This is a genomic window from Amycolatopsis marina (genome assembly GCF_900111885.1).
GTDB lineage: Bacteria > Actinomycetota > Actinomycetes > Mycobacteriales > Pseudonocardiaceae > Amycolatopsis > Amycolatopsis marina.
This window is the reverse complement of record NZ_FOKG01000016.1, coordinates 1-57671: the sequence shown is the minus strand read 5'-3', so window position 1 is coordinate 57671 and position 57671 is coordinate 1. Positions and strand designations below refer to the sequence as shown.

General features: G+C 69.3%; 55 protein-coding genes (1 of these 55 running past the window's edge). 36 read left to right on the top strand and 19 right to left on the bottom strand.

Annotated elements, in window-relative coordinates; translation table 11 throughout:
* On the top strand, positions 1–461 hold the end of the coding sequence (locus BM199_RS23810) for a TerC family protein (RefSeq protein ID WP_091675602.1). It extends 613 nt beyond the left edge of the window; 461 of the gene's 1074 nt are visible here — the last part of the coding sequence; the start codon falls outside the window, past its left edge; its stop codon occupies positions 459–461.
* 30 nt (positions 462–491) lie between these two features.
* Positions 492–2474: a S9 family peptidase gene (locus BM199_RS23805; protein ID WP_091675599.1), complete on the top strand. Its 1983-nt coding sequence runs from the start codon at positions 492–494 to the stop codon at positions 2472–2474.
* 99 nt (positions 2475–2573) lie between these two features.
* Here BM199_RS23805 and BM199_RS23800 read toward each other — a convergent pair whose 3' ends face one another.
* A complete protein-coding gene (locus BM199_RS23800) occupies positions 2574–3227 on the bottom strand; it encodes an RES family NAD+ phosphorylase (protein ID WP_091675596.1) in 654 nt (217 codons plus the stop codon).
* A gap of 43 nt (positions 3228–3270) precedes the next feature.
* Positions 3271–3858, bottom strand: a complete 588-nt coding sequence (locus tag BM199_RS23795; protein ID WP_091675594.1) for a DNA-binding protein — start codon at positions 3856–3858, stop codon at positions 3271–3273.
* Positions 3859–4111: 253 nt separating this feature from the next.
* On the opposite strand from BM199_RS23795, the gene BM199_RS23790 reads away from it, so the two are divergent.
* Both BM199_RS23790 and BM199_RS23785 read left to right on the top strand, forming a co-directional pair.
* The gene (locus BM199_RS23790) at positions 4112–4708 is read left to right on the top strand and encodes a TetR/AcrR family transcriptional regulator (protein ID WP_245788602.1); all 597 of its coding nucleotides are present in this window, start codon (positions 4112–4114) and stop codon (positions 4706–4708) included.
* A 59-nt stretch (positions 4709–4767) separates the two neighbouring features.
* Positions 4768–5787 (top strand): substrate-binding domain-containing protein, encoded by a 1020-nt coding sequence (locus BM199_RS23785; RefSeq protein ID WP_091675588.1) that lies wholly within the window; start codon positions 4768–4770, stop codon positions 5785–5787.
* Here the strand turns inward: BM199_RS23785 and BM199_RS23780 are convergent.
* The 3 genes from BM199_RS23780 to BM199_RS23770 all read right to left on the bottom strand — a co-directional run bounded on the left by BM199_RS23780 (position 5770) and on the right by BM199_RS23770 (position 8523).
* On the bottom strand, positions 5770–6777 hold the full coding sequence (locus BM199_RS23780; protein ID WP_091675585.1) for a LacI family DNA-binding transcriptional regulator: 1008 nt from the start codon (positions 6775–6777) through the stop codon (positions 5770–5772). The two genes, BM199_RS23785 and BM199_RS23780, sit on opposite strands and share 18 nt — an antisense overlap.
* A gap of 81 nt (positions 6778–6858) precedes the next feature.
* On the bottom strand, positions 6859–7776 hold the full coding sequence (locus BM199_RS23775; RefSeq protein WP_143101897.1) for a hypothetical protein: 918 nt from the start codon (positions 7774–7776) through the stop codon (positions 6859–6861).
* Between the two features lie 9 nt (positions 7777–7785).
* Entirely contained in the window at positions 7786–8523 is a 738-nt protein-coding gene (locus BM199_RS23770; RefSeq protein WP_091675580.1) for a DUF6597 domain-containing transcriptional factor, read from the bottom strand.
* A 98-nt stretch (positions 8524–8621) separates the two neighbouring features.
* Between BM199_RS23770 and BM199_RS23765 the strand changes: the two genes are divergently transcribed.
* Complete coding sequence (locus BM199_RS23765) at positions 8622–10088, top strand: SDR family oxidoreductase (RefSeq protein ID WP_091675577.1); 1467 nt, start codon at positions 8622–8624, stop codon at positions 10086–10088.
* A 17-nt stretch (positions 10089–10105) separates the two neighbouring features.
* Here the strand turns inward: BM199_RS23765 and BM199_RS23760 are convergent, their stop codons facing one another.
* Positions 10106–10816 carry a histidine phosphatase family protein gene (locus BM199_RS23760; protein WP_245788622.1) on the bottom strand — a complete coding sequence of 237 codons (711 nt, stop codon included), beginning with the start codon at positions 10814–10816 and terminating at the stop codon, positions 10106–10108.
* Between the two features lie 76 nt (positions 10817–10892).
* On the opposite strand from BM199_RS23760, the gene BM199_RS23755 reads away from it, so the two are divergent.
* Together BM199_RS23755 and BM199_RS23750 are read left to right on the top strand one after the other, a co-directional pair.
* Entirely contained in the window at positions 10893–11621 is a 729-nt protein-coding gene (locus tag BM199_RS23755; protein WP_091675803.1) for an ABC transporter permease, read from the top strand.
* A 63-nt stretch (positions 11622–11684) separates the two neighbouring features.
* Positions 11685–12521: a maleylpyruvate isomerase family mycothiol-dependent enzyme gene (locus BM199_RS23750; protein ID WP_218160418.1), complete on the top strand. Its 837-nt coding sequence runs from the start codon at positions 11685–11687 to the stop codon at positions 12519–12521.
* A gap of 30 nt (positions 12522–12551) precedes the next feature.
* On the opposite strand, the gene BM199_RS23745 is transcribed toward BM199_RS23750, so the two are convergent.
* The gene (locus tag BM199_RS23745) at positions 12552–14159 is read right to left on the bottom strand and encodes a peptide chain release factor 3 (protein WP_091675569.1); all 1608 of its coding nucleotides are present in this window, start codon (positions 14157–14159) and stop codon (positions 12552–12554) included.
* Between the two features lie 145 nt (positions 14160–14304).
* Between BM199_RS23745 and BM199_RS23740 the strand changes: the two genes are divergently transcribed.
* The 4 genes from BM199_RS23740 (at position 14305) to BM199_RS23725 (ending at position 16226) form a co-directional block, all read left to right on the top strand.
* Positions 14305–14682, top strand: coding sequence for a MerR family transcriptional regulator (locus BM199_RS23740; RefSeq protein WP_091675800.1), 378 nt, complete (start codon positions 14305–14307; stop codon positions 14680–14682).
* 78 nt (positions 14683–14760) lie between these two features.
* Positions 14761–15090: an ArsR/SmtB family transcription factor gene (locus BM199_RS23735; protein ID WP_091675567.1), complete on the top strand. Its 330-nt coding sequence runs from the start codon at positions 14761–14763 to the stop codon at positions 15088–15090.
* Positions 15091–15092: 2 nt separating this feature from the next.
* Positions 15093–15554 carry an SRPBCC family protein gene (locus tag BM199_RS23730; protein WP_091675564.1) on the top strand — a complete coding sequence of 154 codons (462 nt, stop codon included), beginning with the start codon at positions 15093–15095 and terminating at the stop codon, positions 15552–15554.
* A 240-nt stretch (positions 15555–15794) separates the two neighbouring features.
* Complete coding sequence (locus BM199_RS23725) at positions 15795–16226, top strand: nitroreductase family deazaflavin-dependent oxidoreductase (RefSeq protein ID WP_091675562.1); 432 nt, start codon at positions 15795–15797, stop codon at positions 16224–16226.
* A gap of 146 nt (positions 16227–16372) precedes the next feature.
* Here the strand turns inward: BM199_RS23725 and BM199_RS23720 are convergent, their stop codons facing one another.
* On the bottom strand, positions 16373–17050 hold the full coding sequence (locus tag BM199_RS23720; RefSeq protein WP_091675560.1) for an MBL fold metallo-hydrolase: 678 nt from the start codon (positions 17048–17050) through the stop codon (positions 16373–16375).
* Positions 17051–17282: 232 nt separating this feature from the next.
* Here BM199_RS23720 and uvrA point away from each other — a divergent pair, with 232 nt between their 5' ends.
* Positions 17283–20138 carry an excinuclease ABC subunit UvrA gene (gene uvrA, locus BM199_RS23715; protein ID WP_091675556.1) on the top strand — a complete coding sequence of 952 codons (2856 nt, stop codon included), beginning with the start codon at positions 17283–17285 and terminating at the stop codon, positions 20136–20138.
* A gap of 21 nt (positions 20139–20159) precedes the next feature.
* The gene (locus tag BM199_RS23710) at positions 20160–20600 is read left to right on the top strand and encodes an SRPBCC family protein (protein WP_091675553.1); all 441 of its coding nucleotides are present in this window, start codon (positions 20160–20162) and stop codon (positions 20598–20600) included.
* Positions 20601–20605: 5 nt separating this feature from the next.
* On the opposite strand, the gene BM199_RS23705 is transcribed toward BM199_RS23710, so the two are convergent.
* Complete coding sequence (locus BM199_RS23705; RefSeq protein WP_177242765.1) at positions 20606–21931, bottom strand: cation:dicarboxylate symporter family transporter; 1326 nt, start codon at positions 21929–21931, stop codon at positions 20606–20608.
* Positions 21932–22133: 202 nt separating this feature from the next.
* On the opposite strand from BM199_RS23705, the gene BM199_RS23700 reads away from it, so the two are divergent.
* Both BM199_RS23700 and BM199_RS23690 read left to right on the top strand, forming a co-directional pair.
* A complete protein-coding gene (locus BM199_RS23700) occupies positions 22134–23789 on the top strand; it encodes an ATP-binding protein (protein WP_091675550.1) in 1656 nt (551 codons plus the stop codon).
* Entirely contained in the window at positions 23786–24631 is an 846-nt protein-coding gene (locus BM199_RS23690; protein WP_245788600.1) for a response regulator transcription factor, read from the top strand. Before BM199_RS23700 ends, BM199_RS23690 begins: the two co-directional genes overlap by 4 nt.
* 14 nt (positions 24632–24645) lie before the next feature.
* On the opposite strand, the gene BM199_RS23685 is transcribed toward BM199_RS23690, so the two are convergent.
* The 8 genes from BM199_RS23685 to BM199_RS23650 all read right to left on the bottom strand — a co-directional run bounded on the left by BM199_RS23685 (position 24646) and on the right by BM199_RS23650 (position 35099).
* Positions 24646–26136, bottom strand: coding sequence for a beta-N-acetylhexosaminidase (locus BM199_RS23685; RefSeq protein ID WP_091675548.1), 1491 nt, complete (start codon positions 26134–26136; stop codon positions 24646–24648).
* Positions 26137–26145: 9 nt separating this feature from the next.
* On the bottom strand, positions 26146–27024 hold the full coding sequence (locus tag BM199_RS23680; protein WP_091675546.1) for a carbohydrate ABC transporter permease: 879 nt from the start codon (positions 27022–27024) through the stop codon (positions 26146–26148).
* A complete protein-coding gene (locus BM199_RS23675) occupies positions 27024–27995 on the bottom strand; it encodes a carbohydrate ABC transporter permease (protein WP_091675544.1) in 972 nt (323 codons plus the stop codon). Before BM199_RS23675 ends, BM199_RS23680 begins: the two co-directional genes overlap by 1 nt.
* 33 nt (positions 27996–28028) lie before the next feature.
* Positions 28029–29321 carry an extracellular solute-binding protein gene (locus tag BM199_RS23670; RefSeq protein WP_091675542.1) on the bottom strand — a complete coding sequence of 431 codons (1293 nt, stop codon included), beginning with the start codon at positions 29319–29321 and terminating at the stop codon, positions 28029–28031.
* 224 nt (positions 29322–29545) lie between these two features.
* Entirely contained in the window at positions 29546–30691 is a 1146-nt protein-coding gene (locus BM199_RS23665; RefSeq protein WP_091675541.1) for a lactonase family protein, read from the bottom strand.
* Between the two features lie 49 nt (positions 30692–30740).
* The gene (locus BM199_RS23660) at positions 30741–32126 is read right to left on the bottom strand and encodes a GntP family permease (RefSeq protein ID WP_091675539.1); all 1386 of its coding nucleotides are present in this window, start codon (positions 32124–32126) and stop codon (positions 30741–30743) included.
* Between the two features lie 2 nt (positions 32127–32128).
* A complete protein-coding gene (locus tag BM199_RS23655; RefSeq protein ID WP_091675537.1) occupies positions 32129–33742 on the bottom strand; it encodes an N-acyl-D-amino-acid deacylase family protein in 1614 nt (537 codons plus the stop codon).
* Positions 33743–33785: 43 nt separating this feature from the next.
* Positions 33786–35099, bottom strand: coding sequence for an amino acid deaminase (locus tag BM199_RS23650; protein WP_091675795.1), 1314 nt, complete (start codon positions 35097–35099; stop codon positions 33786–33788).
* Between the two features lie 186 nt (positions 35100–35285).
* Between BM199_RS23650 and BM199_RS23645 the strand changes: the two genes are divergently transcribed.
* The 4 genes from BM199_RS23645 to BM199_RS23630 all read left to right on the top strand — a co-directional run bounded on the left by BM199_RS23645 (position 35286) and on the right by BM199_RS23630 (position 38827).
* Positions 35286–36269, top strand: a complete 984-nt coding sequence (locus tag BM199_RS23645) for a sugar kinase (RefSeq protein ID WP_091675793.1) — start codon at positions 35286–35288, stop codon at positions 36267–36269.
* Positions 36266–37015 carry an IclR family transcriptional regulator gene (locus tag BM199_RS23640; protein WP_091675535.1) on the top strand — a complete coding sequence of 250 codons (750 nt, stop codon included), beginning with the start codon at positions 36266–36268 and terminating at the stop codon, positions 37013–37015. The genes BM199_RS23645 and BM199_RS23640 overlap by 4 nt, the downstream gene beginning before the upstream one ends.
* Positions 37016–37062: 47 nt before the next feature.
* The gene (locus BM199_RS23635; RefSeq protein ID WP_091675532.1) at positions 37063–37446 is read left to right on the top strand and encodes a Rid family detoxifying hydrolase; all 384 of its coding nucleotides are present in this window, start codon (positions 37063–37065) and stop codon (positions 37444–37446) included.
* 106 nt (positions 37447–37552) lie between these two features.
* Positions 37553–38827, top strand: a complete 1275-nt coding sequence (locus BM199_RS23630; RefSeq protein ID WP_091675530.1) for a hydroxyacid-oxoacid transhydrogenase — start codon at positions 37553–37555, stop codon at positions 38825–38827.
* A 45-nt stretch (positions 38828–38872) separates the two neighbouring features.
* Here the strand turns inward: BM199_RS23630 and BM199_RS23625 are convergent, their stop codons facing one another.
* A complete protein-coding gene (locus BM199_RS23625; protein WP_091675528.1) occupies positions 38873–39295 on the bottom strand; it encodes a hypothetical protein in 423 nt (140 codons plus the stop codon).
* Positions 39296–39358: 63 nt separating this feature from the next.
* Here BM199_RS23625 and BM199_RS34995 point away from each other — a divergent pair, with 63 nt between their 5' ends.
* Positions 39359–39490, top strand: coding sequence for a hypothetical protein (locus BM199_RS34995; RefSeq protein WP_281245743.1), 132 nt, complete (start codon positions 39359–39361; stop codon positions 39488–39490).
* A gap of 853 nt (positions 39491–40343) precedes the next feature.
* On the opposite strand, the gene BM199_RS23615 is transcribed toward BM199_RS34995, so the two are convergent.
* On the bottom strand, positions 40344–40640 hold the full coding sequence (locus tag BM199_RS23615; protein WP_425425579.1) for a DUF1844 domain-containing protein: 297 nt from the start codon (positions 40638–40640) through the stop codon (positions 40344–40346).
* Between the two features lie 330 nt (positions 40641–40970).
* On the opposite strand from BM199_RS23615, the gene infC reads away from it, so the two are divergent.
* The 16 genes from infC to tyrS all read left to right on the top strand — a co-directional run bounded on the left by infC (position 40971) and on the right by tyrS (position 57539).
* Positions 40971–41582 carry a translation initiation factor IF-3 gene (gene infC, locus BM199_RS23610; protein WP_091675524.1) on the top strand — a complete coding sequence of 204 codons (612 nt, stop codon included), beginning with the start codon at positions 40971–40973 and terminating at the stop codon, positions 41580–41582.
* A gap of 77 nt (positions 41583–41659) precedes the next feature.
* Positions 41660–41854: a 50S ribosomal protein L35 gene (gene rpmI, locus BM199_RS23605; protein WP_091675522.1), complete on the top strand. Its 195-nt coding sequence runs from the start codon at positions 41660–41662 to the stop codon at positions 41852–41854.
* 69 nt (positions 41855–41923) lie between these two features.
* Positions 41924–42295 (top strand): 50S ribosomal protein L20, encoded by a 372-nt coding sequence (gene rplT / locus BM199_RS23600; RefSeq protein ID WP_091675520.1) that lies wholly within the window; start codon positions 41924–41926, stop codon positions 42293–42295.
* A 26-nt stretch (positions 42296–42321) separates the two neighbouring features.
* On the top strand, positions 42322–43119 hold the full coding sequence (locus BM199_RS23595; RefSeq protein ID WP_177242759.1) for a TrmH family RNA methyltransferase: 798 nt from the start codon (positions 42322–42324) through the stop codon (positions 43117–43119).
* Positions 43120–43268: 149 nt separating this feature from the next.
* Positions 43269–44336: a phenylalanine--tRNA ligase subunit alpha gene (pheS, locus tag BM199_RS23590; RefSeq protein ID WP_091675518.1), complete on the top strand. Its 1068-nt coding sequence runs from the start codon at positions 43269–43271 to the stop codon at positions 44334–44336.
* Between the two features lie 147 nt (positions 44337–44483).
* Complete coding sequence (gene pheT, locus BM199_RS23585) at positions 44484–47060, top strand: phenylalanine--tRNA ligase subunit beta (protein WP_091675516.1); 2577 nt, start codon at positions 44484–44486, stop codon at positions 47058–47060.
* Between the two features lie 105 nt (positions 47061–47165).
* A complete protein-coding gene (argC, locus tag BM199_RS23580; protein ID WP_091675514.1) occupies positions 47166–48194 on the top strand; it encodes an N-acetyl-gamma-glutamyl-phosphate reductase in 1029 nt (342 codons plus the stop codon).
* Positions 48191–49342, top strand: coding sequence for a bifunctional glutamate N-acetyltransferase/amino-acid acetyltransferase ArgJ (argJ, locus tag BM199_RS23575; protein WP_091675512.1), 1152 nt, complete (start codon positions 48191–48193; stop codon positions 49340–49342). The genes argC and argJ overlap by 4 nt, the downstream gene beginning before the upstream one ends.
* Positions 49339–50274, top strand: coding sequence for an acetylglutamate kinase (gene argB / locus BM199_RS23570; RefSeq protein ID WP_091675510.1), 936 nt, complete (start codon positions 49339–49341; stop codon positions 50272–50274). Before argJ ends, argB begins: the two co-directional genes overlap by 4 nt.
* On the top strand, positions 50271–51458 hold the full coding sequence (locus tag BM199_RS23565) for an acetylornithine transaminase (RefSeq protein WP_091675509.1): 1188 nt from the start codon (positions 50271–50273) through the stop codon (positions 51456–51458). Before argB ends, BM199_RS23565 begins: the two co-directional genes overlap by 4 nt.
* A gap of 13 nt (positions 51459–51471) precedes the next feature.
* Positions 51472–52410 (top strand): ornithine carbamoyltransferase, encoded by a 939-nt coding sequence (gene argF, locus BM199_RS23560; protein ID WP_091675507.1) that lies wholly within the window; start codon positions 51472–51474, stop codon positions 52408–52410.
* A complete protein-coding gene (locus tag BM199_RS23555) occupies positions 52407–52928 on the top strand; it encodes an arginine repressor (RefSeq protein ID WP_091675506.1) in 522 nt (173 codons plus the stop codon). Before argF ends, BM199_RS23555 begins: the two co-directional genes overlap by 4 nt.
* Entirely contained in the window at positions 52918–54120 is a 1203-nt protein-coding gene (locus tag BM199_RS23550) for an argininosuccinate synthase (RefSeq protein ID WP_091675505.1), read from the top strand. The genes BM199_RS23555 and BM199_RS23550 overlap by 11 nt, the downstream gene beginning before the upstream one ends.
* A gap of 26 nt (positions 54121–54146) precedes the next feature.
* Entirely contained in the window at positions 54147–55565 is a 1419-nt protein-coding gene (gene argH / locus BM199_RS23545; RefSeq protein WP_091675784.1) for an argininosuccinate lyase, read from the top strand.
* Between the two features lie 38 nt (positions 55566–55603).
* The gene (locus tag BM199_RS23540) at positions 55604–56242 is read left to right on the top strand and encodes a DNA-3-methyladenine glycosylase (RefSeq protein WP_091675781.1); all 639 of its coding nucleotides are present in this window, start codon (positions 55604–55606) and stop codon (positions 56240–56242) included.
* A gap of 22 nt (positions 56243–56264) precedes the next feature.
* Entirely contained in the window at positions 56265–57539 is a 1275-nt protein-coding gene (tyrS, locus tag BM199_RS23535) for a tyrosine--tRNA ligase (RefSeq protein ID WP_091675504.1), read from the top strand.
* The last annotated feature ends 132 nt before the right edge of the window (positions 57540–57671 follow it).

Here is a 57671-nt window from a genome sequence, read left to right as displayed (position 1 = left end):
ACCTGCTCTTCGCCGTCGACTCCATTCCGGCGATCTTCGGGATCACCCAGGAGGCGTTCCTCGTCTTCACGGCGAACGCGTTCGCGCTGATGGGCCTGCGGCAGCTCTACTTCCTGCTCGGTGGCCTCGTGACGAAGCTGGTCTACCTCTCCCGGGGGCTGGCGATCATCCTCGCCTTCATCGGCGCCAAGCTGTTCCTGCACGCGCTGCACGAGTACCACGTCGTCCCGGAGTGGATGGAGATCAACAACTGGGTCTCGCTCGGCGTGATCATCGCGGTCCTGACACTGACCACGGTGTTCAGCCTGCGCAAGGCGAGCAGGGACCCGGATGCTGCGGGGACCGATCTCCAGCTGAACGCACTCTCGCCGGAGGAGCGGGCGGCCGCCGGCCAGGGGGGCGGGGCCGAGGAGGAGGGCCACGCCGAGGCGGGCCACAACCACCCCAAATCTGGTAGTTAGTTCGGCTAACAATCATGTACGGTCAGGACTGTGCGTCCTGCCGACATCGAACTGCTGACCGTTCCCGGTTCACTCACGCTGCGTGGTGACCTGCTCGTCGCCGGACTGTCCCGGCCCGATCTGGCGGACAACTCGTACCGGAGTTCGCTGCGCCGTATCGGGCTGGGCGGCGGCGATCTGCCGTGGACCCGTGGCACGCGCGACAGCGCACCCGTGCTCTCACCCGACGGGCGCTGGATCGCGTTTCTGCGGGCAGGCACCGGTGACGGGCCCGCGGGAAGCGCGCAACTGCACCTCATGCCCACCGACGGCGGGGAGGCCGTTCGGCTGACCTCGCTGCCGCTCGGCGCGGGTGCTCCGGTCTGGGACCCGGCCTCGGCTCGGATCGCGTTCGTCGCACGGGTCCCCGAGCCCGGCCGGTACGGCACACGGCCCGCGGACGGCGCCAAGGACGTGGCACCCGCCCCCGCCGACGAGGCCCCGCGCCGGATCACCCGGCTCGACTACCGGATCGACGACATCGGTTTCCTGCTCGACCGTCCCGCGCGGCTGTTCGTGCTGGACGTCGAGGAGGCGCTGCGTGGTGTGGGCGCGGGCGAGCCCGTCGACCCGGAGCCGTTGACCGATGGTCCCGCCGACGTCTGCGACCCTGCTTGGACACCGGATGGTGACGCGATGCTGGTCAGCGCCGCGCGGGACTGGGCGCGGACCGAGACCGTGTGCTCGGACCTCTACCGCATCCCGGTGGCGGGCGGCGAACCCGAGCTCGTGGTGCGCAGCGAAGGCACCGCGGACCATGCCGTGGTGGCCGAGGACGGCACGATCTGGTTCTACGGCACCGAGTTCGCCGGCCTCGACGACATCGCGCGCAACACCGGTCTATGGGCCGCCGCCCTGCCGGAACCGGGCGGGCAGCCGTCGCGCCCGCGCAGGGTGACCGATGCGGAGTCGGTGGACTGCGCGCCCGGAGCGGGTGTTCCTGTCGTGCGTGGCGAGGACGTGCTCGTGGTGGTCCGCCATCGCGGTGCGGCCGAGTTGCGGGCAGTGCCGAAACGGGCGGAGCGGGCGTCGCTGGCGGCCCTGCGGCTGCTGGCAGGCGAGCGTTCGTGTGTGCGCACGTTCACCGCCGACGGAGAGCGGATCGCCGCTGTCGTCGCCACCGCGGAGTCAGGCGGCGAGGTCGTGCTGATCGAGCAGGGCGAGCAGCGGGTGCTCACCGACTTCTCCGCTCCCGTCCGCAAGGTCGGCGTCCGGCCGCTGCACGAACTGACCGCCACCTCCACCGGCGACTATCCGGTGCACGGCTGGCTGGTGCTGCCCGAAGGGAAAGGCCCGCACCCGGTCCTGCTGCTCGTGCACGGCGGTCCGTTCGCGCCGTACGAGTGGAGCCTGTTCGACGAGGCGCAGGTGTACGCCTCGGCCGGATACGCGGTGGTGCTGGCGAATCCGCGGGGCTCGGCCGGATACGGGCAGGAGCACGGACGCACGGTGATCGGCGGGCTCGGCACCGTCGACGCCGACGACCTGCTGGCAATGCTCGACGCCGCGCTCGAACGTCCCGACCTGGATTCTGCACGCGTCGGCGTGATGGGCGGCTCCTACGGCGGCTTCATGACCGGCTGGCTCGCGGCGCACCACGGTCACCGCTTCCGTGCGGCGTGGAGCGAACGGGCGGTCAACGCCTGGGACTCCTTCGCGGGTAGCTCCGACATCGGCTGGATGTTCGCGCAGGGGTACATCGGCACCGATCCTGAGGAGCAGCGCAAACGCAGCCCGCTGAGCTATGCCGGCCAGATCGGCCTGCCGTTCGCGGTCGTGCACTCCGAGCAGGACTGGCGGTGCCCACTGGAGCAGGCGCAGCGGATGTTCGTCGCGCTGCGCCAGAACGGTGTCGAGGCCGAGCTGATCCTGTTCCCCGGTGAGGGGCACGAGCTGACCAGGACCGGCAGCCCCCGGCATCGGCGACAGCGATTCGACGCGGTGCTCGAGTGGTGGTCACGGCACCTGGGCTGACGGGGGTCGGCAGTGGCTGGCGGCGCGCCGCTTGGCGGCAGTTGACGACGTAGCTGATCTTGCTTGGGGGTACTTGCAGGCGCTCCAGGTGACGGCCGGTCAGTTGACCATGACGTAGTTGAGTTCTTCGCAGACTCGGCCCAGTGGCACGTCGAGGCCGGGGTGGTCCAGTGGGAGCAGGACATCCGGATTGTCCGGCAGGGCGGAACCGGCGGGCGGATCCCACAGGCAGATCGCCGGGCCACCTCCGTCCATTGAGGACCGATACCAGACGCCGTCGAGATCGCTGAACGCCGCGCGGATGGCACGGGCCCAGGCCTGCGTGATCTTCTTCGGTCCGCTGGAGATCTCCTGTGAGGCGCCGACCCTGGTGGGCCACAGGCCGGAGAGGTCGAGCAGCCGCAACGTCCTGGCCGGCCGGACCACGACCAGGCGCGGGCCGCGGCTCTTGCGGTCGATGGTCGAGGTGGTCTGGAAGACCTCCGCCACACTGGTGCGAACCGTCAGCCCGAAATACAGCACCCCGTTGACGGGGTCGGTGACCGGCGCTCCGCGTTTCGGTGGTTGCGGGTCGAACCGGCCGTGTGGCAGCGGGCCGGTGTAGCGGAACGTGTTCCACTGCTGGGGGTGATTGCCGTGCGCGGTGAAGATTCGGACGAGTCTGGTCGCGGGATGCACCGCGACGATGTCCTCGGTAGGTCGCAGTTCGTTGACCAGAACGGCACGCGCGGGCGGCAGGGGCAGCCTTGCCATGTGAAGCGTCTAACCGTCCTTGTGTGTTCGTTCGGCCACGGGCCTACGCGGGGTTGCCGAGGGTGCTCGCCAACCGGGCGACGGGTTCGGGATCGCCGCCTGCGAGCAGCCACTGGCGGGGCGTCGCCTGCTTGTCATTGATCACCAGGTCCGACTGTGGGGTGCTCATGAACGCGGCCACCACCAGTGCGGGCTGATCGGCGGGCACGGCGCGCAGCACCACCTCGAGGCCCGGCAGCACGCCACTCTCGGTGAACTGCCATCCGGGCAGCCGCCAGCCGCCGCCCTGGTCCTTCCAGCCGGTGAGCCTGCGGCCCTTGAGCCGGTGCCGGATGCGGCTCTCGTCGACACCGAGTCGTTTCGCGGCCTGGCCGACGGTGAGTGCGGCCTCGGCGAGCACCGCGTGCGCGGCCACGGTCCTGGCCCGGTAGTCATGCTCGCCGTCGGTGTCCGGGGACAGGTCGAGGCCGACCTCGGACAGTGCGGCCCGTTGGCTCGCGGAGAAGAAGTGCGAGGGGTCGGGGTTGACCGGCGCCAACTTGCGGGCCGCGTCTTCGACCAGCGAGAGGAACTCGGTGGCGTCCACTCTCAGCCCGGCTTTCGCCAGTACGTTCTCCAGCGCCATCGTCATGCGCCTAGAGTAGCCCGGATGTGCGGGTTCGTGCGCTTCCTCGCCATATTGTGCCCTAATTCACCGAAACTGTATACACACCGCACACGAAACAACACGAAGAGTGGAGAATCGAGGGTCAGTCTGCCCGGGATGGGCGACGTTGTCCATGCCCAATGATTTACTAACAGTCCCGCGAGTCCGCTTCGGTCCGGCGAGCCGGCTGGGCGCTCAGCTCCCGCACACCATATCCATGGTGAGTAATGTTGGCCGCGTGCACAGCGAGAGGAGTTTCCAGGCGGAGGTGCGGGCGCTGCTCCGCGACCGCCTGCTCGATGCCGCAGCGGAGCTGACCTGCGCCGAGGGCTGGGCGGGCGTGACGATGGGCAGGCTCGCCGCACGGGTGGGTGTCAGCCGGCAGACCGTGCACAAGGAAGTCGGCACGAGGCAGTCCCTCGGTCAGGCACTGGTGGTCAGGGAAGCCGATCGATTCCTCGCGGGCGTCGCGGAGCAGATGGCAGCCCACCCCGGTGATCCGGTCAGCGGCATCGGTTCGGCAGTCGAGTACACCTTGCGGGGGGCCGCGGACAACGCCCTGCTCAAGGCGATCCTCTCGGGCCCGCTGCCCGGCGCGGAGGAACTGCTCCTGTTGCTGGCCGTCCGTCCCGAACCGGTGCTGCGGCGCGCGATCTCCGCCGTGCTGGAGCACGCGCGCACGCTCTACGCTGATCATGCGGAAGCCGAAAAGGACGAGCTCGCCCCATTGATCGAGATCATCGTCCGGCTCACCCTCAGCCATCTCCAGCAGCCACTGGGGCCGGTCGAGGACGCCGTTGAGCAGGCCCGCCGTATCGTCGAGCGCTGGCTGTGAACCGTTCGGCCGGCTGCGGAGCGTCCGGAGGAGGTTCCAGAGAAAGGACAAGGAGCTTCATGACAGCGAGGATGCCGGGCCGGAGGGGCTATCGGGTGACAGTGGTCGCGGCGTGCGTGCTGCTGACCCTCCCCGCGTGCTCCGCCTCCGGTGGGAGCCCGGCTCCGGCCGTCCGCAACGGCGGTGTCGCGCAGCCGTGCGCCGGTGCGAGCGGGGACTACACCATCGGCGTGAGCCAGGGCAATGTCGCCGATGCGTACGGAGCGCAGACCGACGCCGACATTCGCAAGGCGGCCGCCGCGACCCCGCAGTTCACTCTGCGCTTCGCCGATGCACAGGGGGACAACGGCACCCAGGCCCAGCAGTTGGAGCAGTTTCTGGACGAGGGTGTCGACCTGATCGTCATCACGCCGAACGAAGGCGAGCCGTTGAGCCCCGCGGTGAAGCGGGTTTTCGACCAGGGGACACCGGTACTGGTCCTCGACCGCAGGGTCGAGGGCGGGGACTACACCTCCTTCATCGGGGCCGACAACGTGGAGGTGGGCAGGCAGGCGGGCAGGTTCGTCGCGGGCAGTCTGCTGCCCGGCGGAGGCCAGACGGCCGAGATCCGCGGGCTGGTGGATTCGGATCTCGCCGAGGAGCGCAGCGTGGGCTTCGCCGAGGTGATCGCGGAGCGGGAGAACGTGCGGTCGGTGGGCGCCGTCGACGGCGACTGGCTCAGGGACAAGGCCCGGCAGCAGGCGAACGTGCTGCTCAAGGAGCATCCCGATATCGACGTCCTCTACGCGCACAACGACGCGATGGCCGAGGGCGCCTATCTCGCCGCTCGTGACACAGGGCGCGAGGACGTGGACGTCGTGGGCGTCGGTGGCCTGCCAACCGAGTCCGGCGGCCTCAAGGCAGTGGAGTCCGGCAGGCTCGCCGCCACCTTCGCCTATCCCACGGGCGGCAAGGAGGCGGTCGCGACCGCGCGGCGGATCCTGATCGGCTGCGAACCCGCGCCGAAGAACCAGACCCTGTCCGCCGAGCTGGTCACCAGGGAGAACGCGCGTCGCGTGTACTCAAGACTCACCCAATGAACGGCGCGAACTGCCGCGGGGGATGAGCCGGGCCGCCAACATGGTGGCCGTCGGCTGCCTGGTGTGATCACCGATTCGGGCGAGCAGGAGTTCCGCGGCCACCCTGCCGATCTCGTATGCGGGCTGCGCGACGACGCTGAGCTGTGGGTCGATCAGGGTGGCCCAGGGGACCTCGTCGAAGGCGACGATGCCGATATCGCGTCCGGCGCGCAGCCCCCGGGCCGCCAGCGCCTGCAGGACGGCGACGGCGATGGGGCTGTTGGCCAGGAGCAGTGCGTCCGGTGGTGATTCGAGATCGAGAAGTTCGGCCGCGGCCGCGTCGGCGCAGCCTGCCCGGTACTCCGCCCTGCGCACGAGCGCGGCTTCCGGCGCGACCCCGGCCGCCCGCAGGCCGTCGAGATAGCCGTCGAGCCGGTCGTCCGCGGTGCGTACCCCGGCGGGGCCGGTCAGGCAGCCCACCCGCAGGTATCCGGCCGCCAGCAGGTGTGCTGTCGCCTCCTGCGCGGCCGGTCGGCTGGCTACCAGCACCTGGTCACTGCTCGGCTCGGTCAGTGGCCGGTCGACCGCGACGACGGGGGTGCCCCTGCCGGTGAGCGTGTCGACGTTCGTCGAAGGGCCCACGGGGGAGAGGATCACGCCCGCCACCCGCTCCTGCAGGGCGATCTCCAGATAGCGGCGCTCCTTGGCGAGCTGCTCGTCGGAGTTGCACAGCACGACGGAGTATCCGGCGTTCTGCGCGACGTCCTCCACACCGCGGGCGATGGCGGTGAAGAAGGGATTCTCCACATCGGAGATGACCAGCGCGAGTACGGCGGTCTCCTGCCTGCGCAGGTTTCTCGCCAGCCCGTTGGGCTGGTAGCCCAGCTCGGCCGCAGCTTCCTGCACCCTGGCGGCAAGGGCGGGATCCACAGTCGACTTGCCGTTCAGTGCCCTGGAAACCGTGGCCGTGGAGACCCGGGCCCGCGCCGCAACATCATTGATCGTCGCCACCGCGCGTTCTCCTTCGACCCTGTCGGCACTTCGTCCGACTGAACTCTAGCCCGTGTTCGGTCGGGTGCGGTCGACACCGGATCAGCGTTCGTTCAGCTTGAGCACGTGCAGGGCCCGCACGGTCACGACTCCACGCCACTCCTGTTCGGCCGCGGGACCGGGTGGCGTCCAGCCGAGTGGCCAGCCGCCGTCCTGCTGCTGGGCCGCGGCGAGCTCGTCCAGGTGAGCCGGGATCGCGTCGTCCGGGAACGCGCTCCTGAGTGGATCGCCGGGATGTGGCGCGAGGTCCAGTGGTGTGAGCCCGTATCCCACTCCGGGATACAGCTGCAACAGCGGCATGCGGTCGAACGAGTCCGTCACCGCCCGCACGCGCCCGTCCGCCCAGGCTCGGTCGGGCCAGGCTGTCAGGAAACGCAGGACCCCGGTCGCGCTGTGGGCGTCGAGCGGGCGTTCGGGGGTCAGCGCGTCGATCTCCCGCCGGCAGAAGGACGCGGCTTCGGTCAACCACCGGGACTCGAACCCGAGGTCGAGCAGCCGCGCCGTGATCCCCGCTGTCGGGTTGAGCGCGGGCGGGAACACGCCGTCACCCCAGTGCGCCGCCCGGGGATGGGCCGCGACGGACGGCAGCACGATCGGCAACCCGCCGTCGACGGCGACCGAGGCGAGGTAAGGCAGGAGCGGCTCGGCGAGGTCACGGGCGCCCGCGAGCACCCTGGTGTCCCTGCCCACAGGGGACCGCAGCACCAGATCGAGTATCTCGAGGGCGAAGTCGGCCGCGAGCGGCTGGCTGTCCGGGCAGCGCACGTCCGGCTCCAGTGCCCAGCCGAACCCGCCATCGGGATTGCGGTACGCCGCCAGCGTCTCGAGAACCGCGCAGGCGTCGTCGATGCCGCCGTCGTCGAGCAGGAGGCGGGCCAGCCTGCGCTCGGGCAACCGGGCCGAGGTGTCCAGAAAGGTACGAGCACGAGTATGACTGTCTACAATGGAAGTATCGGGCATGGGGCGAGCCTACGACCGGCTTGCGGATCTGTCGTGAACGGAACGGTCATCGAGCACGAAGTACTCGCTCGCGGTCTGTCCCGTGAGGTCCCGGCAGTCCCGGCTGAGATGGGCCTGGTCCGCGTAACCCGCCTCCGTGGCGAGCGTGCTCAGCCCCGCCACGCGCGGCGCCACCGCGAGCGCGCGCTGTAGCCGGGCGACCCGGAGATACGTCGCGGGGCCGTAGCCGACCGCCTCGGTGAACTTCCGGCGCAGCTGGCGCGGCCCCAGATCGAGATCGTGCACGGCGTCACCGACGCGGGAGACACCGGCGTTCAGCCGCGCGAGCAGGACCTCCAGCCACGGGTCGCGTCGACGGCCCGCGTCGCCGCCTGCACGGTGCAGCGCGTTCAGTGCCACGGCAGGCAGGGCGCGAGGAGTGTCGAGGAGCCGGTCCGCGACGTCGCGGCCACGACGGCCCCACAACTCGTCCAGCGGTATCCGCCGGTCGCGCAGGTCGCTCGCCGGTGTCCCCAGCACGCTGGGTGCGCGACCGGGGCGAAACCGCACACCGAGCAGTTCGGTGCCGGTCTCCAGCGTGCTGCGCCACGCCGAGGTGTCCGGGCCCGCGACGAACACCTCGTCGCCAGCCACGATCAGGTCCGCGCAGCCGTCGGGCACGATGGGGAAACTGCCCCGGATGCGCGCGGACCATAGACATCGCACCACCTCCCGCAGGGGCGGTGGCGGCGGGAACTCGCGGTACATGGACCCATGGTGCCCTGCCCCACCGACAGTGCGAGGGGCGCGCCGGCGCCGGGGTCGCGAGATCGGCGGGAATCGCCTGCTGCGCCCACAATCAGGTCATGCGTTGTCTGGTCACCGGTGCGACCGGTTACATCGGCGGGCGGCTCGTGCCGCACCTGCTCGAGCGGGGGCACACCGTACGCTGCCTGGCCCGTGACCCGGCGAAGCTGCGGGATGTGCCGTGGGCGGGGCGGGTGGAGACCGTTCGTGGCGACGTGCTCGACGAGGACGGCCTGCGCGCGGCGATGCGTGACGTCGACGTCGTCTACTACCTCGTGCACTCGTTGCAGGCGCGGCGGTTCGCGGGGGTCGACCGCCGCGCCGCGCTGATCACGGCGCAGGCCGCGCGGGAGGCGGGCGTGCGCAGGATCGTCTACCTCGGCGGGCTGCGGCCGGACGGCGAGGAGTTGTCCGATCACCTGGCCTCCCGCACCGAGGTCGGCGAGATCTTCCTGCGTTCGGGGGTGCCGGCCGCGGTGCTGCGGGCCGCGGTGATCCTCGGCTCGGGGTCGGCCAGCTTCGAGATGCTGCGGTACCTGACCGAACGGCTGCCGGTGATGGTGGTGCCGAAGTGGGCGCACAACCGCGTCCAGCCCATCGCGGTGCGCGACGTGCTGCGGTATCTCGCCGAATCGGCGGACCTGCCGGAGGAGGTCAACCGGACGTTCGACATCGGCGGACCCGACGTGTTGACCTACCTCGACATGATGCGCAGGTACGCGGCCGTCGCCGGGCTGCCGAGGCGCGCGATGCTGCCGGTTCCGGTGCTGACGCCGCGGTTGTCCTCGCACTGGGTGAACCTGGTGACCCCGGTGCCGAAGGCGATCGCGAGGCCGTTGATCGACTCGCTGGTGCACGAGATGGTCTGCGGCGAGCGCGACATCGAGAAGTACGTCCCCGACCCCGACGGTGGTCTGCTGCGCTACGACGCCGCGGTGCGGTACGCCCTCGCGAAGGTGCGTGACGCGCAGGTGGAGACGCGCTGGTCCAACGCCACCCAGGCGGACGCGCCCGCCGATCCGTTGCCGACCGACCCCGAGTGGTCGGGCGGGTCCAGCTACACCGACGTGCGCACGGCGGACTGCGCTGCGAGTGCCGACGATCTCTGGCGGGTGATCGAGGGCGTCGGCGGGACCAACGGCTGGTACTCCTTTCCGCTGGCCTGGGCGGTGCGCGGTTGGCTGGACCGGTTGTCCGGCGGTGTCGGGTTGCGCAGGGGGCGCCGCGACCAGGAACGGCTGAACCTCGGCGACGCGGTCGACTTCTGGCGGGTCGAGCAGATCGACAGGGGCAGCCTGCTGCTTCTCCGGGCGGAGATGAAGGTGCCCGGTGGCGCCTGGCTGGAGTTGCGCGCCGAACCGGCAGCGGACGGAACTTCCCGGTACCACCAGCGGGCGGTGTTCCTGCCGAAGGGACTCGCGGGCCACGTGTACTGGCACGCGATCGCGCCGTTCCACGGCATCGTGTTCGGCGGGATGGCACGCAACATCGTCGAAGCCGCCGCCCAGCCGCAGACGCGGCCGTAGCGCCCGTTCGCTACCGCTCAGTCCGCCAGGTGCGCGGTGTCGTTGAACCGGCGCACGATCCACACCCCGTCGGCCACCACGACCTCGGACACCGAGCCGTTGTCCGCGCCGACGAACGCGAACGGCTGCGAACCCGTGGCGAGGGCGAGGACCTGGCCGATCACACCGCCGTGGGTGAAGACGGCGAGCCGTTGTCCGGGGTGGGTGTCGGCAAGATGCTGCACTCCGGCCCGCACGCGCTCGGCGAAGGCGTTGGCCTCCTCCGCGCCGGGGATCAGGTCCCAGCGCTGCTCGGCGCGGACGCGCCGGGCGATCGGATGGTTCTCGGCCACGTGTTTGCGGAAGAGACCGCCTTCCCACTCGCCGAGGTGGACCTCCCGCAGGTTGGCCTCGACCTGGGGAACGAGGCCGAGCCTGCGGGCGAGCGGCTCGGCGGTCTGCACCGTCCTGCGCAACGTGGTGACGTAGAGCGCGTCGACGTGTTCGGCGGCGAGGCGTGCGCCGACCCGCTCGGCCTGCTGCCTGCCCTGTGGCGCCAGATCCGGATCGCCCTGACCCTCGACCAGCGGGAAGGGGGCGCTCGCCCGGGCAGGGGCGGATTCACCGTGCCGGACCAGCAGGAACTCGGTGGCGCCAGCGGGAGGGCGGAACCGGGACTGCCGGTACTCGACCTCAGCGGAGGGGGACGGGCTTTCCGAGGCGGCGGGCACAGGTATCCGGTCAGGCACAGTCACCCGGTCAGGATATCCGTGACCGTGGGGCACGATCAGTGCCGTGAAGGACGCTTCGATCGTGCCAGGGCCGATGTTGATCGCGGTGCTGTGCCTGCTGCTCCTGCTCGCGGCCGTCGTGGTGTGGCGGGGTGCGCTGGGTTCGGGATCCGCCGTGCTCGTGGCGGGAGCGCGCGCGGCCGTGCAGCTCGCGGCGGTGTCGCTGGTGATCGCGGCGATCCTGCGGTCAGGCTGGTGGACGGCGGGATTCGTGCTACTGATGTTCTCCGTCGCGGCGGGCACCTCCGCGCGCAGGATCGGCGCACCGCGCGATGTGCTCTGGGTGGCGGCCACCATCGGCGCGGGCGTCCTGCCCGTGCTGACGCTGGTTCTGGTCAGTGGCGCGGTGCCACTGCGGCCGATCGCCGTCGTGCCGATCGCGGGGATCGTCATCGGCGGGGCCATGTCGGCGACCTCGCAGGCCGCCCGCAGGGCCGTGGACGATCTGCGCAACCGCTACGGCGAGTACGAGGCCGCTCTCGCGCTTGGCCTGCGGCAACGGCCAGCGGCACTGGAGATCTGCCGTCCCGCGGCAGGGCACGCGCTGATTTCGGCCCTGGACCAGACGCGGACGGTCGGCCTGGTCACCCTGCCGGGCGCCTTCGTCGGGATGTTGCTCGGCGGGGCGAGTCCGGTGCAGGCGGGTGTCACCCAGCTGCTCGTGCTGATCGGGCTGCTGGCCGCGGAGTCCGTCTCGGTGCTGGTGGCGGTGCACCTGGTCGCCGCTCGCCGCGTGCACGGTGAATGGCGTCCCGCGCACTGACGTGGCCGTGGCGGCACGGGAATCTGCTGGACGTGCCGACGGAAGATTGACCACAGTGAGAGCGTGCATGACGAAACCTGGCTGGGACCCCGCATCGACGTCCGCCCACTCCTGCCCGAGGTGCACACCGCGCTGCTCGCGCTGCTTCGCGAGCTGACGGCCGGGGACTGGCTCCGTGCGACGGTCTGCCCCGGCTGGGCCGTGCAGGACGTCGCGGCCCACGTGCTGGCCGATCACATCGGCAGGCTGTCCATTCACCGCGACGACTTCCAGTCGCTGGCGCCGCGCGTCGACGAGGCGTTTCCCGCGTTCATCCACCGCATCAACGACGAGTGGGTAACAGCGGCCCGCAGGATCAGTCCACCCCTGCTGATCGATCTGCTGTCCGTCACCGGCGAGCAGATGATCGACCACTGGAACGCCTCCGACATGTCGGCGCTCGCGTGGCCGGTCAGCTGGGCCGGACCGGATCCCGCCCCGGTCTGGCTCGACGCGGCCAGGGACTTCTCGGAGTACTGGACGCACTATCAGCAGATCAGCGAGGCCGTCCACCGGCAGGGGCTTACGCAAGCCAAGTTCCTCGCGCCCGTACTCGACACGTTCTTGCGTGCACTGCCCCACACCCTGCGCGACGTCGAGGCGGCTGCGGGGTCGGCCGTGGAGTTCACGGTGACAGGTCGCGCAGGCGGCACGTGGACCTGTACCCGAACCGAGCACGGATGGGCGCTACGCACCCGCCCACAGCCACAACCGACCGCCACCGTCAGCCTGGACGCCGACACGACGTGGCGACTCTGCACCCGCGGCGTCACCCCGGCGCAGGCGAGAGCGCATGCGATCGTGCACGGCGACGAGAGGCTGGCTGACGCCGCGCTCGACATCGTATCGATCATCTACTGAGGACACTCGGACGCAGCGTCGCGGGCCCCGTCAGGTGCTGGCGATGAGCGGCTCGACGGCGAGTTCGGGATGCAGCCTGCGCATGACGCCGAGCGCGGTCTGGTCGGTGAAGAGTGCGAGCAGTGCGCCGTCGCCCCGCTGCAGCACCTCGCCTCGTCGGCTGGAGTCGATCAGGTTCCGCTGGGCGGGATCGGTAAGCCTGCGCACGATCGAGTAGGGCATTCGGTCGAGAGCGACCGCCGTGCCGAACTCCGCCTCGAGACGGTGAGTGGCGACCTCGAACTGCATGGGGCCGACCGCGGCGAACACCGGGGTGGCGTCGCCCCTGCGGTCCGAACGCAGAATCTGCACCACACCCTCGGACTCGAGCTGGTCCACGCCCTTACGGAACTGCTTGGCACGGCTGAGATCCTTCGGCCGGGCGATCGCGAAGTGCGCAGGCGCGAAGCTGGGGAGGCCGGGGAACTTCACGGCCGGTTTGCCATCGTAGAGCGTGTCGCCCACACGCAGCGCCGTGGCGTTGACGAGGCCGATGACGTCGCCGGGAAACGCCTCGTCCACAGTGGATCGCTCCTGGCCGAAAACCTGCTGGACGTACTTCGTGGCGAACGGGCGGCCGGTGGTCGCGTTGGTCACCGTCATTCCCCGCTCGAACTTGCCGGAGCAGACGCGGGCGAAGGCGACCTGATCCCGGTGCGCACGGTCCATTCCGGTCTGCACCTTGAAGACGAACGCCGAGAACGGGCTGTCCAGCTCCCGGGTGTCGCCGTTCACGTCGGCGCGGGGCGTGGGCCGTGGCGCGAGTTCCACCAGCAGGTCCAGCAGATGCCGGACGCCGAAGTTGAGCATGGCGGAGCCGAACAGCACGGGCGTCGCCGAGGCGTCGATGAAGCGGTCGTGGTCGAACTCGCCGCCGCTGGCGGCCAGTAGCTCGTGCTCCTCCTTCGCCGCGATCCAGTCCGTACCTTCCTCGTTCTTCGCGCGGTCGGCGTCCATCCGGTGTTCGGGAGCCACGGTGGCGCCGCCCGCGGTGCGGTCGTAGCGCACCATCTCGCCGGTACGCGCGTCCAGGACGCCGCGGAAGTGGCCCGCGACACCCACCGGCCAGGTCAGTGGCATCGGCTGGAGGTTGATCCGCTCGGTCAGCTCGTCACAGAGGTCCAGTGCCTCCCGGCCGGGCCGGTCCCACTTGTTGATGAAGGTGATCACCGGTATGCCCCGGTAACGGCAGACGTCGAAGAGCTTCAACGTCTGCGGCTCGAGGCCCTTGGCCGCGTCGAGGAGCATGACCGCCGAGTCGACGGCGGCCAGCACCCGGTAGGTGTCCTCGGAGAAGTCCGCGTGGCCCGGGGTGTCCAGCAGGTTGATGACGGTGTCGCCGTAGCCGAACTGCAGGGTGGCCGAGGTGATGGAGATACCGCGGGCGCGTTCCATCTCCAGCCAGTCGGAGGTCACCCCGCGGCGGTTGCCCTTGCCGTGCACCGCGCCTGCCGAGGTGAGGACCTGCGCGTGCAGGGCCAGCGCTTCGGTGAGCGTCGACTTGCCCGCGTCGGGGTGACTGATCACCGCGAAGGTGCGCCGCCTGCCCGCCTCGTCCACGACGTCGTGCGTGGACACGGTGGGACCGCTCGGCGTCATCTTTCGGCTCCTTCGGGGCTTGCCTGCCCCGCTGTTCGAGGCGCTTTCGCATGTCACCGTAGTGTGCTCGGCACCGTCGCCGTGTGGTGGCCATGGTTGTGGCACGGTGGACGTGGGGAAAGGAGCGACGGGCGTGGGGCAGCACATGCAGATCGGCGAGGTCGCCGAGCGCACCGGCCTTTCGCTGCGCACGATCAGGTACTACGAGGAGGTCGGACTCGTGGTGCCGAGCGCGCGCAGCCAGGGCGGATTCCGGTTGTACACCGAACCCGACGTCGACCGGCTCGATCTGGTCAAGCGGATGAAGCCACTCGGATTCCAGCTCGACGAGATGGGGGAACTGCTTGCCGTGCTCGACCCCGCCGCGCAGAACGAAGACGGGGCCACGATCTCGCAGGGGCGGCTGCGTGAGTTCGCCGAGACCGCCGACCAGCGCTGCGCGGAGTTGCGGGCGAAGCTCAGCAATGCCGAGCAGTTCGCCGAAATCCTGCGGGCCAGGCTCTCCGCCTCCCCCCAGCAGTGACGGTCCCGGCCGGATTGACGTGTGTCGGCACCGTGCTATATTAAACCTGTCGGTTAATTAGCTAGGTGGTTGACTGAAATGGCGACTGATCAACTCAGCAGCACGTTCGCGGCATTGGCAGATCCCACGCGCCGCGCGATCCTCGCACGGCTGGCGACCGGCGAGGCGACGGTGACCGAGCTGGCCGAACCGTTCACGATGAGCCTGCCCGCGATCTCGAAGCACCTGAAGGTGCTGGAACGGGCAGGGTTGATCGCGCGGGGCCGAGACGCGCAGTGGCGGCCGTGCAGGCTGGAGGCGGGCCCGATGGCGGGTGCGGCGGACTGGCTGGAGAGCTACCGGCGCTTCTGGGGAGACGGGTTCGAGCGCCTGGACGACCACCTGCGGGAGATGCAGAAGGGGACGTAGCGATGGTGGGCGATGTCGATCCGGACCGGATCCTGACGATCGAGCGGGTGTTCGCGGCGCCCAGGGACCTGGTGTTCCGGGCGTGGACCGATCCGGGCCAGCTGGCCCGGTGGTGGGGGCCCAAGGGCTTCACGGCTCCCTCCGTTACGGCGAACGTGACCGAGGGCGGCCGGTGGCGGACGTGTATCCGGTCGGCGGCGGACGGCGTCGAGTACTGGGCGCAGGGGGTGTATCGGGAGATCGTCGAGCCGGAACGGTTGAAATTCACGTTCGCCTGGGACGCCGACGACGGCACCCCCGGAAACGAGACCCTGATAACCGTCACCTTCACCGAACAGGACGACAACACCCTCATGGACTTCCGCCAGGAAGGTCTCCTGTCCGCCGAGGACCGCGACTCGCACCACGGCGGCTGGTCGGAGTGCTTCGACGACCTGACCGCCCACCTGTCCCGGGAGCGCTGACCCGCGAGTCCGCGATCCGTGCACCGAGTTGGCACTTCCGCGGCCCGAATTGGCAGTTCCGGCGGCCGAATTGGCAGTTCCGGACGATTCGATCTCCGGCACGAGTGCCCCGTTTTCCTCATTCCGGTACGGCAATTCCGCAAAACCGTTCGACGGTGTCGGAAAGGAAAGTGGCTTTACATTTCGAGATCGTTTCACCCGCCGCGAGGCGGCCGGAGCAGGCCCAGTAAGTTGCTTGTCATGCCCAGTGATTTCGCATTGAAGACCATGAACTCAGTCCATCGCGGGTTGCTGAAGCTCACGCGTGGCAGGGCGGGCTGGAAGTTCGCGAACATGCCCGTGCTGGAACTGACCACCACGGGCCGCAAGACCGGACGTCCGCGCTCGGTGATGCTGACCTCTCCGGTGCGCGAAGGTGACGCACTCGTGGTCGTCGCATCCCGTGGCGGGGATGACCAGCATCCAGCGTGGTTCCTCAACCTCAGGGACAACCCCGACGTCGAGGTGGCGGTGCAGGGCGGCTCCGCGCAGCGGATGAAGGCCAGGGTCGCGACAGCGGAGGAGCGCGAACGCCTGTGGCCGCGGATCACCGCCGACTACAAGAACTACGCCGACTACCAGACCAAGACCAGCCGGGAGATCCCGCTGGTGCTGCTCGAACCGGCTTCCTGACGACCCAGACAGCGCCACCTCGACCGCGCTGTCGACGACGCGGACGAATACCGGCCGTAGTGGGTTCCGGGCGCGGTGACACCGTCCCGGAACTGCCAACTCGGACGCTGAACTGCCAACTCGGGCACTGAATCTGCCAAGTCGGGTTACCAGCCGCGCTCGCGCCACTCGGCGAGCTTCGGACGTTCCGCGCCGAGCGTGGAATCGTCCCCGTGTCCGGGGTAGAACCAGGTGTCGTCCGGGAGTTCACCGAAGATCCGCTGCTCGACGTCGTCGATGAGGGTGGCGAAGTCCTCCGGGCTGTTCGTCTTGCCCACTCCGCCCGGGAACAGGGAGTCGCCGGTGAACAGGTGCGGGTGCCCGTTCGGGTCGCGATAGAGGAGTGCGATCGAGCCGGGGGTGTGCCCGCGCAGGTGGATCACGTCCAGGGTGACATCCCCCACCGTGAGAGTGTCGCCCTGCTCGACCAGGTGATCCGGTGGGATCGGCAGCGGCTCGGCGTCCGCCGGGTGCGCAGCGGTGTACGACCCGTTCGCGCCCGCGACCGCGCCCAGCGCCTGCCAGTGGTCGGGGTGCTGATGTGTCGTCACGACCAGCCGGAGCGCGGGGCGGTCCGGCCCGTGCCCGATCAGGTCGGAAATCCGCTCCGGGTCCGCGGCCGCGTCGATCAGCAGCGCCTCGTTGCTCGTGCGGCAGGTCAGCAGGTATGCGTTGTTGTCCATCGGGCCGACCGACAGCTTGGTGATCGTCAGCGCGCCGAGTGTGCGCCGCGCGGCGTCCCCGCCGGGCTCGACATGACCGGTGTACTCCTCTGAGACGTTCACGCCGCCCAGGTTAGTCAGCCCTCAGCTGCGAGCGTGAGCCGCCGCACCCGTTCGCCATCCGCCGCGTGTGCCACGTACTCTCGTAGGTGCCGCTGAATGTACTGGGATGTACTGGGTGAGCAGGCCCTACGGCCCCACCGCGATCCGGCGCTCGCGTTTTTGTCGGTGGTCGGTCCTAGCATCTCGGCTGCCGACATGTCGGCGCTCCAAGAACCAGTGAAGGGACCTTCGGGTGGCTGATCGCCTCGTAGTTCGCGGCGCCCGCGAACACAACCTCCGCGGGGTCGACATCGACCTGCCGCGCGACAGCATGATCGTGTTCACCGGACTCTCGGGTTCGGGAAAGTCGAGTCTGGCCTTCGACACGATCTTCGCGGAGGGGCAGCGTCGCTACGTGGAGTCGCTCTCCGCGTACGCTCGGCAGTTCCTCGGGCAGATGGACAAGCCCGACGTCGACTTCATCGAGGGGCTCTCGCCCGCGGTGTCGATCGACCAGAAGTCCACCTCGCGCAACCCGCGCTCGACGGTGGGCACCATCACCGAGGTCTATGACTACCTCCGCCTGCTCTACGCGCGCGCGGGCAAGGCCCACTGCCCGAAGTGCGGGGAGCGGATCAGCAAACAGACGCCGCAGCAGATCGTCGACCAGGTGCTCGACATGGAGCAGGGCACGCGGTTCCAGGTTCTCGCGCCGGTCATTCGCGGACGCAAGGGCGAGTACGTCGACCTGTTCGCCAACCTCCAGCAGCAGGGGTACTCCCGCGCGGTGGTAGACGGCACCGTTCACCAGCTCACCGATCCGCCGAAGCTGAAGAAGCAGGAAAAGCACCAGATCAGCGTGGTCATCGACCGGCTTTCGGTGAAGTCGAGCTCGAAGCAGCGGCTGACCGACTCGGTGGAGACGGCACTGCGGCTGGCCGACGGCCTGGTCGAACTGGACTTCGTCGACCTGCCCGACAACGATCCACACCGCGTCCGTGGTTTCTCCGAGAACCTGGCCTGCCCGAACGGTCACGCACTGGCGATCGAGGACCTCGAACCCCGCTCCTTCTCCTTCAACTCGCCCTACGGCGCCTGTCCCGACTGCTCGGGCATCGGCATCCGCAAGGAGGTCGACCCCGAGCTGGTCGTCCCCGACGACGAGGAGACCCTCGAGGGCGGGGCCATCGCGCCGTGGTCCGGCGGGCAGAGCGCGGAGTACTTCCAGCGGCTGCTCGAGTCGTTGTCCGAAGCCATCGGGTTCCGGATGGACACCCCGTGGCGCAGGTTGCCCGCGAAGGTGCAGAAGGCCGTGCTGCACGGCGTCGACGAGCAGGTACACGTCCGCTACCGCAACCGGTACGGCCGTCAGCGCTCCTACTACGCCAACTTCGAGGGCGTGATCCCGTTCCTGGAGCGGCGCCAGGAGCAGACCGAGTCCGAGCAGATGCGCGAGCGCTACGAGGGCTACATGCGCGAGGTGCCCTGCCCGAGCTGTCAGGGCACCCGGCTGAAGCCGGAAATCCTCGCGGTCACCCTCGAGCACGAAACGAGGGGTGACCGGTCGATCGCGGAGGTCTGCGCACTCTCCATCGCCGAGGCGTCGCAGTTCCTCGACGAGCTGGTCCTCGGCAAGCGTGAGTCGATGATCGCCGGTGCCGTACTCAAGGAGATCCAGGCCCGGCTGCGTTTCCTGCTCGACGTCGGACTCGACTACCTGTCACTGGACCGGCCCGCGGGCACGCTCTCCGGCGGTGAGGCACAGCGCATCCGCCTCGCCACCCAGATCGGCTCCGGCCTCGTCGGCGTGCTGTACGTGCTCGACGAACCCTCGATCGGCCTGCACCAGCGGGACAACCACCGGCTGATCGAGACGCTCACCAGGCTGCGCAACCTCGGCAACACACTGATCGTGGTCGAGCACGACGAGGACACGATCCGGGCCAGCGACTGGGTCGTCGACATCGGTCCCGGCGCGGGCGAGCACGGCGGCAAGATCGTGCACAGCGGGCCGTTCCAGAAGCTCCTGCGCAACAAGGAGTCCCTCACCGGGGCCTACCTCTCCGGCCGCGAGGTCATCCCGCTGCCGGCGATCCGCAGGCCGGTGGACAAGAAGCGGCAGCTGACCGTGGTCGGCGCCCGCGAGCACAACCTGCGGGGGCTGGATGTCTCGTTCCCGCTCGGTTGTCTGGTCTCCGTCACCGGAGTGTCCGGTTCCGGCAAGTCCACCCTGGTCAACGACATCCTGGCCACCGTGCTGGCGAACAAGCTCAACGGCGCCCGCCAGGTGCCGGGCAGGCACACCCGCATCCGCGGTCTCGACCAGGTGGACAAGCTGGTCCGGGTGGACCAGTCGCCGATCGGCCGTACCCCGCGATCCAACCCGGCGACCTACACCGGTGTGTGGGACCACGTCCGCAAGTTGTTCGCGTCCACCACCGAGGCGAAGGTCCGGGGCTACCAGCCGGGCCGCTTCTCCTTCAACGTCAAGGGCGGACGCTGTGAGGCCTGCGCGGGTGACGGCACGATCAAGATCGAGATGAACTTCCTCCCCGATGTCTACGTTCCGTGCGAGGTCTGCAAGGGCGCCCGGTACAACCGGGAGACCCTCGAGGTGCACTACAAGGGCAAGACGGTCGCCGAGGTCCTGGACATGCCGATCGAGGAGGCAGCCGCCTTCTTCGAGCCGATCAAGGCCATCCACCGGCACCTGCAGACGCTGGTCGACGTCGGCCTCGGTTACGTGCGCCTCGGCCAGCCCGCGCCGACCCTCTCCGGGGGCGAGGCGCAGCGGGTCAAGCTCGCCAGCGAGCTGCAGAAGCGCTCCACCGGCAAGACCGTGTACGTCCTCGACGAGCCGACCACCGGCCTGCACTTCGAGGACATCCGCAAGCTGCTCGGCGTGATCAACGGCCTGGTGGACAAGGGAAACACGGTGCTTGTCATCGAGCACAACCTCGACGTGATCAAGACGTCCGACTGGATCGTCGACATGGGACCCGAGGGCGGCTCCGGCGGCGGCACGGTGGTCGCCGAGGGCACCCCGGAGGACGTCGCCGAGGTGGAGGCCAGTTACACCGGCCAGTTCCTCAAGCCGGTCCTCGGCTGAGCGGGTACGCGTACCGAGCAGATGGCTTCGCGCGACTACCGTTTCCGTTCGGTCTGGTCGGTCGAGGCGCCGGTGCCGACCGTGTTCGGTGTCCTCGTGGACCTCGGGGGTTACCCGGACTGGTGGCCGGACGTCCGGACCGTTCGGCAAATTGACGAGGACACCGCCGAAGTCAGCTGCCGGGCCACCCTGCCCTACACGATCGTGCTGCGGATGGTGCGCGTCGAGGAGAACGCCGAGGCAGGCCGGCTCAGGGTACGGCTGTCCGGTGACCTGGACGGCGAGCTCCACTGCGAGTTGAGCCGGGTGCCCGGAGGCACCCGGCTCGACATCGGGCAGGTGGTGGGGGTCCGCAAACCGCTGCTGCGTGCGCTGTCGCCGCTGGCCCGCCCGGTCCTGCGGGCGAATCACGCCCTGATGATGCGGCGCGGGCAGCGCAGCCTCCGGGCCCACCTCGCCTGACGGGCTCAGACCGGCACGGCCTCCTTCTGCCGCTCCGGTTCCGGCTCCGGGCCCGCGTCGGCTGATTCGTGCGTGTCGACCAGTGTGGCCTCGTTGAACGGGTCCCGTCCGGCGAACACCTCGCGGGCCTGGGTCCTGTCGAACTCCTTCGTCCACGAACCGATCAGCACGGTGGCCACCGCGTTTCCGGCGAAGTTGGTCAGCGCCCGAGCCTCGGACATGAACCGGTCGATGCCGAGGATGAACCCGACCCCGTCCACCAGTTCCGGGCGGTGGGACTGCAACCCGCCCGCGAGGGTCGCGATACCCGCGCCGCTGACCCCGGCCGCGCCCTTCGAAGCGATGATCATGAACACCAGCAGGGAGATCTGCTCGCCGAGCGGCAACGGGCTGCCCTGCGCCGTGGCGATGAACAGGGTCGCCATCGTCAGGTAGATGGCGGTGCCGTCCAGGTTGAACGAGTAGCCGGTCGGCACGGTGATGCCGACGACCGGCCTGCTGACCCCGAGGTGCTCCATCTTCGCGATCAGCCTCGGCAGTGCGGACTCCGAGGACGAGGTGGAGACGATCAGCAGGAACTCCCGGCCCAGGTAGCGCAGCAGGCTGAACAGATTGACACGCGCGCCGAACCACAGCACCGAACCGAGCACCACGAAGATGAACAGCAGGCAGGTCGCGTAGAACCCGAGCATGATCACCGCGAGGCTGCGCAGCGCGTCCCAGCCGGTTTCGCCGACCACGGCCGCGATCGCGCCGAACGCGCCGATCGGCGCGACCCACATGATCATGGCCAGGATGCGGAAGACCAGCCTTTGGATGTGCTCGATGCCGCGCAGGATCGGCTTGCCTGCCGCGCCCAGCTTCTGCAGTGCGAACCCGGCAAGCAACGCCACCAGCAGTGTCTGCAGCACCGATCCCGCGGTGAAGGCGGACACCATGGTCTCCGGGATGATCCCGAGGAGGAAGTCGACCGTGCCTTCCGAGCCGGTGGCCTGTTCCTGCACCTTGGCGGCGGCCGCGGGGTCGAGGTTGAGGCCCTCGCCTGGATGCAGGATGTTGCCGACGACGAGCCCGATGGTCAGCGCGAACGTCGACATGACGAGGAAGTAGCCCAGCGCCAGCAGCCCCACCTTGCCGACCTTGGCGGCCTTGGCCACCGAGCCGATACCGAGCACGATCGTGCAGAAGATGATCGGGCTGATCATCATCTTGATCAGGCTGACGAATCCGGATCCGAGCGGCTTGAGTTCGGCGGCGAAGTCGGGCGCCGCGAAACCGACGATGATGCCCAGCACCACCGCGGCGACCACCGCGATGTACAGGTAGTGCATGCGGTCGCGGGGTTTCCGTGCGGGGCCTGTCTCGGCCGCTGTCGGCGTTGTCGGTGGTGTGGGCACCGTTGCCTCCTCGAGTTGCGGACGCCGTCGTGGCGCGTGTTCGAGGTGACTATCCGCACCGATATGACCCGGGTCACGGTTGTGTTCATTGTGTAGACGAGACCGTTGCCCGTCCGACCGTTCCGGTGCGCCGTCGATGTGGTCCTATGAGGACGTGCCGAACCGGAACTGGAGCCTCGCCCGGCAACTGCTCGCGCTGCAGGCCGTGCTGCTGCTTGTCCTGGTCGGCGCCGGGGTGCTACTGGCCTACCTGGACGCGGACAGGGCCACCGAGGACCATGCGAGACAGGAGGTGACCGCCGTCGCCGCGACGGTCGCCGACTCCCCGAGCGTGCGCACCGCCCTTCGCGCCGCGGACCCGAGCGCCGAGCTCCAGCCGTTCGCCGAACGGGTGCGCGGCGACACCGGGGTCGACTTCATCACGATCATGGCGCCGGACGGGACCCGTTACACCCATCCGGATCCGGACCGGATCGGGCAGCGGTTCATCGGCAACACCGAGGCCGCGCTGCGGGGGCGCATGCTGACCGAGACCTACACGGGCACCCTCGGCCCGTCCATCCGAGCGGTGGCACCGGTGTTCGACGCCGACCGCGACCAGGTGGTGGCACTGGTCGCCGTCGGGATCACCGTCAGCGCGCTCTCGGCCGAACTCGCCGAGCGGCTACCCCCGCTGCTGATCGTCGCGGGAGCGGTGCTCGTCGTCGGGCTGCTCGGCAGCTACCTGGTCAGCGCCCGCCTGCGGCGGCAGACCAGGGGCGTCGCCCCTGCCGAACTGTCCGGAATGTTCGAGTACTACTCGGCGATCCTGCACTCCGTGCGAGAGGGACTGGTCCTCATCGGCAGGGACGGGCGAGTGGTGTTGTGCAACGACGCCGCCCGTGAGCTGCTCGACCTGGAGGCTCCCGTCCGCGATCGGCCCGTCGAGGAGCTCGGGCTGGCCCCCGGACTCGTGGACACCTTCATCTCCGCCGGGCCGAGGACGGACGAGATCCATGTGACCGGAACGCGGGTCCTCGTCGTCAACACCGCGCCGGTGCGTTCCGGTGACCGCGCGATGGGCACGGTGGTCACCCTGCGAGACCACACCGAACTACAGAGCCTCACCGGTGAGCTCGACACCATGCGCGGGTTCGCGGAGTCCCTGCGATCGCAGGCCCACGAGGCGGCCAATCGCCTGCACGCGGTGGTGTCGCTGGTGGAACTCGGGCGCATCGACAGGGCACTGGAGTTCGCCACCGCCGAGCTGGCCGCGGCGCAGCAGCTCACCGACCGGGTCGTCGGCTCGGTGTCCGAGCCGGTACTGGCCGCACTGCTGCTGGGCAAGTCGGCCGAGGCCGACGAGCGCGGCGTGGACCTCGTACTCACCGAGGACACCGCGACGCAGGACACCCAGGACAGCGGTGACGCGCAGGCGACCGGTATCGATCCGAGGGATCTGGTCACCATTCTCGGGAACTTGATCGACAATGCCGTCGACGCGGCCGTGCAGGGGGCGGGGGCGAGTCCGGGTGGCCCTCGGGTGACGGTGACGGTGCGCACCGATGCGGGCGAACTGTTCCTCAGGGTCGCCGACAGCGGTCCTGGCGTGGACGCCGAGGCCGCGACGGAGATGTTCCGCAAGGGCTGGTCGACGAAACCGGCGGGCGGGCCGATGGGCCGCGGCCTCGGGCTCGCGCTCGTGGGCCAGGCCGTCCGGCGCTACGGCGGCACGATCGACGTCGGGCAGGACGAGGGAGCCGTCTTCACCGTGCGACTTCCGGTCCCGGCACCGCGGAAGGAGAACCGATGATCAGTGTGCTCGTCGTCGAGGACGACCCGGTGGCGGCCGAGGCGCACCGGCTCTACGTGGAGCGGATCGCGGGGTTCACCGTCGCGGGTGTTGTGCACGCCGGGGGCGAGGCCGTCCGATTCTGTCTGGGAGCGGCCGGGAACCGCGGATTGCGAGGTCATGGTGACCGGGGGGACTCGGCCGACGAAGTCCCGCTATCGAGGCGGCAGGGCGTCATGCAGCAGGACTGGACAGTCGCTGGAAATCAGAGCCCTGGCGACTCGATAGCGGATCCGAGTTCTCAGGCAAGCACTGAGCGGCGCAGGGTGGATCTGATCCTGCTCGACTTCTACCTGCCGGACACCCACGGGCTCGCCGTCTGCCAGGCACTGCGCGCCGCCGGCGTCGCCGCCGACGTGATCGCGGTGACCTCGGCCCGCGACCTCGCGATGGTGCGCGCCGCGGTCTCCGCGGGCGTGGTGCAATACCTGCTCAAACCGTTCACGTTCGCCTCCCTGCGGGAGAAACTGGAGCGCTACGCCCGATTCCGGGACCAGGTCTCCGGCCCGGGTGAGGTGACCGGGCAGGCGGACGTCGACGGCATGTTCGCCGAGTTGCGCACCGCGGACCACCGCACGTTGCCCAAGGGGATGAGCGGGGAGACGCTCGATGCCGTGACCGCGGCGCTGCACGCGGCCGCCGAGGACGGACTTTCGGCCGCGGCAGCGGCGGAAACGGTGGGCGCGTCCAGGGTCACCGCCCGGCGGTACCTGGAGTACCTCGCCGACAACGGGCTGGCCCAACGCAGGCCGCACTACGGCCAGGTGGGACGGCCGGAGGTGCGCTACGTCCCGGTGACCTGAGCTGTCAGCGCTCGTCACAGATCCCGCGGCCGCCCCGGTACCCCGGGCCGGGTCTGCCAGGGATGCGGACCGTCGAGCGGGCGGTACTCGACGCCGAGCGCGTCCAGCCGGGGCAGATGGTGCTCCCGCAACCGGTGCAGGAACTCCGCGGTGTCGCGTTCTCCGTGGCTCCACACCACCTCCGCGAACGCGGCGAGGCGGGGGAACGCGGCATACTCGACCCTCCGCAGGGTGTCCAGGTGCTCGGTCCACACCTGTGCCTGCGCCCCGAGTATCCGCGCCCTGTCGGCATCGGGCAGTTCAGCGGGCACCGGTTCGTAGCGGTGGACGTCGGTGACCGTGCGCAGGAAACCGACCGGAATCGGCTCCTCGGGATGGTCGGACTGGCGGTGATCCAGGTACACCCACTGTTCGGGGCACATGACGACGTCGTGCCCGGCGTGGGCCGCGCGCACCCCGGCCTCCTCGCCACGCCAGGACGCCACCACCGCGGGCTTGGCGTGAGTGCCGCCAGCGTCGAGGATCTCGTCCCAGCCCAGTGCCCTGCGTCCGCGGGCGTGCAGGTGGGCGGCCATCCGTTCGAGGAACCAGCCGTGCAGCTCGTGCGGACCCGACAGGCCGAGCTCCGCCGCCCTCGCCCGGCTGCGGGGATCGTTCTCCCACCGCACGGTGGGCACCTCGTCCCCGCCGATGCCGATCACCTCCGAGGGGAAGATGTCCAGCACCGTGTCGAACACCGCCCTGAAGAAGTCTACTGTGGACTCCTCGGCGTTGAGGACATCCGCGCACACACCCCAGGACGTCCAGACGTCCAGCTGGTCTCCGGGACGCACACCGAGTTCGGGATAGGCGGCCAGCGCTGCCCGCACGTGGCCGGGTACGTCGATCTCGGGCACGACGGTGATTCCCCTGCGATCCGCGTGGGCGACGATCTCGCGCAGGTCGTCCACCGTGTAGAAGCCGCCGTGTGGCCTGCCGTCCCGTTCCGGACCGTCGTGCCTGCCCACCATCGACGCGGTGCGCCATGCGCCGACGCCGGTGAGCCTGGGGTAGCCGGGGATCTCGATGCGCCAGCCCTGATCGTCGGTGAGATGCAGGTGCAGCACGTTCAGCTTGTGCACCGCCAGCAGGTCGAGGAAGCGCAGGACCTCGTACTTCGGCCGGAAATGCCGGGCGACGTCGAGCAGGCACCCCCGCCAGGCGAAGCGGGGCCGGTCCTCGATCACGCCACAGGGCACCTCGGCCGTGCTCGGTCCGCCCGCTGCCCGGAACGCAGAGGGACCGATGAGTTGCCGCAGGGTCTGCCTGGCGTACCCGGCGCCACCGTCGTCCCCGGCTCGGGCGCGCACCCCCTGCGGAGTGATCTCCAGGCGGTAGCTCTCGGCGGGCAGGCTCTCGTCGATCTCGACCGGCAGGGTGTCCGCCGCGTCGAGGGGCAGGGTGAGCATGCCGGGGTGCGGTCGGCCGAACAGGGGGCGGGGGAGCAGCGAGTCGAACGCCGACATCGCCCGCCCTCAGCCCTTCACCGCACCGGCGAGGCCGGAGACGAGCTTGCGCTGCACGAGTACGAAGAAGATCAGCACCGGAATGGTCATCAGTGTCGAGCCTGCCATGATCGCGCCCCAGTCGTTCTCCTCCGGCTTGAAGAACACCAGGATCGCCTGCGGCAGGGTCTGGTTCTCGGTCTTGGAGATGATGAACGTCTTGGCGAAAAGGAAGTCGTTCCACGCGTGGATGAAGGCCAGCACACTCACCGCGACGAGGCCGGGCAGCACCAGCGGGAACAGGATCTGCCAGGTGAACCGGACGCGGCTCGCGCCGTCCAGCTTGGCGGCCTCCTCCAGATCCACCGGGACGGCGGCCACGAACCCGCGCAGCATCCAGATCGCCAGCGGCAGGTTGAACGCCAGATGCACCAGCACGAGCGAGCCCAGCTCGTTCAGCCCGAACGCCGGAGTGACGTCGCCGACCGAGCGCATCAGGAAGAACAGTGGGATCGTCAGCGCCTCCACCGGAACCATCTGCGCCACCAGCAGCATGATGAGCAGAACGACGCGGCCACGGAACCGGAACCGCGTCAGCGCCACCGCGGCGAGGAAGGACATCAGCAGCGACAGTCCCACCACGACGACGGCCACCAGCACGCTGTTGGCGAAGTAGCGGGCGAACCCGGCCGCTCCGAGTACCCGCTCGAAGTTCTCCAGCGTCGGCGTGAGAGTCCACGGCCGAGGGTTCGCCGACTGGATCTCTCCCGCGGGTTTGAGTGCGGAGAGCACCATCCAGTACAGCGGGAACGCGACCACCCCCGCGATCACCACGGCCACGATCTCGGCGACGAGCCTGCCCGGCTTGCGTACCCCGCGCCGTACTGCGTGTGTCTTCCGGGCCACCATCACAGCTCCACACTTCGTCGCTGGGAACGTACGTACAACGTCGTGATCGACAGCAGGATCAGGGTCATCACCACGCCGATCGCGGCCCCGAGGCCGTACTTCGCACCGGCGAACGCCTGCTGGTAGGCGTAGACGTTGAGGACGAGGTTGCGTCCAGCGACGCCGCCTCCATTGGTCATGACGTAGATCTGGGTGAACACCTTGAAGTCCCAGATGATCGACTGGATCGTGGCGATCATCAGCAGGGGCCGCAGGATCGGCAGGACGACCGAGGTCGCGATCCGCGTCCAGGACGCGCCGTCCAGCGCGGCCGCCTCAAGGACCTCCTCGGGCACGCCCTGGATTCCGGCGTACATCGTCACCATGACGAACGGGAACGAGCACCAGATCACCTCCAGCGCGACGAGGCCGAACGCGCTGTAGGTGCCGAAGGTCCAGGAGTGGCCCGCCATCCCGTTGACGCCCAGCCCGACCAGCACCTCGTTGACCAGTCCGAAGTCGGAGTCGAAGAGGAACAGCCAGATGTAGGACCCCGCCATCGCCGGGGTCGCCCATGCCCCCAGCGCGGCAAGGAAGAGCAGCATCCGAGGCACGGCCCGGACCCTGCTGGCGAGCACGGCCAGTGACGTCCCCACCGCGAGACTGCCGAGTACGCAGACCGCGGCGAACCCGATGGTCTTGGCGAGTACCTCCCAGAACTGAATGGTGCTGAGCAACTGGGCGTAGTTGTCGAAGCCGATGAACACCAGGGGTGCGTTGCCCGCGGCCTCGGCCTGGCCGTAGTCGTAGAACGAGATCAGGACGAGCTGGTAGAGCGGGTAGGCCAGCAGGCCCAGCAGCAGGATTCCGGCCGGGGCCAGGTACAGGGCGGCGGTGCGGCCGTCCCGCCCCCCGCGTCGCCTGCGGGGCGCGGGGGCCGGGACGGCCGTGGGGGCCTGCCGCTGGGCGGGCCGGGTCGACTGCGCGGTCATCGGCACGCGGGACGGGCTGACGTCATACCTGCCTCACCCGCCGAAGGCGCTGTTCATCTGCTCGGCCGCACCGGAGAGCGCCTGCCGCACGTCCTGCTCCCCGGTCACCACCTGCTGGACAGCCGTCGGCAGGATCTGCTGTGCGTCGATCTGGGACCAGGCGGGGGTGGCCGGGACGAACTTCGTGCCTGCCTGCAGGGTGTCGATGAACGGGGTGAGGAACTCATCCGAACCGGCCAGCTCCGACTGGGTTCCCGACAGTGTCGGCAGGTTGCCCATCGCCTCGTACATTTTGGACTGGTACTCGGGGCTGCCGAGCAGCTGGGTGAACTCCACGGCGAGGCCGCGACGTTCACTGGCGTCGAAGACGCCGAGCAGGTTGCCACCGGCGAACGCGGGGGCGATGGAGCCCTTGTCGGTGCCGGGCAGCGGGACGACGCCGAAGGTGTCGCCGAGCCCCTCCTCGACGGCCTTGCGGTTGAAGTCGCCACCGATGGTCATCGCGGCCTTGCCTCCCGAGAAGGCCTGCACGCTTTGCGTTCCCGTCATGTCCGCGCACTGCTGCGGCGGGCAGATGTCGGCGCTGATCAGCTCGGTGTAGGCGGTGACGCCTCGCTGTGCCGCGTCCGAGCTGAGGGACGCGCGCCACCGGTCGCCCTCCTGGGTGGCGAGCTCGCCGCCGTGGGCCCAGAGGAACGGCAGCATCGCGTACGTGTACTTCCCGCCGACGGAGATTCCGTAGAGCTCCGGCTTCTGCTTCCGGATCTCCCTTGCCGTGTCGGCCAGTTCGTCCAATGTGGTGGGAGGCTGCATGTCGAGTTCGTCGAAGACATCGGTGCGGTAGTAGAGCGCACGGACTCCGGTGAACCAGGGAAGGCCGTAGACCTTGCCGTCCACTTTGGCCGTGTCCAGCACGCTCGGGAGCAGATCCGCGCCGTGCTCCCAGGACTCGATGTCCGAGGTGAGGTCGGCCATCGCGCCGGTCTCGACGTAGCTGGCGACGTCGGTGTTGCCGAACTCGGCGACATCAGGCGCGTTGGACGGGTCGTTGAAGGCGCCGGAGAACTTGTCCGCACGGCCCTCGACCGCCACCCACTGGACGTCGACCTCCACGCCCTCGTGTGCCGCTTCGAACGCGGCGATGGCCTCGTTCACCACGGCTTCCTTCGGTGCCCGGTTGGCCTCGTCGAAGAGCCAGACCCGCAGGGGGCCCGTCTGGGCATCGCCACCCTCGCCTGCCGGACCGGACTGGGCAGGGGCGCAGGCCACAGTGGCCATGGCAGTAAACGCGGCGAGGGCCGCCGCGATCGTTCGAGTGATTGTCATTGGTAACCCCGTTGCACTATTTGCAATCTGCGTTTCACCATTAGCAACAGATCGTAGAACCACCCGGCACCCCAAACAAGGGGTCTAGACCAATCAAGATGGGGCGTCTGCAAGTACTACCGAGCAAGATCGAGAGGTCGTTTTTCTACCGCCAAGCGGGTCGCGCTTGGCGGTAGAAAACGGCGCTGCTGATCTTGCTTGGGTGTACTTGCAGACGCACCAACTCAGGCGAAGGCGACGATGGCGGCTGACGGCACGCTCACCGAGCCCGTGACAGGGCCCGGTAGGCCGGTGCGGGGATCCCGGGGGAGCCAGGTGACCGTGCCCGAGCGCTGGTTCGCCACATAGATCCAGCGCTGCGAAGGGTCAAGAGTGAAATGCCGGGGCCAGACGCCCCCGGTGCTGACGTTGCCGATCCGGCGTAGCGCGCCGCCGCCGCTCCCGACGGCCAGCGTCGCGATCGTGTCCTCGCCCCGGTTGCTCGCATAGACGAATCGCCCGTCCCCTGAGACGGTGATCTCGGCCGGGTACTGCGGCTGTGGCGCGTCGTCGTCGACCGTGGGCACCGGTTCGCCGAGGGTGAGTTCGCCACTGTGCGGGTTCCAAGCCGCGACGGTGATCTCCGGTCGCAACTCCCCGAGTATGTAGGCGAACCGGCCGCCGGGATGGAACGCGAGATGACGTGGCCCCGCTCCCGAAGGCAGGCGCACCTGCCGGTGCTGCGCGAGCGTGCCGGACCTGCGGTCGAGGCGGTACACGTACACCGAGTCCGCGCCGAGGTCGACAGCGAGCACCCAGCGGCCGCTGGGATCGGTGAGCACCTGGTGCGCGTGTGGTTCGCGCTCATCGCCGGTGTGCCGCACCAGGTCCGTCACCTCACCCAGCGAGCCGTCCCGCAGGATCGGGTGCACCACAACGGTTCCGTCGGTGTAGTTCGCGGTCAACAGGTGCCGCCCGCCCGGATGCACGCTGAGGTGCGTCGGTCCGGCACCCTGCGTCGGGCGGGAGCCCAACACGCGTGGGCGCCGGGGATCGCAGACGTCCAGAGCGGTGACCCTGCCGTCCGGCACGAGCTCGTTCGTCACGTACATCCGCCGACGGTCGACGGAGAACGCGAAGAACGAGGCGTCGGGAACATCGGGCACGGTGTCCACGATGTCCAGCGCGGCCCTGGACCTGGTGGCCACCTGAAGCCCCTCACCCGGAGGCGACCCCCAGGTCGAGTAGCTGCCGAGAAACACCGTCCGGCCGCCCCAGCCCGCGGCTTCCGCGCTTCGTGGTGCGGCGAACGCCCCCGGCGCGGCGAGCACCGTGCCCAGCCCGGCGATCCCGGCCGCCCCGAGGAAACTTCGACGATCCATTCCGCTCATCTCCTTGCCCGTTGTGTACCCAGTGGTTCCCGCGCCCGTGCGCGGTGGTCTAGATGACGGCCATCAACGCGGCCGAGACGCCGAATCCGGTCAGCGACAGCACGGTCTCCAGCACTGTCCACGTGCGCAGTGTGTCGGCGACCGAAATGCCGAAATAGCGCGAGACGATCCAGAACCCGCCGTCGTTCACATGCGAAGCGATGATCGATCCCGCGGAGATCGCGACAACCAGCAGCGCGAGTTGTGGCTGGGTGTAGCCGAGTTGGACGACCGTGGGCGCGATGATCCCGCTCGTCGTGACGATGGCGACGGTCGCCGATCCCTGCGCGATACGCATACCGCAACTGATCACGTAGGCGGCCAGGATCACCGGCAGGCCCGCCGAGTCGAGTGAACCGGCGACCGCCGTTCCGATTCCGGTCGCCGACAGCACGGCACCGAAGAACGCGCCCGCACCGACCACGAGGAGGATCATCGCGACCGGCCGCAGCGCGGTGGCGGACAGTTCGCTCAGCTGCACCGCGGTCATCCCCCGCCGCCTGCCGAGCAACCAGAACGCCGCCAGGACGGCACCGGTGAGGGCGACAGCCGGGGTACCCGCGAACGCGGCCACCCCGGCGAGCCGGGAACCGTCCGGCAGCCAGATGCTGCCGAACGTGCCCGCCAGGATCAGCACCAGTGGGACCGCGATGATCGCCGAAACCAACCCCAGCGACGGCGGGTTCTCATCAGCCTGTTCCCCGTCGGTGACCAGCATCTCCTGGGGTACGGGCACGTCGATCCGGTTGCCGATCCAGGAGGAGAACAGGACTCCGCCGACGAACCAGGCCGGGATGCCGCACGCCGCGCCCATCAGGATGATCCAGCCGAGGTCCACCTCGAGCAGGCCCGCGGCGGCGACGGGGCCGGGGTGTGGCGGCAGGAACGCGTGCGTCACCGACAGTCCGGCGACCAGCGGAAGGCAGTAGAGCAGCATCGAGCGCCCGCCCTGCCGTGCCGCGACGTAGACCAGCGGGGCCAGCACGAAGATGCCGATGTCGAAGAACACCGGAATGCCGAAGATGAGCCCGGCGATACCCATGGCGAGCGGGGCTCGCCGCTGGCCGAATGCCCGCAGCAGCGCCGAGGTCAGCACCTGCGCCCCGCCGGACTTCTCCAGCATCGCGCCCAGCAGGGTGCCGAGCCCGATGATCGCGGCGATATGGCCGAGGATCCCGCCGAATCCCTCCTCCAGCAACGATCCCGAGGCCTTCTGCGCGGACCCCACAATGGACTCCACCGGCAGGCCCGCGGCCAGCGCGGTCAGCAGCCCGATCACGATCAACGCGATGAACGGCTCCATCCGGAGCCGGATGATCAGCAGGAGCAGCGCCGCGATGGACACCGCGGCCAGCGTCAGCAGCCCCCCCGTGGAGTGCTGCAGCCAGTCGACCACGCTCATTGCCCGCTCCGACGAGCGCGCTGTCCGCGCTGTCCGCGCAGCGAGTGCCCGGCGAGCGCACCGGTGGGCCTTCCGTCCTCGATCGCCGCCACCCCGTTGACCCAGACGTGGGGAATGCCGGCCGGCTGCTGCCGGGGCTCGGCGAACGTCGCGGTGTCGGTGACGGTGGCCGGATCGAACAGCACGATGTCGGCCGCGTGGCCGCACCGCACAAGGCCCCGGTCGGCCAGCCGCAACCGCCGCGCGGCACGACCGGTGAGGTGTGCGACGCACTCGGCGAGGTCGAGCACCCCGAGTTCGCGCACGTAGTGGCCGAGGTAGCGGGGGAACGTGCCCCACGCGCGCGGGTGGGGACGGGCACCGACCAGGAGGCCGTCGCTGCCGCCCGTGTGCGCGGCATGGCGCATGATCGTGCGCACGTTGTCCTCGTCGCCGACATGCATCAGACAGGAGGTCCCGAGCCGCTCGCTGAGCAGGACCTCGAAGTACAGCGCGGCGGGAGCCATTCCCGCCCTACGCGCGGACTCGGCGACGGTATGGCCGAGCAGGTGCTCGTTCTCCGGACGCCGCACGGCGTTGATCTCGATCCCGGTCCAGTCGACCGGCACACCGTGCGCACCGTCGGATCCGGTGTCCTCGATGGCGGACCTGATCCGCTCCCGTGTGTCCGGATCGGACAGTCGGCGTAACGTCGCGTCCAACCCGCCCTCCGCCGCCCAGCTGGGGAGCAGCGCCGAGAGGTAGGTCGCTCCCGGCAGGTACGGGTAGGTGTCGAGGGAGATGTCGCAGCCGTCCGCGATGGCGGTGTCCAGCAGGCCGAGCAGCTCCGGCGCTCTGCCCCTGTTGACCGAGAAGTTCATCGTGGCGTGGGCGAGGTGCAGCGGGCAGCCGGCGCGACGGCTGACGTCCACCATCTCGGCGAACGCCTCGAGCGCGCCCGCTCCGTAACTACGGTGGTGCGGACAGAAGTATCCGCCTCGGGCGCCGACCACCTCGCACAGCGAGACCAGCTCGGCGGTGTCCGCATACATTCCCGGGGTGTAGGTCAGCCCGGCGGACATGCCCACCGCGCCCTCGTCCAGCCCGGTGGCCACGAGTTCCCGCATGCGGTCGAGTTCAGCGGCGGTGGCGGGACGGTCAGTCCAGCCGACCGCCAGCATCCGCACCGTGCCCTGGGGGACCAGATACGCGGCGTTCACCGCGACCCCCCGGTCGAGGCGGTCGAGGTACCCGCCGACGGAGCGCCAGTCCCACTCGAAGCCCGGGGGGTCGTCGTTCCAACCCGCCAGTTGTGCGCGCAGGGCCTCGAGTGTGGTGTCGTCCACCGGCGCGTACGACAGCCCGTCCTGGCCGAGCACCTCGGTGGTCACCCCCTGACCGAGCTTGACCAGGTGGTCGGGCGCGGCCAGCAACTGGAGGTCGGAGTGGGAATGCATGTCGATGAACCCGGGAGCCAGTACGAGTCCGTCGGCATCGACTGTCCTGCGGCCGGTGAGCGTTCCCGCACCGGTGATCTCGGCGATCCGCCCGGCCGAGACGCCCACGTCGCCCGAGTACAGGGGCTGACCGGTGCCATCGGCGATGCGCGCGCCGCGTATGACGAGATCCATGTCGCTCCTCGGGGGACTGGGAGACGGGGGAGTGGGCGGCGCGTCAGAAGTAGGTGCGGACGAAGTCGATGACGGTCTCTCCGTCGCTGTCCACGACCGGCAGCAGGGACCACTTGTCGAAGACCGTGCAGGGATGGGACAGCCCCAGCCCGATCCAGTCGCCGACTTCCACGGCCGAACCCTCCGGCAGCCTGAGGAACGCGTGCTGGTCGTTGAGTGCTGTGACCTCGTGCCCGTTGAGCCGGGTGGGCGGATGGCCGGCTGCTCGGTGCCACTGCGGTTCGGGCAGCCCCTGGTCGAAGGAAGCGTCGCGCCTGCCGAGGGTGAGCAGCGCAAGGCGCGGCTCGGGTTTCGAGGTCACCTGCGCCCACGCGCGCAACGCCGAACGCAGCGGCGCGCCCTCGGCGCGCGGAGACGTGCCGAGTGGGGAGATCCCGCGGTAGAAGCCGTCGTCGTGGGTGAGATAGGCGCCGCTGCGCAGAATCGGCAACACGTTCAGGTCCGGCGGCCAGCCGGTGGTGATCCCCTCGGCGACCCGGTCGAAGAAGGCGCTGCCGCCCGCCGTGACGAGGGTCGGCCGGGACCGGTCCAGCGTGTCCTGTTCGGACAGTGCGATTACCAGTGAACGCAGATCGTCCAGGTAGGAGTCGATCCGGGCGAGTGAGGTGGGTGAGGCATCGTGGGCGAGCGCGCCCTCGTAGCCTCCGGCGCCGGTCAGGCGCAGCATGGGACTGTTCCGTACGGCCGCTGCTACGGCGAGCGCGGTCGCGCGGTCCCGTACGCCGGTTCGTCCGCCGGCGGCTCCGAGTTCGACGACCACGTCGACGGGACGGCTGGCGCTGGCCGCGGTGAGGGCTTCGGTCATCAGTCTCACCGCGTGCACGGAGTCGACCCAGCAGGTGAACTCGAACGCCGGATCGCGGTCCAGTTCGCCCGCCAGCCAGCGCAGGGCCGACGCGTCGACCAGTTGGTTCGCGAGCAGGATCCGCGATACGCCGAACGCGCGGTACACGCGGAGCTGCCCCGCGTTGGCGGCGGTGATCCCCCAGGCGCCGTGCTGGAGCTGACGCTCGAACAACTGTGGCGCCATCGTGGTTTTGCCGTGGGGAGCCAGCGCCACGCCGTGTGCCGCGCACCATGTGGCCATAGTGGCGAGATTGTGCTCCAGCGCGGTGGACTCGAGTACCACGAACGGGCCGAGGAAGCCGTCCTCGAACAAGTGCGGCCGCTCGGCGGTGGCCTCCTCGATGGTCTTGCCGCACAGTTCGGTGGGGATCGACTTGAACCGCCAGTCGAGACGTTCGGTGCGGATGTCCGCCACGGCCCCGGAGTCGAGTGTGCCCGCGCTCGCCCGCATGTGGTTCATCGAAGGCCCCCGGAATCCTGACGTTGCACTGTATGCAACGCAAGTTGCGTGTAATGCATCACAAAGGTGTAGCATCGCCGGTGCGGCAGGTCAACGCTGCGAGAACCAGGACGAGTCTGGAGGGTGTCAGTGGCGGGCGGTGCTCCTGCTCCCGAGGTGCTGTGCCTCGGTGAGTCCATGGCGGTGTTCGTGCCGTCGGAATCGGGTCCCGCGCACCGGGTGCGGACCTGGAACCGGACCATCGGGGGTGCCGAGTCCAATGTGGCATGTCATCTCGCCGGGCTCGGTGTGTCCAGTGCCTGGGTGAGTGCGGTCGGCGCCGACTCCTTCGGCCGTGCGTTGCTCGACGAGATCGCCGCCTCGGGCGTCGACGTCACCGCGACCTATGTGGACCCGGGCAGACCGACCGGGGTGTACTTCAAGGAATCCGGGACAACCGGCAGCCCTGTGCGTTACTACCGGGCGGGATCGGCGGCCTCCGGCATGGGTCCCGGCCTGCTGGCCGAGCTGGATCTACGGGGTGTACGGCTGATTCATCTCAGCGGCATCACCCCCGCACTGTCGCCGAGTTGCGCCGACCTGGTCCGTGCGGTGCTGACCGCTCCGCGCGAGGGCAGGCTGGTTTCCTTCGACGTCAACTGGCGTCCCGCACTCTGGCCAGGACGGGATGGTGCGCTGCTCGCCGAACTTGCCGCGCTCGCCGACATCGTGCTGGTCGGTGATGACGAGGCGGAGGCGGTGTGGGGGACCGGAGATGTGGGCAGGCTGCGTGCCCTGCTTCCGCAACCGTCCACCGTGGTGGTCAAACACGGCGAGCGGGGCGCGACGCTGCTGGAACACGGACGGGACGCGGTGTTCGAGCCCGCGTTGCGGGTGCGGGTCGTGGAACCGGTGGGGGCGGGAGATGCCTTCGCGGCGGGATTTCTCGCCGCTACCCTCCGCGGCGCCACGCCCCGGTTCCGCCTGCGGCAGGGGCACCTGCAGGCGGCGTCGACGTTGCTGACCCAGGATGATGTTGGCCTGCCACTGCCGCCCGGAGTCGTCGGCGAACTGCTGGAGGCCGACGAGAGCGGGTGGGCGGCCGCCGAACTGACCGATCGTGGCGTCCGGCGGCGAGCGCAACCGGACGAACACCGCCGACGAGTGAAGCGAGAGACATGAGCCAGAGTCTGGATCGGGCGTTGAGTCTGCTGGGTGGGCTCGCGAGGGACGCACGCACACTCGACGAGCTGGCCGAGGAGGTCGGCGTGCACAAGTCGACCGTTTTGCGGCTGCTGCGCACGCTGGAGGCTCATCACTTCGTCCACCGGGAGGGCCCGCGCCACTACCGGCTGGGCAGCGCCCTGTTCGATCTCGCCAACCAGGCGCTCGAGCAGCGGGACGTGCGGCGAAGCGCCGAGCCCGCACTGGCCGAGCTCAACGAACGAACTGGGCACACCGTGCACCTGGCCAGCTACGAGGACGGCGAAGTCGTCTACATCGACAAGTTCGAGGGCAGGCATTCGGTCCGGATGTACTCCAGGGTCGGTAAAAGGGCGGCACTGCACTGCACGGCCGTGGGCAAGGTGCTGGTGGCCGCGCTGCCCGAACAGCGGCGTGCCGATGTCGCCGCCGGGATCGAGTACTCGCGGATGACCGCGAACACCATCGCCGGACCGGAGGAGTACCTCGCCGAACTCGCGGTGGTGGCCGAGCGCGGATACGCCGTGGACAACTCCGAGCACGAGGACTTCATCCACTGCATCGCCGCGCCCATCCGTGGGCAGGGCGGGACCACACTGGCGGCGGTGTCGCTGTCCGTGCCTCGGGTCCTGCTCGACTACGAGGGCCTCATGGCACTGGTGCCGGAACTGCTCGCCGCCGCGGAGTCGGCGTCGCTCCTCAGTGGATGGAGCAAGGGGCAATAACGCTCATGTGCATACACCTCAATGAGCAACGACAGGAAGGGAACTCGATGACGAAGACCACGATCAGCACGGAGAACGCGCCCACACCGGTGGCCGCGTACGCCCAGGCCGCGCGCAAGGGCAATATCCTGCAGGTCGCCGGGCAGGTCGGGCTCGATCCGGCGACCGGTGAGGTCGCGGGCGGCACGGTGGCCGAGCAGGCACGGCAGACGGTCCGCAATCTCGAGGCGGTGCTCAAGGCCGCCGGCGCGAGTCTCGACGACGTCGTGATGATGCGGGTCTATCTGACCGACACGGGGCACTTCGCCGAGTTCAACGAGACCTACAACGCGCTCGTTCGTGAGCCGTTCGCGGCGCGGACCACGGTGTACGTCGGACTGCCCGCCGGACTGCTGGTCGAGATCGACGCCCTCGCGGTGCTGGACTCCTGAGCGGTTCTTTGGGCGCTGAGCACGTTGACGGGCCCGCCCCGTCGTGTCAACGTCGGTTGATTCTTCGACCGAGGCAAGATCGATCGGGACACGGCGGAGGCGGGACTTGACGGAGTACCTGAACGAGACGGTCTTCACCTGGGGCGGCGTGCCGCTGAAGTTCGGTGCGGGCGCGATCGACGAGATCGGCCACGACCTGGCCCAGCAGGGCGCAGCCAGGGTGTTGATCGTGACCGATCCCGGCCTGGTGGCCACCGGCATCCCGCAACGCGTCGCCGATGCGGCCAAGGCGGCCGGGCTGACGGTCGAGACCTACGACGGGGTGCACGTCGAGCCCACCGACACGAGCCTGGCCGAGGCGGTGGAGTTCGCCCGCGGTTCGGAGTGGGACGGGTTTATCGCGGTCGGCGGCGGTTCCGCGATCGATACCGCGAAGGCGGTCAATCTGCTCACCAGCTACCCCGGGGAGCTGAGCGAGTACCTGAACAAGCCGATCGGTGAAGGCAAGGCGCCGCCTGGCCCGCTCAAACCGCTGGTGGCCGTGCCGACCACCGCGGGCACCGGGGCGGAGAGTACTCCGGTATGCGTTCTCGACCTGCTGGACCTGAAGGTCAAGACCGGGATCAGTCACCCGAGGCTGCGGCCCACCCTTGCCGTTGTGGACCCGCTGGTCACCCTCACCCTGCCCGCCGCGGTCACGGCGGCGAGCGGAATGGACGTCCTCTGCCACGCGCTGGAGTCCTACACGGCCAAGCCCTACCACGCGTTCCCCCGGCACACACCGGAGACGAGGGTCGCCTACTGCGGTTCGAACCCGATCTCGGACATGTGGGCCGAGCAGGCCATGCGCCTGCTCGGCCGGTCGTTCCGCGCAGCCGTACTGACCGGCGGGAATCTGGAGGCGCGGACGGAGGTGATGCTCGCCGCGACATTCGCGGGCATGGGCTTCGGCAACGCCGGGGTGCACGTTCCGCACGCCTGCGGCTACCCGATCGCCGGAATGGTGCGGGACTACGAGCCGGCGGGATACCCACCCGGCCCGCTGGTGCCGCACGGCCAGTCGGTCTCGCTGACAGCGCCGGCCGCGTTCCGCTTCACCTTTCCCACCGATCCGGCACGACACCTGCGGGCCGCCGACCTGCTCGCGCCGGACGCACCGCGCACGGACGACCCGCGGGACCAGTTGCCCTCGGTGCTGGCATCGCTGATGCGCGACATCGGCATTCCCGCCGGGCTGTCGGAGGTCGGGTACGGCGAGGGCGACATCGATGGTCTCGTCGCGGGAGCGCTGAAGCAGCAGCGGCTGCTCGGTGTCTGCCCGCGCCCTGTCACGGAACACGACCTGGCCGGAATCTTCCGTGCCTCGATGACCAACTGGTGACTGCGCGAGTACTGGCATTGCCAGTACTCGCGCAGGACGGGAATCCTAAATTACCCTGCAGCTCCAGAATGGGCCTGCGTTACCGTTCGGGACTCCACCGAATTGGATTTTCGCGCATATGGACTGATTGCCGCCGCCTGACTTGGAAAACGATGAAGTGCTGACCCGGCAGGTCCTGTTGATATGGCACAAAGTGCTGTTGTGTTTGAAGTTGCCCTTGTACTCCAGTTCTATCTGCAGTGTTCCACTGTGCCCGCCGGAATAGCTGCCGAGTGCGTAGTACTTGTTCGTACGGTCTACCTTGTCGACGGCCACCTTGAAGCAGTCGGGGTGGAACGGTTTGCTCGAGCTGCATCCTCCAGACGCGGCTGTGGGCGCCTGGGCCGCAGTGGCCGACGCCGCACTCCCGATGATCGGAAGCGCCGCGATGGCGAGGATCGAGAGCATGGACAGGATCCGCTTTTTCATGGTCTACCTAATTCCTTGCCGTCGAGACGAGCTCGAACTCACCAAGTCTTTGAGTGGGATGCGGTGTACTTGTACTCCTTGCCGATCTTCGCCCACGCGGTGACGGAGGTCTTCCAGGTGCCTCGGGAGCCGGGCACTGTGCCGGTCGACACTCCACACGAGCTGACCGGCGGACCGCCGCAGGTCTCCCGGTGAACCTTCCGCAGGCTCCCGTTCTTGTACAGCTTTGCCTCGATGATTATCGCGAAGTAGTTGTCGTGTTTGCAGGTGACTCTCCCGGAACCGTAGGTGTTCGTAGACCGGTCGACTCGGTCCGTGAGTGCCCAGATGCTGCAGTCGCCTTCGAGTTTGTCGGTAACCGAAGCCGATGCCGGTGCCGCGGCGGTGGCGGCAATGGCGGTCGCGATAGCCGCTGTGCTGATCGCTCGGAACAGTCGGGACGGACCCGTTGAATGATTTATGGTGGACATTGTGCGCCTTCCTGGATTGCACGGACTCGGCCGATGTGCCGAACGTGGTTGCCGCGATTGCCTCCCTCGAGGTGGCTACGGTGGCCTTGCGTAAACCTCCGGACCGTCTTCCGCCTGCAGGCATCCGGCGCCACGGGCTCCCGCATCGAGCACCGCAGAGGCTTCGACCCTAGGAAGATGTCGAGTCGCCCGGTGTCAGGTGAACACCCGACAGTGGGGGCAAGATTTGGTTGAGCCAGACGAGTGTGGGAGCCCGTTATCCATAAAGCCTGCAGAGCTCGTGTTTTCCGCACCGGTGCCAATGAATGTCAAGGGCGTGTTGGTCGGCGTCTGATCACGAGGCGAGGTGAAGTTCAGCCACGCGAAGACGGTCCTGGCTGGAGGCGCGGTGGGAACTGATCGAGAAGCCGAAAACCGATCATCGCGGTGGTCATGACGCTCACGCCGCAAACCCCATCGCGAGCACCCGCATCGCACTTTCCCGGGAAAGTGCGGTTGGGGCTAGTTGGCGGCGTCGATGATCTTGCTCGAGGGTACTTGCAGACGCACCATCCCCGGGCCGACGCCGCCGGACGGGGTCAGACCGGGCCGGTGTACTTCTCGCCGGGGCCCTGGCCGGGGGCGTCGGGCACGGCGGAGGATTCCCGGAACGCCTGCTGGAGGGACTTGAGCCCGTCGCGCAGGGGAGCGGCGTGCATGCCGAGGTACTGCACTGAGGAGGTGACCAGTCCGGCGAGCGCGGTGATCAGCCTGCGCGCCTCGTCGAGGTCGCGGTGCGGGCTGTTGTCGGGGTCGTCGTCGGAGAGGCCGAGCCGTTCCGCGGCCGCCGACATCAGCATGAGGGCCGCCCTGCTGATCACCTCGACGCTGGGAATGTCCTCGAGTCCCCGGTCGTCCGGTGAACGCCCGACCTGGTCCGAGCCCGCTTCGGGGGACTCCGGCCGGGAATAAATGTCCTCGTTGTCAGCGCTGTTTACCACGTCTGGTACCCTTCCACGTGCGACCAGCCCTCGAGCGATCGGGGGCCGCAAGTGGAGCCCCGCTCCCACCCGCGTCGCCGCTGTACTCCAGGCGGCCGGGTCCGGTCACGCGAAGAGTAGCCGTCGGATTTCCGGTGGTCGCCTTCGCGTCGCGCCCGATCCGTCGATCGGGCGTCGATCGGAATGCGGGCCCTGCTCACCACGCGGTGACGGGGCCTGAGGTATGTGGGCACCAGGTCGAGAACGATAGACAACTATTCCTCGGACCAAGGAGGCCCCATCAGCTCCGAGACACGCATCAACGACCGCATCCGGGTGCCGGAGGTCCGGCTTGTCGGACCCAATGGTGAACAGGTCGGCATCGTCCGGATCGAGGATGCGCTGCGGCTCGCTCAGGAGTCGGATCTCGACCTCGTCGAGGTAGCTCCGCAGGCGCGACCGCCGGTGTGCAAGCTCATGGACTTCGGCAAGTTCAAGTACGAGAGCGCGCAGAAGGCCCGCGAGTCACGCCGTAACCAGCAGCTGACGGTCATCAAAGAGCAGAAGCTGCGGCCCAAGATCGACCAGCACGACTACGAGACGAAAAAGGGCCATGTGTCCCGCTTCCTCGCAGCCGGCAACAAGGTCAAGGTGACCATCATGTTCCGCGGGCGGGAGCAGTCCAGGCCGGAACTCGGTTTCCGGCTGCTGCAGAAGCTCGCCGACGACGTCGAAGAGCTGGGGTTCGTCGAGTCGAACCCGAAGCAGGACGGCCGAAACATGATCATGGTTTTGGCGCCGTACAAGAATGTGAAGGCCAAGCCGAAGGCACGGGAAGCCGAGACAGCGGAATCCTGATCGCCCGGGCGGCCAGCACAGCCAGCAGCACACCGGATTCCGGTGTGCTGCCGCATGAGAAACGCAGAGGACCACGAATGCCGAAGATGAAGACCCACAGCGGGACCGCCAAGCGCGTCCGGATCACCGGTAGCGGCAAGCTGCGTCGGCAGAAGGCCGGCCGTCGTCACCTGATGGAGAAGAAGTCCAGCAAGCTCGCCCGCAGGCTGGAGGGCACCACCGAGGTCGCCGCTCAGGACGTGCCTCGGTTGAAGCGCCTTCTCGGCCGCTGAACCTCCCAGGACTTGCTGTAACCAACCCCGGGGCGCTCGATCGCGCCCCCTGATCGACAGGATGGACCCGTGGCACGCGTCAAGCGGGCGGTGAACGCCCAGAAGAAGCGTCGCGCAACTCTCGAACTGGCCAGCGGCTACCGCGGTCAGCGTTCGCGGCTGTACCGCAAGGCCAAGGAGCAGACGCTCCACTCACTCAACTACGCCTACCGGGACCGTCGTGCCCGCAAGGGTGACTTCCGGCAGCTCTGGATCACCCGCATCAACGCGGCCGCCCGGCAGAACGGCGTGACCTACAACCGGTTCATCCAGGGCCTGCGCGTCGCTGGTGTCGAGGTCGACCGCAAGATCCTCGCGGACCTCGCGGTGAACGACGCCGCCGCCTTCACGGCGCTGGCCGAGCTCGCCAAGCAGCACGTGCCCGCGCAGAAGACGGCCTGAACAGTACGGTGAACCAGCAGCCCGGGGTGGTCTTTTCGCACAAGACGCCCCGGGTTGTTGCTGCCCGGAAACTGACCACCCGTTCCGGCCGCGAGGAAGCGGGCCGTTTCCTCGCCGAGGGCGCGCAGGCGGTCCGCGAGGCGCTCGGTCACGGCACCGTGCACGAGGTCTTCGTGACGGAGGCCGCAGCCGGGCGCAACGCCGACGTGCTGGCGCTGGCCGACGGCAGCGTGCGCGTGTCGATGATCGACCGGAGAGCCGCGGAGCTGCTGTCGGAAACGGTGACCCCGCAGGGCCTCGTCGCCGTCTGCGACACGGTGACCGTGTCGCTGGAGCGGGCGCTGGCGGGCGGTCCCGGACTGGTCGCGGTGCTCGTCGGTGTGTCCGATCCCGGTAACGCGGGCACGGTTATCCGGGTGGCCGATGCCGCGGGTGCCGACGCCGTCGTCCTCGCTGGTGACGCGGTGGACGTGCACAACGGCAAGTGCGTGCGCGCCTCCACCGGCAGCGTGTTCCACCTCCCGTTGGCGCGCAGCCGGGACGTGCACGCCGTGCTCGCCGCGTGTCAGCGGGCCGGTCTGCGGACCGTCGCCGCCGATGGCAGCGCCGACACCAGCCTGGAGACCGCCGACTGGCTGACCGAGCCGACGGCCTGGTTGCTGGGCAACGAGGCGCACGGGCTGCCCGAGGAGACGCTCGGCGCGGCCGACCGGGCGCTGCGTGTGCCGCTCTACGGCCGTGCGGAAAGCCTCAACCTCGCCACGGCCGCCGCTGTGTGCCTCTACGCCAGTGCGATGGCTCGCCGCCGTCCCACCACCGGGTGAGTGCAGGTATCCGCGCTCGCGCAGCCGAGGGCTCCGGCCGTGTCCCGATTCCGATCACTTAGAATCGCAGGGTAATCGCTCCGTGCGTGCACGCTGTCTGTCCCGCAGCCGTGCACGCGAGCCCCTGTCACAGCGGACGCCGAGGAGTTATGTCCGGAGTCAACGACAAGCAAGAGCCGGGTCCGGCTGACGTTCTCGCGCCGGAAACCCTTCAGGCCGCCGCAAAAGCGGCCAAGGAGGAGTTCGCCTCGGCGCCGGACCTGGACGCACTTGCCGCGATCAAGCCAGCCCATCTCGGCGACAACTCTCCGCTGCTACTCGCACGGCGGGAGATCGGCGGTCTGCCCAAGGCCGAGAAGGCCGACGCGGGCAAGCGGGTCAACGAGGCGCGTCAGGCGATCCAGGCCGCGTTCGACGAACGCCGGGCCGTGCTGCAGGCCGAGCGGGACGAGCACGTGCTGCGCGAGGAGGCAGTCGACGTCACGCTGCCGTGGAATCGCATCCCCCGTGGAGCCAGACATCCCATCACGACGATCTCCGAGCGGGTTGCCGATGCGTTCGTCGCCATGGGATATGAGGTCGCCGAGGGGCCCGAGGTCGAGGCGGAGTGGTTCAACTTCGACGCACTGAACTTCGGCAAGGACCACCCTGCCCGGCAGATGCAGGACACCTTCTACGTGGGCCCCGAGGATTCCGGGCTGGTGCTGCGCACCCACACGTCCCCGGTGCAGGCGCGGACGTTGCTCGAACGGGAGCTGCCCGTCTACGTCGTCGTGCCGGGCCGCACGTTCCGCACGGACGAGCTGGACTCGACCCACACCCCGGTGTTCCACCAGGTCGAGGGCCTCGCCGTGGACAAGGGACTGACCATGGCCCATCTGAAGGGCACTTTGGACACCTTCGCCAAGGCGATGTTCGGCGAGGGGTCCGGAACCCGCTTCCGGCCGCACTTCTTTCCGTTCACCGAGCCCTCGGCCGAGGTCGACGTCTGGTTCCCGGAGAAGAAGGGCGGACCAGGCTGGGTCGAGTGGGGCGGCTGCGGGATGGTCAACCCCAACGTCCTGCGGGCCTGTGGCGTCGACCCGGCCGTCTACTCGGGCTTCGCGTTCGGCATGGGGCTGGAGCGCACGCTGCAGTTCCGCAACGGGATCCCGGACATGCGCGACATGGTGGAGGGCGACATCAGGTTCACCCTCCCCTTCGGAACGGAGGCCTGAGTGAGCGACCATCGCGAAGCCGCTCGGTCAGGCCGACCGGGTGCGGGTGTCCCGCAGATTACGGAGGCACGCATGAACAATCATGGCGAAGCTGGTCGTGGGTGCCGACCGGGTGCGGGTGTCCCGCAGATTAAGGAGGCCTGAGCAGTGCGAGTCCCCGCTAGCTGGTTGACCGAGCATCTCGGTCTGAGCGAACCGGTGACGCCCCAGCAGTTGGCCGACGCCTTCGTGCGGATCGGCATCGAGGTCGACGGCGTCCATCCGCTCGGTGAGGTCACCGGACCGCTGGTGGTCGGCAGGGTCGTCGAGATCGAGGAGCTGACCGGGTTCAAGAAGCCGATCCGGTACTGCCGGGTCGAGGTCGGGGATATCCCGGAGTCGGACGAACCAGGCGATTCCGGCGAAACCACGGCGCCCACCGACCAGAACGACGGCGACGAGGACACCTCCGCTCCGGGCCCGCCAACTCAGGGCATCGTCTGCGGCGCCACCAACTTCGCCGAGGGTGACCTGGTCGTCGTCGCGCTGCCCGGTGCCGTGCTGCCAGGTGGATTCGAGATCGCCACACGCAAGACGTACGGCCGGGTCAGTGAGGGCATGATCTGCTCGGCCCGGGAGCTCGGGCTTGGGGACGACCACGCCGGCATCCTGGTACTGCCGACCGGTGCCGCGAGCCCCGGCGACGACGGTCGCGAGGTACTCGGCCTCGACGACACGGTGCTGGAACTGGTGCCGACTCCTGACCGCGGTTACGCGCTGTCCATCCGCGGACTGGCCAGGGAACTGGCCTGCGCACTGGACGTGCCGTTCGGTGATCCGGCAGACGGCAAGGCCATCGAGATTCCGGAGGCCGAGGGCGAGGCCTGGCCGGTCCGGATCGAGGACCCGTCCGGCTGCAGCCGGTTCGTGGTGCGCCGCGTCACCGGGCTGGACGCCGGTGCGCCGACCCCGTGGTGGATGCACCGCAGGCTGTTGCTCGCCGGCATCCGGTCGATCTCGCTCGCGGTCGACGTCACCAACTACGTGATGCTCGAACTCGGGCACCCGCTGCACGCCTGGGACACCGGCTCGGTGCGGGGCGAGCTGGTCGTGCGCAGGGCGAAGCCCGGCGAGAAGCTGACCACTCTGGACGACGTCGTGCGGGAACTGGACCCGGACGACGTCGTCATCGCCGACGACAGCGGGGTCGCCTCGCTGGCAGGCACCATGGGCGGCGCCGGAACCGAGATCTCCACCGAGAGCACGGACGTGCTGCTCGAGGCGGCGCACTGGGATCCGGCGTCGATCAGCCGGACCGCACGCAGGCACCGGTTGTTCTCCGAGGCGGCGAAACGGTTCGAGCGGTTCACCGATCCGCAGCTCTGCGCCTCGGCGGTCGAGCTTGCCGCGCGGCTGCTGCGGCAGTACGGCGACGGCAGCATCCAGCCCGGCCGCACCGACGTCGGCGACGTCGCGCCGCACGCCGCGGTGACGATGCCGATCAGCCTGCCGGACCAGGTCGCGGGCGTCCGGTACGAGCGTGGCGTGACCGCGCGCAGGCTGAGCCAGATCGGTTGCAAGATCACCGTGGGCACGGGCGACGACGGGACCGCCCTGGTCACCGCCGTTCCGCCGAGCTGGCGCAACGACCTGGTGCAGCAGGCGGACCTGGTCGAGGAGGTGCTGCGCCTCGAGGGCTACGACAGCATTCCCTCGGTCGTCCCCGCGGCGCCCGCCGGTCGTGGCCTCACCGAGAAGCAGCGCAGGCGCAGGACCGTGTCGAGGGCACTCGCGGAGTCCGGCTACGTGGAAGTACTGCCGTTCCCGTTCGTGTCCCCGTCCACCTGGGACGACTTCGGGCTGCCGGAGGACGACGTCCGGCGGCGCGGGCTGTCGTTGCTCAACCCGCTCGAGTCGGACAAGAACCAACTTGCGACCTCGTTGTTGCCGGGCCTGCTGGAGTCGTTGCAGCGCAACGCCTCCCGCGGGTTCCGGGACCTCGCGCTGTTCAACATCGGCCAGGTGGTGCTGCCGGGCGCCAAGCGGATCCCGGTGCCGGACCTCGGGGTGGACCGCAGGCCGACCGACTCCGAGCTCGCCGCACTGGAGGCCTCGGTTCCGGCGCAACCGCTGCACGTCGCGGTGGTGCTGGCCGGGCAGCGGACGAGGTCCGGCTGGTGGGGTTCCGGCGAGCAGGCGTGCTGGGCCGACGCGGTCCAGGCCGCCCGCACCGTCGCCGAGGCCGCCGGAGTGGAGTTGCGGGTACAGGCGGGTGACCTGCTCCCGTGGCACCCCGGTCGTTGCGCCGAACTGCTGGTCGGCGACTGGCCCGTGGGACATGCGGGGGAGTTGCACCCCAAGGTCGTCGAGGCACTCGGTCTGCCCGCCCGCACAGTGGCCATGGAGCTCGACCTGGACGCCATTCCGCAGCCGGAGAGCCGTCCCGCCCCGTCGATCTCGACCTACCCACCCGTGCTGCTGGACGTCGCTCTTGTCGTCGACACCAAGGTGCCGTCGGCCGAACTGGCCGCGGCATTGCGCCGTGGTGCCGGTGAACTGATCGAGGACGTGACGCTGTTCGACGACTACAGCGGTGACCAGCTGGGCGAGGGCAAGCGTTCGCTGGCGTACAAGCTGCGCTTCCGCGCTCCTGATCGGACACTCACCGTGGAGGAGGCCACCGAGGCCCGCGATGCGGCGGTGGCCGCCGCGGCCGAACGGTTCGGCGCCGAATTGCGGAGCTGACCGAACGACCAGAGCGGTATTCGGCGCCCCCGGGATGACGAGAGTCACCCGGGGGCGTTGTCATTCGGATTGATTGAGCTTGCGTTCGGATGCATAATTATTCGTATGACGGTATCGGTAGCTGTATCCGGGGCAAGTGGTTACGCGGGCGGTGAACTTCTGCGGCTGCTGCTGACCCACCCCGAGGTGGAGATCGGCGCGCTGACCGCGGCGAGCAGTGCGGGCACCCGGCTGGGGCAGCATCAGCCGCACCTCGTTCCACTGGCCGACCGCGTGCTGCTCGACACCACGGCCGAGACACTGGCCGGGCACGACGTCGTATTCCTCGCGCTCCCACACGGGCATTCCGCTGAGATCGCCGCGCAGCTCGGACCGGACGTGCTGGTGGTCGACCTCGGGGCCGACCACCGGCTGACCGAGGCCGCCGACTGGACGCGGTGGTATGGCGGCGAGCACGCGGGTTCCTGGCCGTACGGGCTGCCGGAGCTACCGGGTGCCCGCGACCGGCTCCGGGGGGCGAACCGGATCGCCGTGCCCGGGTGCTTTCCCACCGGCGGCACCCTCGCACTGGCCCCCGCGCTCGCCGAAGGCCTGGTCGAGCCCGCGGTCAGCATCGTCTCGGTGACCGGCAGTTCCGGGGCGGGCCGCAGCCTGAAAACCAACCTCCTCGGTTCCGAGGTCATGGGGTCGGCACGGGCGTACGGCGTGGCTGGGGCGCACCGCCACACCCCTGAGTTCGCCCAGAACCTCGGCGCCGTGGCCGGTGCTCCGGTGACGGTTTCCTTCACTCCCGTCCTTGCCCCGATGCCGCGCGGCATTCTCACCACCGCGAGCGCGCGGTTGGCCGACGGCGTGGACGAGCACGCGGTACGGGCCGTGTATGCGAAGGCCTATGCCGATGAGCCGTTCGTCCACCTCTTGCCGGAGGGCGAGTGGCCTGCCACCGCGGCGACGGTTGGCTCCAACGCCGTTCAGCTCCAGGTCGGTGTCGATATCGACGCGGGACGACTGGTCGCGGTGGCCGCCATCGACAACCTGACAAAGGGAACGGCGGGCGGTGCGGTGCAGTCGATGAACCTGGCACTCGGGTTCGCCGAGACCACGGGCCTCTCCGCGGTCGGGGTCGCGCCGTGACCGTCACCGTCCCCCGTGGTTTCCGCGCGTCCGGTGTGGCCGCCGGACTGAAGGCGGAGGGCGCGCTCGACGTCGCCCTCGTGGTCAACGACGGACCCGCCGATGTCGCGGCCGCCGTGTTCACCGCGAACCGCTGCAAGGCCAACCCGGTGCTGTGGAGCGAGCAGGCACTCGCCGACGGCCGTGCCCGTGCCGTGGTGCTCAACTCCGGCGGCGCGAACTGCTACACGGGCCCGCAGGGTTTCCAGGCCACGCACTCCGCGGCCGAGCAGGTCGCTGCCGCGCTCGGCCTCGGCGCGATCGACGTGGCGGTGTGCTCGACCGGGCTCATCGGCGAGCAGTTGCGGACGGACGCGCTGACCGCCGGCATCACCGAAGCGGTGGCCGCGCTGTCCCCGGACGGCGGTGGTGACGCCGCCGAGGCGATCATGACCACCGACATGCACAGCAAGCAGGCCGTCGAGCACGGCGACGGCTGGAGCGTCGGCGGGATCGCCAAGGGGGCGGGCATGCTCGCGCCCGCGCTGGCCACCATGCTCGTGGTGCTCACCACGGACGCCGACGTGGACGCGGCCACGGCGGACGGTGCGCTGCGGGCCGCCACCCGGACCACCTTCGACCGCCTGGACTCCGACGGCTGCATGTCGACCAACGACACGGTGTTGCTGCTGTGCAACGGCGCCTCGGAAGTGGCTCCCGCCGCCGACGAGTTCGGCGCGGCGGTGCAGGCGGTGTGCCGAGACCTCGCCCGGCAACTGCTCGCCGACGCCGAGGGCGCCGAGCACGACATCTCCATCGAGGTCCGCGGCGCCGCCGCGGAAGACGACGCCGTCGAGGTCGGCAGGGCGATCGCCAGGAGCAACCTGTTCAAGTGCGCGGTGTTCGGCAAGGACCCGAACTGGGGCCGCATTCTCGCCGCCGCGGGCACCACCGCTGCGGAGTTCGACCCGATGCGGTTGGACGTGTCGTTCAACGGCGTCCGTGTCTGCCGCGACGGCCAGCCCGGCGAGCCCTCGTCCGACGTTGACCTGACGCCCCGCGACGTGCATGTGGTCGTGGATCTCAAGGCAGGCGAACACACCGCCACCATCTGGACCAACGACCTCACCCACGCCTACGTTCACGAGAACTCGGTGTACTCGACATGACGCCTTCCGAAGCGACGATCCCACCTGCGGAACGACTGGCCACCGCGGCAGAAAAGGCCGGAGTGCTCATCGAGGCGCTACCGTGGCTGCAGCGCTTCCACGGCGCCACAGTCGTGGTCAAATACGGCGGCAACGCCATGATCGACGACACGCTCAAGCAGGCGTTCGCCCAGGACATGGTGTTCCTGCGGCTGGCAGGCCTGCGGCCGGTGGTGGTGCACGGCGGGGGACCACAGATCACCTCGATGCTGGACCGCCTCGGCATCGAGGGTGAGTTCCGGGGCGGCCTGCGGGTCACCACGCCGGAGACGATGGACATCGTGCGGATGGTGCTCGTCGGCCAGGTCAGCAGGGAACTGGTCGGGTTGATCAACACGCACGGTCCCTACGCCGTCGGTATCTCCGGTGAGGACGCGCGCCTGTTCACCGCCCGGCGCAAGTTGGCCACAGTGGACGGTGAAGCGGTCGACATCGGACTCGTCGGCGAGGTCGCCGGGGTTAACCCGGAGGCGGTGCTGGACATCGTCAACGCGGGCCGTATCCCGGTGGTGTCCACGGTCGCCCCGGACTCCGACGGCGTCGTGCACAACGTGAACGCCGACACCGCCGCCGGCGCGCTGGCCGCGGCGCTCGGCGCGGAGAAGCTGGTGGTACTCACCGACGTCGAGGGGCTCTACGCCAACTGGCCGGACCGCTCGTCGCTGGTGGACCGGATCAGGGTGGACCGGCTCGAGCAAATGCTGCCCGAACTCGCCAGCGGCATGATCCCGAAGATGGAGGCCTGTGTCCGGGCCATCCGCGGTGGCGTCCGCAGGGCACACGTGATCGACGGCAGGCTGGCGCACTCGGTGCTGCTGGAGGTCTTCACCTCACAGGGCATCGGCACGATGGTGCTTCCGGACGAGAACGGATCAGGACAGGGGCAGGTATGACGGACGTCAACTCCAATCAGGACGGTCAGCGGCAGTGGCAGTCGGTCCTGATGGACAACTACGGCACCCCGCAGCTCACCCTGGTTCGCGGCGAGGGTGCGCGGGTGTGGGATGCCGACGGCACCGAGTACCTCGACCTGGTCGGCGGAATCGCGGTCAACGCTCTCGGGCACGGTCACCCCGCGGTGGTCGCCGCGGTCACCGAGCAGATCGGCAAGCTAGCGCACGCCTCGAACCTCTATGCCAATCCGGTCGGACTGGAGCTGGCCGAGACCCTGCTCGACGTGGCGGGTGTGAGCGGCAAGGTCCTGTTCGTGAACTCCGGCGCCGAGGCGAACGAGGCCGCGCTCAAGATCAGCAGGCTGACCGGCAGGACGAAGATCGTGGCATGTGAGGGCGCATTCCACGGCCGGACCATGGGCGCTCTGTCGCTGACGGGCCAGCCGGCGAAGAAGGAGCCCTTCGCACCCCTGGTTCCGGGCATCACCCATGTGCCCTTCGGCGACATCGCCGCGCTGGAGGCCGTCACCGACACCGAGACCGCGGCGGTCGTGCTGGAGCCGGTACTCGGCGAGGGTGGCGTGGTACCTGCCCCCGACGGGTACCTGCAGGCAGCGAGGGAGATCACCCGCAGGACGGGCACTCTGCTCGTGCTCGACGAGGTGCAGACCGGCGTCGGCAGGACCGGTGCGTGGTTCGCCTTCCACCGCGCGGGAATAACCCCGGACGTGATCACCCTGGCCAAGGGACTCGGCGGCGGTCTGCCGCTCGGCGCGGTGATCGGTGTCGGCCCCGCCGGCGATCTGCTCCGGCCCGGCCACCACGGCACGACGTTCGGCGGTAACCCGGTCTGCTGCGCGGCCGGACTCGCGGTGCTGCGGACGATCGCGGCCGATGGGCTCAACGACCACGTCGCCGCGCTCGGCAAGGACATCGCGCGCGGCATCGAGGAACTCGCGCACCCCCTGATCGCCGGTGTGCGGGGTGCCGGACTGCTGCTCGGTGTCTCGCTGCGTGAGCCGGTCGCCCCAACCGTGGCCGCCGCAGCTCAGACCGCGGGCTACCTGATCAACGCCATCGCGCCGGACACGATCCGGTTGGCGCCCCCACTGATCCTCACCGACGAGCAGGCCGCGGGGTTTCTGGCAGCTCTGCCCGCCGCGCTCGACACCACCACCACCTAAGGACTGTTCTGCGATGCCCCGCCACTTCCTGCGCGACGACGACCTGACTCCCGACGAACAGCGTGAGGTACTCGACCTCGCCGACGAACTCAAGAAGGACCGGCTGGGCAGCACCCCGCTGCGCGGCCGGTCGGTCGCCGCGATCTTCGAGAAGAACTCCACCAGGACCCGGCTCTCGTTCGAGGTGGGCATCGCCCAGCTCGGTGCCCAATCGATCATTGTGGACGGTCGCTCGATGCAGCTGGGCAGGGAGGAGACCATCGAGGACACCTCACGGGTGCTCTCCAGGTACGTGGACGCCGTGGTGTGGCGGACCTTCGCGCAGAAGCGGATGGACGCCATGGCCTCGGTGTCCCGGATCCCGGTCATCAACGCGCTCACCGACGAGTTCCACCCCTGCCAGGTCCTGACGGATCTGCAGACCATCCGGGAGCGCAAGGGCAAGCTCGCCGGGCTGACCATGGTCTACCTCGGCGATGGCGCCAACAACATGGCGCACTCCCTGCTGCTGGGCGGGACCACCGCCGGAATGCACGTTCGGGTGGTGGCACCGGAGGGTTTCCAGCCGGACCAGCAGGTGATGCTGGACGCGAAGCACAGGGCGAAGGACACCGGGGGTAGCGTGTCGGTCTTCACCGACCCGCACGCCGCAGTGGACGGCGCGGACGTGCTGGTCACCGACACCTGGACCTCGATGGGTCAGGAGAACGACGGCAAGGACCGTGTTGGTCCCTTCCGGGCACTGCAGGTGAACTCCGCGCTGCTCGACCGCGCTGCTCCCGGCGCGATCGTGCTGCACTGTCTCCCCGCGCACCGAGGGTGGGAGATCACCGACGAGGTGCTCGACGGACCCGCCAGCGCGGTCTGGGACGAGGCGGAGAACCGGCTGCACGCGCAGAAGGCGCTGCTGGTATGGCTCTTCGCCCAGAGCGGCGAAGAGGTTCGACGATGAGCAGGACGTCGAGACAGGCGCGGATCGTCGAGCTGGTGTCCACAATGGCCATTCGGAGCCAGACCGAACTGGCCCGGCTGCTCGCCGCAGAGGGAATCGAGGTCACGCAGGCCACGCTGTCGCGGGATCTGGACGAGCTCGGTGCGGTCAAGTTGCGCGGCGCGGACTCCGGGGCGCCGGTCTACGTCATCCCGGAGGACGGCAGCCCGGTGCGCGGTGTGCAGGGCGGCACGTCCCGGTTGTCGAGGCTGCTCGCCGAGCTGCTGGTCTCGGCCGACGCGTCCGGAAATCTCACGGTGCTGCGAACACCGCCCGGTGCGGCGCAGTTCCTGGCCAGTGCGATCGACCGGGCGGCGCTGGAAGAGGTCGTCGGTTCGATCGCGGGGGACGACACGGTCGCGGTCATCGCCAGGGAACCGCTCACCGGCAGGGACCTGGCCGAGCGATTCGCCGCGCTCGCGCAGCGGTCGGCCACCGAGGACGCGGAAGAGCTCAAGGAGCAGGACAATGAGCACTGAGCGGATCGTGCTCGCCTATTCGGGCGGGCTGGACACCTCGGTCGGGATCGGCTGGATCGCTGAGGAGACCGGCGCGGAGGTCGTGGCCGTGGCCGTCGACCTCGGCCAGGGTGGCGAGGACCTGGAGACCATCCGCCGGCGTGCCCTCGACTGTGGCGCCGTGGAGGCCGTCGTCGCCGACGCGCGCGACGAGTTCGCCGACCAGTACTGTCTGCCCGCGTTGCAGGCCAACGCTCTCTACATGGACCGCTACCCGCTGGTCTCGGCGCTGTCCCGCCCGGTCATCGTCAAGCACCTCGCGGAGGCGGCGAAGTACCACGGCGCGACCACCGTGGCGCACGGCTGCACCGGCAAGGGCAACGACCAGGTGCGGTTCGAGGTCGGCCTCGGCGCACTCGTGCCGGACCTGAAGGTCATCGCCCCGGTCCGCGACTTCGCCTGGACGAGGGAGAAGGCGATCGCCTACGCCGAGGAGCGGAACCTGCCGATCGACGTCACCAAGAAGTCGCCGTTCTCCGTCGACCAGAACGTGTGGGGTCGTGCGGTGGAGACCGGGTTCCTCGAGGACCTGTGGAACGCGCCGACGAAGGACGTCTACTCCTACACCGAGGACCCGACCGTCAACTGGCAGGCGCCGGACGAACTGGTGATCACCTTCGACCGTGGCGTTCCTGTGGCGATCGACGGCGAGACGGTGACCGTGCTCGAGGCGATCCAGCAGCTCAACCGCCGTGCCGGGGCACACGGCATCGGCAGGCTCGACATGGTCGAGGACCGCCTTGTCGGGATCAAGAGCCGCGAGGTCTACGAGGCGCCGGGAGCGATCGCCTTGATCACCGCGCACCAGGAACTGGAGAACGTCACCCTCGAGCGCGACCTCGCCAGGTTCAAGCGGCAGGTCGAGCAGCGGTGGGGCGAGCTGGTCTACGACGGACTCTGGTTCTCGCCGCTGAAGGAGGCGCTGGACGGGTTCGTCGCCAAGACCCAGGCGCACGTGTCCGGCGAGATCCGGATGGTGCTGCACGGCGGGACGGCGACGGTCAACGGCAGGCGCAGCGAGCGGTCGCTGTACGACTTCAACCTCGCCACCTACGACGAGGGCGACACCTTCGACCAGTCGCTGGCCAAGGGCTTCGTCCAGCTGTGGGGCCTGCCGAGCAAGATCGCCGCGAAGCGCGACCAGAAGAGCTGACCGACATAGAAGGGATGAGCAACACCGTGTCCGAGGAACAGCAGCCGGTGCAGTTGTGGGGTGGGCGGTTCAGCAGTGGTCCGGCCGAGGCGATGGCCGCGTTGAGCGCGTCGACGCACTTCGACTGGCGTCTCGCGCCCTACGACATCGCGGGCTCCCGGGCGCATGCCCGCGTGCTGCACACCGCGGGGCTGCTCGACGAGCGCGAACTGACGGACATGCTCGCCGCGCTGGACGCGCTGGCCGCGGACGTCGCCTCGGGTGCGTTCACCCCGACCGTGGCCGATGAGGACGTGCACACCGCGCTGGAGCGGGGCCTGCTGGAGCGGGCGGGCACCGAACTCGGCGGCAAGCTGCGTGCGGGCCGCTCCCGCAACGACCAGGTCGCCACGCTCTTCCGGATGTGGTTGCGGGATGCCGCACGCCGGGTCGTCGCGGGCACCCTCGACATCGTCGACGCGCTCGTGGCCCAGGCGAGCAGACACCCGGACGCGGTGCTGCCCGGCAGGACACACCTGCAGCACGCCCAGCCGGTGCTGTTGGCGCACCACCTGCTCGCGCACGCGCAGTCGCTGCTGCGCGACGTCGGCAGGCTGCGGGACTGGGACGCGCGGACCGACGAGTCGCCGTACGGTTCCGGCGCGCTGGCAGGTTCCTCGCTCGGCCTCGACCCCCGCGCCGTGGCCGCTGAGCTGGGCTTCGGGACTTCGGTGGAGAACTCCATCGACGGCACGGCCGCACGGGACTTCGCGGCGGAGTTCGCCTTCGCGCTCGCCATGCTGGGAGTGAACCTCTCCCGCATCGCGGAGGAGGTGATCATCTGGAACACCGCCGAGTTCGGCTACGTCACCCTCGACGACGCGTGGGCCACGGGCAGCTCGATCATGCCGCAGAAGAAGAATCCGGATGTCGCCGAGCTGACGCGCGGCAAGTCCGGCAGGCTGATCGGCAACCTCACCGGGCTGCTCGCCACGCTGAAGGCGCAGCCGCTGGCGTACAACCGGGACCTGCAGGAGGACAAGGAGCCGGTCTTCGACTCCGTCGAGCAGCTCGAACTCCTCTTCCCCGCGATCGCCGGGATGATCGGCACGCTGACGTTCCACACCGACCGTCTCGCCGAGCTGGCCCCGGCTGGGTTCACCCTGGCCACCGACATCGCCGAGTGGCTGGTGCGCGCCGGTGTCCCGTTCCGGGTCGCACACGAGGCCGCGGGGGAGAGCGTGCGGGTCGCCGAGACCCGCGGAGTGGGCCTGGACGAGCTCACCGACGAGGAACTGGCCGCGATCCATCCCGCTCTTACCCCGAAGGTGCGGGAGGTGCTGACGGTGGCCGGGTCGGTGGGTTCCAGGGACGCGCACGGCGGGACCGCGCCCGCGCGCGTCGCGGAGCAGCGCGAACGGCTGGTGCGGCGGCTCACGGAGCACCGGTCCTGGGTAGCTGGGTAACCTGTCGCTGTCCGGATACAGTTGAGGAGCGGATCGCCATCACCAAGCACGACAGGGTCTTCACCAGGGCCGAGTTGGCGATCGATCCGATCGACCTGGCGCACCGGCTGCTCGGCTCGGTACTGGAGTCGCGCAGCGAGCAGGGAACCGTGCGGATCCGGCTGTCCGAGGTCGAGGCCTACCGCGGCCAGGACGACCCGGCCTCGCACTGCTATCGCGGCCGCACCCCGCGCAACGACGTCATGTGGGGGCCCGCCGGGCATCTCTATGTCTACTTCGTCTACGGCATGCATTTCTGTGCCAATGTCGTCGGGCTGACCGACGGGGTCCCCGGCGCGGTCCTGCTGCGTGCGGGCGAGGTCCTGTCCGGGGCCGAACTGGTGCGAGCGCGGCGGCCTACCGCCCGTGGCGGTGGTGCGGTCGCCAGGGGACCGGCGATCCTGACCTCGGCGCTCGGTCTTGGCCGGGAGCACAACGGGATGGACCTTGTCGACCCCGAGTCGCCGGTGCGCCTGCTGGCGGCCCCGGCCCTGCCCCGCGCGCAGATCCGCAATGGACCACGGGTCGGCGTCGCGGCCGCGGTCGAGGTGCCGTGGCGGTTCTGGATCGACGGTTCACCCGCCGTATCGACCTACCGCAGGGGTGGCCGGGTACGGCCCCGGGAGGAAGTCGTTTGACCTCCTGCGGGAGTATCGGTGCGTGAGCGAGAACATCCTTGACGAGCTGTCCTGGCGCGGGTTGATCGCGCAGTCCACCGATCTCGACGCGCTCCGCCGCGATCTCGGCGAGGGGCCACTCACCCTGTATGCCGGTTTCGATCCCACCGCACCCAGCCTGCACGCCGGGCACCTGGTGCAGATGCTCCTGCTGCGGCGGTTCCAGGACGCGGGAAACCGGCCGGTCCTGCTGGCCGGCGGCGGCACCGGGCTGATCGGGGACCCGCGAGATGTCGGTGAGCGGTCGCTGCATTCCGAGGACACGGTCCGGGAGTGGGCAGGGCGGCTGCGCGGGCAGCTGGCCAAGTTCGTGGACTTCGACCACCCCACGGCTCCGCCGATCGAGGTGAACAACCTCGACTGGCTCGGCGGGATGCCGGTCACGGCGTTCCTGCGGGATGTGGGCAAGCACTTCTCGGTCAACACGATGCTGGCCAGGGAGACCGTGAAGCGCAGGCTCGACGGCGAGGGCATCTCCTACACCGAGTTCAGCTACATGCTCCTGCAGGCGAATGACTACCGGGAACTCTTCAACCGCTACGGGGTGCGGCTGCAGATCGGTGGCTCCGACCAGTGGGGCAACATCCTCGCCGGCGTGGACCTGATCCGCCGGGTGCACGGCGAGCACGTGCACGCGCTGACCGCGCCACTGCTCACCGACGCCGAGGGACGCAAGATCGGCAAGTCCACCGGGGGCGGCAGCATCTGGCTCGACCCGGAGCTGACCTCGCCGTACGCCTGGTACCAGTACTTCCTCAACCTCGGTGACGCAGAGGTGGGCCAATGCCTCCGGCTGCTCACCTTCCTGTCCCGTGACGAGGTGACGGAACTGGAGACGGCAACCCAGGAGCGACCCGCGGCCCGGCTCGCGCAGCGGGCGCTGGCCAAGGAACTGACCGACCTGGTGCACGGGGAGGACCAGACCCGGCAGGTGATCGCTGCCAGCCAGGCCTTGTTCGGCAGGGGCGAGCTCGCCGAACTGGAACCGACCACCCTCGAGTCCGCCATGGCTGAGGTGCCGAACGGCGAGGTGGCTCTGTCCGCCGAACCGACGATCGTCGACCTTCTGCTCGCCGGGGGACTCGTGGACAGCAAGGGCGCTGCCCGACGCACGGTGAAGGAGGGCGGCGCCTACGTGAACAACGTGAAGGTGCCCGACGAGAACTGGCGCCCCGGGCAGGACGACGCGCTGCACGACGGTTGGCTCGTGGTGCGCAGGGGCAAGCGGAACACCGCCGGGGTGCGCCTGCTCGGGTGAACAGCCTCGAAACAGGGGGTGACCTGCGGTTTCGCCGTTAAGGGACCCCCCTGTTTTTGGGGGGTTGGTGGGTGTGTAATCTTCTTCTTGTCGCCAGGGAGACCGGGTCGGCGGAGCGGGAGAGAGAGCTTC

Coding starts and splice junctions, on each gene's coding strand:
- BM199_RS23800 (WP_091675596.1), bottom strand. CDS start 3,227: ATGGCAAGGCTGCCCCTGCCGCCCGCGCGTGCCGTTCTGGTCAACGAA.
- BM199_RS23795 (WP_091675594.1), bottom strand. CDS start 3,858: ATGACGATGGCGCTGGAGAACGTACTGGCGAAAGCCGGGCTGAGAGTG.
- BM199_RS23785 (WP_091675588.1), top strand. CDS start 4,768: ATGACAGCGAGGATGCCGGGCCGGAGGGGCTATCGGGTGACAGTGGTC.
- BM199_RS23775 (WP_143101897.1), bottom strand. CDS start 7,776: ATGCCCGATACTTCCATTGTAGACAGTCATACTCGTGCTCGTACCTTT.
- BM199_RS23770 (WP_091675580.1), bottom strand. CDS start 8,523: ATGTACCGCGAGTTCCCGCCGCCACCGCCCCTGCGGGAGGTGGTGCGA.
- BM199_RS23765 (WP_091675577.1), top strand. CDS start 8,622: ATGCGTTGTCTGGTCACCGGTGCGACCGGTTACATCGGCGGGCGGCTC.
- BM199_RS23755 (WP_091675803.1), top strand. CDS start 10,893: ATGTTGATCGCGGTGCTGTGCCTGCTGCTCCTGCTCGCGGCCGTCGTG.
- BM199_RS23745 (WP_091675569.1), bottom strand. CDS start 14,159: ATGACGCCGAGCGGTCCCACCGTGTCCACGCACGACGTCGTGGACGAG.
- BM199_RS23740 (WP_091675800.1), top strand. CDS start 14,305: ATGCAGATCGGCGAGGTCGCCGAGCGCACCGGCCTTTCGCTGCGCACG.
- BM199_RS23735 (WP_091675567.1), top strand. CDS start 14,761: ATGGCGACTGATCAACTCAGCAGCACGTTCGCGGCATTGGCAGATCCC.
- BM199_RS23730 (WP_091675564.1), top strand. CDS start 15,093: ATGGTGGGCGATGTCGATCCGGACCGGATCCTGACGATCGAGCGGGTG.
- BM199_RS23725 (WP_091675562.1), top strand. CDS start 15,795: ATGCCCAGTGATTTCGCATTGAAGACCATGAACTCAGTCCATCGCGGG.
- BM199_RS23710 (WP_091675553.1), top strand. CDS start 20,160: ATGGCTTCGCGCGACTACCGTTTCCGTTCGGTCTGGTCGGTCGAGGCG.
- BM199_RS23705 (WP_177242765.1), bottom strand. CDS start 21,931: ATGCACTACCTGTACATCGCGGTGGTCGCCGCGGTGGTGCTGGGCATC.
- BM199_RS23700 (WP_091675550.1), top strand. CDS start 22,134: ATGTGGTCCTATGAGGACGTGCCGAACCGGAACTGGAGCCTCGCCCGG.
- BM199_RS23690 (WP_245788600.1), top strand. CDS start 23,786: ATGATCAGTGTGCTCGTCGTCGAGGACGACCCGGTGGCGGCCGAGGCG.
- BM199_RS23685 (WP_091675548.1), bottom strand. CDS start 26,136: ATGTCGGCGTTCGACTCGCTGCTCCCCCGCCCCCTGTTCGGCCGACCG.
- BM199_RS23680 (WP_091675546.1), bottom strand. CDS start 27,024: ATGGTGGCCCGGAAGACACACGCAGTACGGCGCGGGGTACGCAAGCCG.
- BM199_RS23675 (WP_091675544.1), bottom strand. CDS start 27,995: ATGACCGCGCAGTCGACCCGGCCCGCCCAGCGGCAGGCCCCCACGGCC.
- BM199_RS23670 (WP_091675542.1), bottom strand. CDS start 29,321: ATGACAATCACTCGAACGATCGCGGCGGCCCTCGCCGCGTTTACTGCC.
- BM199_RS23665 (WP_091675541.1), bottom strand. CDS start 30,691: ATGAGCGGAATGGATCGTCGAAGTTTCCTCGGGGCGGCCGGGATCGCC.
- BM199_RS23655 (WP_091675537.1), bottom strand. CDS start 33,742: ATGGATCTCGTCATACGCGGCGCGCGCATCGCCGATGGCACCGGTCAG.
- BM199_RS23650 (WP_091675795.1), bottom strand. CDS start 35,099: ATGCGGGCGAGCGCGGGCACACTCGACTCCGGGGCCGTGGCGGACATC.
- BM199_RS23645 (WP_091675793.1), top strand. CDS start 35,286: ATGGCGGTGTTCGTGCCGTCGGAATCGGGTCCCGCGCACCGGGTGCGG.
- BM199_RS23640 (WP_091675535.1), top strand. CDS start 36,266: ATGAGCCAGAGTCTGGATCGGGCGTTGAGTCTGCTGGGTGGGCTCGCG.
- BM199_RS23635 (WP_091675532.1), top strand. CDS start 37,063: ATGACGAAGACCACGATCAGCACGGAGAACGCGCCCACACCGGTGGCC.
- BM199_RS23625 (WP_091675528.1), bottom strand. CDS start 39,295: ATGAAAAAGCGGATCCTGTCCATGCTCTCGATCCTCGCCATCGCGGCG.
- rpmI (WP_091675522.1), top strand. CDS start 41,660: ATGCCGAAGATGAAGACCCACAGCGGGACCGCCAAGCGCGTCCGGATC.
- pheS (WP_091675518.1), top strand. CDS start 43,269: ATGTCCGGAGTCAACGACAAGCAAGAGCCGGGTCCGGCTGACGTTCTC.
- argC (WP_091675514.1), top strand. CDS start 47,166: ATGACGGTATCGGTAGCTGTATCCGGGGCAAGTGGTTACGCGGGCGGT.
- argB (WP_091675510.1), top strand. CDS start 49,339: ATGACGCCTTCCGAAGCGACGATCCCACCTGCGGAACGACTGGCCACC.
- BM199_RS23565 (WP_091675509.1), top strand. CDS start 50,271: ATGACGGACGTCAACTCCAATCAGGACGGTCAGCGGCAGTGGCAGTCG.
- argF (WP_091675507.1), top strand. CDS start 51,472: ATGCCCCGCCACTTCCTGCGCGACGACGACCTGACTCCCGACGAACAG.
- BM199_RS23555 (WP_091675506.1), top strand. CDS start 52,407: ATGAGCAGGACGTCGAGACAGGCGCGGATCGTCGAGCTGGTGTCCACA.
- BM199_RS23550 (WP_091675505.1), top strand. CDS start 52,918: ATGAGCACTGAGCGGATCGTGCTCGCCTATTCGGGCGGGCTGGACACC.